The organism is Pseudocitrobacter sp. RIT415 (assembly GCF_003057695.2).
Lineage (GTDB): Bacteria > Pseudomonadota > Gammaproteobacteria > Enterobacterales > Enterobacteriaceae > Pseudocitrobacter > Pseudocitrobacter faecalis.
In genome coordinates this window covers 115,344-173,014 of sequence record NZ_QBJC02000007.1, presented here as the reverse complement: position 1 = coordinate 173,014, position 57,671 = coordinate 115,344, and the positions used below count along the sequence as shown (strand labels likewise).

Below are 57,671 nucleotides of genomic sequence, written 5' to 3'. Positions count from 1 at the left end.
TTCCGTCTCGCCACAGCATCTCTACGGCCTGACGTTCCGCATTTTTCTGCCGATGTCATTGGGCCTGCCGCTGCATGCCGACACCCTTGCCTGGCCTGAACAGCTGGCCGCTCTCCCGCCACCGCAGCGTTATCTGTTTATCAGCAGCCCAGCGTTTCTGAAGCATCTGGATGCGCGACTGACAGCCCCGGACGTCGCCATGGTGATCACCGCTGGCGGCATGCTGCACTGGCAGGATGCGCAACACGCGTTTCGCTGGCTGAATGTCTGGCCCGATGAAATCTATGGCAGTAGCGAAACGGGCGTGCTCGCATGGCGACAGCGCAATGCGGAGGAGATCGCCTGGCAGCCTTTCCCCGGCGTGACGTTCAAAGCAGAAAACGACGACTGGCGCGTAGTATCGCCACTGATTGCCGAGCCTGAAGGACTACTGCTGGAAGACACACTGCGCTTTAATGCGGATAACCACTTTCATCTGCTTGGGCGGCGCGGACGCGTGGTCAAAATCGCTGAAAAACGAGTCTCGCTGGCGGAAGTCGAACAGCGCGTGTTGTCGCTGGCGGGCGTGCGCGATGCCGCCGCCCTGCTGATTACGCGCGGCACGCGTCAAAGCGTGGGTGTGCTGCTGGTGCTGGATGATGAAACGCGTCAGGCGTGGCTTGGCGCAAGCCGCAAACAGGCGCAGGCGTGGCGTCAGGCGCTACGCCCGTGGCTGGAACCCGTCGCACTTCCCCGCTTTTGGCGCGTGGTGGATGTTATTCCAGTGAATACAATGAATAAGCGCATCGATGCGCAATTACAGGAGTACTTTCATGACCATGATGCCGGATGAAATTTCCTGCCAGCACACGGGCGCGGGCGAGGCGGAGATTGTCCTGCATCTGCCCGCCACACTGTTCTGGTTTCAAGGCCACTTTGCCGTCCAGCCGCTGCTACCGGGCGTGGCACAACTGGATTGGGTCATGCACTATGCCAGCCGTTTACTGACCCCTGACTATCGCTTTCACAGCATTCAAAACGTTAAATTCCAGGCTCCGCTACTGCCGGAAAACCGCATTACCTTAACGCTGGCCTGGCTGGAGGCGCGAGAGAGGCTCACCTTCCGCTACCAGCGCCACGATGGCGACGCGCGCCACACCACCAGCAGCGGGAAAATCCGTTTATGCCGTTAAGCTTCGCGCCCTGCGTGGTGATCCCCTGCTACAACCACGGCGCGATGATGGCGCAGGTGCTGGCGCGCCTTGCGCCGTTTGCCCTGCCCATTATCATCGTCGACGATGGCAGCGACGACGCGACCCGGCGCGAATTACGCACGCTTGCCGACAATCACGCCAGCGTTACGCTTATCCGCCAGCCGCACAATGCGGGGAAAGGCGCGGCGGTGATCCGTGGATTGGAAGAGGCGGCGCGTGCGGGTTTCAGCCATGCGGTTCAGGTCGATGCCGACGGGCAGCACGCGATTGAAGATATCCCGGCGCTGCTCGCGCTTTCGCAGCAACATCCCGAGGCGCTGATTTCGGGTCAGCCGATTTACGATGACTCCATCCCCCGCTCACGCCTGTATGGACGCTGGATAACCCACGTCTGGGTGTGGATTGAAACGCTGTCGCTGCAGCTTAAAGACAGCATGTGCGGCTTTCGCGTTTATCCGATTACGCCAACGCTAGAACTGGCGCAGCGTGTACCGCTCGGCCAGCGAATGGACTTCGACACCGAAGTGATGGTGCGCCTCTACTGGCAGGGCCATCGCAGTTATTTTCTGCCGACGCGCGTGACGTACCCGCAGGATGGGCTTTCCCATTTCGATGCGTTGAAAGATAACGTTCGCATCTCGTGGATGCACACCCGCCTTTTCTTCGGCATGCTGCCGCGTATTCCGTCTCTGCTGTTTCGCCGTCGCAATGTGCACTGGGCAGAGCAAAAAGAGGTGAAGGGGTTATGGGGCATGCGCCTGATGCTGCGCGTCTGGCAACGGCTGGGGCGTGACGCGTTTTCGCTGCTGCTGAAGCCGGTGGTGGCGGTGTACTGGCTGATTGCCGCCACGGAACGCCGCGCCTCGCAGCAGTGGCTCGCACGCGTACATCAACAGCAGCCGAACGCGAAACGGCTGAGCAGCTATCGCCACTTCCTGCGCTTTGGCGAGGCAATGCTCGATAAAGTCGCCAGCTGGCGCGGCGAACTGCGTTTCGGGCACGAAGTAGTGTTTGCCCCGGGCGCGGAAGTGGCACTGGCGATGCATGAACCACGCGGCAAATTGCTGCTGGCGTCGCATCTTGGCGATGTGGAAGCGTGTCGGGCGCTGGCGCAGCGCGAAGAAGGCCGGGTGATCAACGCGCTGGTGTTCAGTGAAAACGCCCAGCGATTCAAGCAAATCATGCAGGAAATGGCGCCGCAGGCCGGGCTGAACCTGATACCGGTCACCGACATCGGCCCGGATACCGCCATGCTGCTGAAAGAGAAACTGGATCGCGGCGAATGGGTGGCGATCGTCGGCGATCGCATTGCCGTTAACCGTCAGCGCGGCGGCGACTGGCGCGTTATCTGGAGCAGCTTTATGGGCCAGCCCGCGCCGTTCCCGCAGGGGCCGTTTATTCTCGCCGCACTGCTGCGCTGCCCGACCTTACTGATTTTCGCCCTGAAACAGCAGGGCCAATTACACATTCATTGCGAACCGTTCGCCGACCCACTGCTGCTGCCGCGCGCAGAGCGTCAGGCGGCGCTTCAGCAGGCGGTAGACCGCTATGCGCAGCGGCTGGAGCATTACGCGCTTCTGGCGCCGCTGGACTGGTTTAACTTTTTTGATTTCTGGCGGCTGCCCGACGCGGCCCATAAGGAGTAAAGGGTGCTTAACGATCCCCGCTTTACCACTGAGGTTGAACTCACCATCCCGTTTCATGACGTCGATGCGATGGGCGTGGTGTGGCACGGCAACTATTTCCGTTATTTCGAAATCGCCCGTGAAGCGCTGCTCAATCAGTTCGACTACGGCTATCGCCAGATGAAAGCGTCAGGCTACGTCTGGCCGGTAGTGGATACGCGCGTCAAATATCGCGATGCCCTGACCTTCGAGCAGCGTATCCGCGTGCGGGCGCATCTGGAAGAGTACGAAAACCGACTGCGCATTGCCTACCAGATTTTCGACGCCGAAAGCGGCAAGCGCACCACCACCGGCTACACCATTCAGGTGGCGGTTGAAGAAGCTAGCAAAGAGATGTGCTTCGTCAGCCCGGCTGTCCTTTTTGAACGCATGGGAGTCGCGCCATGAAATTCCTGCCGCTTATTTGCCTGTTGATTGCCCCGTGGGTGCACGCCGTGACGCTGGACGATCTGCAACAGCGCTTTACCGAACAGCCGATTGTGCGCGCCCACTTCGAGCAAATCCGCACCATTAAAACGATGCCACAGCCGCTACGTTCTCAGGGCGAGATGCTGATTGCCCGCGACAACGGCTTACTGTGGGATCAGAAAACCCCGTTCCCGATGCAAATGATGCTTACCGATACCCGCATGGTACAGCAGGTGAACGGCCAGCCGCCGCAGGTGATCACCGCCGACAATAACCCGCAGATGTTCCAGCTTAATCATCTGCTGCGCGCGTTATTCCAGGCCGATCGCCGCGTGCTGGAACAAAACTTCCGCATCGTGCTTCAGGACAAAGGCGATAACCGCTGGGCGCTGCGCCTGACGCCCATCACCTCGCCGCTGGATAAGATTTTTGCCTCTATCGACCTGAGCGGGCAGCAGTTTCTCGAAACGATCCAGTTGAACGATCAGCAGGGAGACCGCACCGATATCGCTCTCTCACAACACCGCCTGACGCCAGCCACTCTGACCCATGACGAACAACAACGTTTTAGCGCCCAATAACGGCCGCCGTCCGGCGCTCATCTGGGCTGTTTTTTGCCTGATTCTGCTGGGCACGCTGCTGGCGCTGTTACCCGGCGCGAGAATGAACAGCAGCGTGCTGGCGATGTTGCCGAAACAAGCGCTGGGCGACATTCCGCCCGCGCTGAACGACGGTTTTATCTCGCGCCTTGATAAGCAAATGATGTGGTTGATCAGCCCCGGTAAAACGCCCGATCCCCACATCGCGCAGGCGTGGTTTGAGCAACTGAAAAGCACCCCGGCGCTGGCGCAGGTGAAGGGCCCGATGGATGCCAAAAGCCAGCAGGATTGGGGCGCGTTTTACTGGCAGCATCGTAACGGAATGGTAGACAGCGCCACCCGCGCTCGCCTGCAAAACGGCGGCGAGGCGCAGGCACAGTGGGTTCTCTCACAGCTCTACTCCGCCTTTTCCGGCGTCAGCGGTAAAGAAGTGCAAAACGATCCCTTCATGCTGACGCGCGGTTCCCAACTGGCGTTAATGCAAAGCAGCCAGCGTTTGCGCCTGATGGACGGCTGGCTGGCAACGCAGGATCAAGATGGTAACTACTGGTATCTGCTGCACGGTGAGCTGCAAAGCGATGCGTTTGATATGCAGCAAACCCATCAACTGGTGCAGGCACTGACTGCCGCCGAAGCCCGGCTTAAAACGCGCTTCCCGCAGGCGCAGGTGTTGTCACGCGGCACGGTGCTGTACAGCGATTACGCCAGCCAGCAGGCGAAACGCGATATCTCCACGCTCGGCGCGGCAACGGTATTCGGCGTGCTGCTGCTGATTGTGCTGGTGTTCCGCTCGCTGCGCCCACTGCTGTTGAGCCTGCTCTCCATCGGCATTGGCGCGCTGGCAGGCACCACGGTGACCCTGCTGCTGTTTGGCGAACTGCACCTGATGACGCTGGTGATGAGCATGAGCATCATCGGCATCTCTGCCGACTACACGCTCTATTATCTGACCGAACGGATGGTGCACGGCGCGGAGAACTCGCCGTGGCAAAGTCTCAATAAAGTACGAAACGCGCTGCTGCTGGCGTTGCTGACCACGGTTGTCGCCTATCTGATTATGATACTCGCCCCCTTCCCCGGCATTCGCCAGATGGCAATCTTTGCCGCCGTGGGGCTGACCGCGTCCTGCCTGACGGTGGTGTTCTGGCACCCGTGGCAGTGTCGCGGGCTGCCGGTGCGCCCGGTGCCGATGTTCGCCCTGCTGCTACGCTGGCTCGCCCTGTGGCGACGCAACAAGGCATTGATTTACGGGCTGCCCGCCGCACTGACGGTGGCTTCGCTGATCGGACTCTCCACCCTTCAGGTTAACGATGATATCGCCCAGTTGCAGGCGCTGCCGCCGCATCTGCTTGAGCAGGAAAAACAGATAACGCAGCTTACCGGGCAGAACGTCGATCAGAAGTGGTTTGTGGTCTACGGCGACTCGCCAGAGCAGACGCTGATGCGCATGGAGGCATTTAGCACTCATCTGGATAGCGCTCGCCAGCAAGGCTTATTCGCCCGATACCGCACGATTCCACTCAACTCTCGCGCGCGTCAGGCGCAGGATTTGGCGCTGCTTAATCACGCGGCCCCCGCAATCAGCCAGGCACTGCAACAGGCGGGGCTACCTGACGTGAAACCCGACCTTCGCGCCATGCCGGTGAACGTGTCCGACTGGCTGGCAAGCCCTGTCAGCGAAGGCTGGCGCTTGATGTGGTTGACGCTGCCGCGCGGCGTCAGCGGCGTGCTCATTCCCGTGGATGGCGTGAAAGATAGCGCAGCATTAAAGGCGCTGGCGGAACAGCACACCGGCGTCGCCTGGGTTGACAGAAAACAGAATTTTGACGCGCTGTTTGGGCTGTACCGCACCGTATTAACGGTGCTGCTCGGCGTGGCGCTGGCTGCGATCGCCGTAGGCGCAATCCTACGCATGGGCTGGCGAAAGGGGGTAATAAGTTTGCTTCCTTCATTGCTTTCCCTGGGCTGTGGGCTGGCGGCGCTCTCCTTGAGCGGGCACAGCGTCAATCTTTTCTCATTACTGGCGCTGGTGCTGGTATTGGGTATCGGTATTAACTACACCCTGTTTTTCAGCAACCCGCGCGGTACGCCGCTGACGTCGTTGCTCGCCATCACGCTTGCAATGATGACCACCTTGCTGACGCTGGGCATGCTGGTCTTCAGCAGCACCCAGGCCATTAGCAGTTTTGGGATTGTCCTGGTCTGCGGTATCTTCACTGCCTGGCTACTGTCGCCGCTGGCGATGCCAACGAAAAAAAGAGAAAAACGATGATGATACGCAACGCCTGGCGCGCCCTTACGCTGGCCTCCGCGCTACTGCTTGCGGGCTGTAGCCACGATCATGATGGCACCCGCCCCACCGCCTGGCTGCAACCGGGCGCGCGCATAACGCTGCCTGCGCCAGGCATGACGCCCGCCTTTACGTCACAGCAACTTTTGACCGGCACCTTCAACGGCAAAACCCAATCGTTAATGGTGATGCTGGATGCCGATGAACACAAAATCACCCTCGCCGGGCTGTCGTCGCTGGGGATCCGTCTGTTCCTGCTGACCTATGATGAAAAAGGCCTGCGCACGGAACAAAACATCGTCGTACCGCAATTGCCGCCCGCAAGCCAGGTACTGGCAGACGTAATGCTCAGCTATCTGCCGATTAGCGCGTGGCAGCCGCAGTTGCCTAAAGGCTGGACACTCACCGACGCGGGCGACAAACGCGCGCTGCGTAACGCCCGTGGCGAAACGGTAACCGAGATAACCTACCTGACGCGCAAAGGCAAACGCGAGCCGGTCAGCATTGAGCAGCACGCCTTCAAGTACCACATCACCATTCAATACCTGGATGACTGATATGATTTATATCTCTGCCGTGGGCATGATTAACGCGCTGGGTAACAACGTACCTGAGGTCGCCGCGAACCTGACGCGCGGCATCGCGCCGGGGATGCGTGCCCGCGCAGGCTGGTTGCAGGGCAAGCCAGATGCCGTTTTTGGCGGCGTGGAGGCGGAACTGCCTGTCATTCCGGACACCTTTGCCGAACATCGCAGCCGCAATAATCAGCTTTTGCTGGCGGCATTGGCGCAGATCCAGCCGCAGGTGGATGACGCAATTGCCCGGTATGGCCGCGAGCGCATTGCCGTGGTGATGGGCACCAGTACGTCCGGGCTGGACGAAGGCGATAAACATGTCAGCCAGCAGCATCCCCAATGGCGCTACGCACAGCAGGAACTGGGCGATCCGTCGCGATTTCTCAGCCACTGGCTGGCGCTCGACGGCCCGGCATTTACTCTCTCCACCGCCTGTTCATCCAGTGCGCGCGCGATTATTAGCGGTCGCCGTCTGATTGAAGCAGGTTTAGCGGATGTCGCTATTGTGGGCGGCGCGGACACCTTAAGCCGAATGCCGATCAACGGTTTCAACAGCCTGGAGTCGCTCTCAGCCTCGCGCTGCCAGCCATTTGGTCGCGATCGTAGCGGCATTACCATCGGGGAAGGCGCGGGGCTGATGCTGCTGACCCGCGAGCCGCAGCCAATCGCCCTGCTGGGCGTCGGCGAATCGAGCGATGCGTGGCATATGTCGGCCCCGCATCCGGAAGGCGAAGGCGCAATTCGCGCAATTCTTCAGGCGCTGAAAGAGGCCGGGCTCGCGCCGCAGGACGTGGGCTACATCAATATGCACGGCACCGCCACGCCGTTGAATGACAAAATTGAATCACAGGTAGTGAATCGCCTCTTCGGTGATACGGTTCCCTGTAGTTCCACGAAACATCTCACCGGGCACACATTGGGTGCGGCAGGCATCACCGAGGCGGCCATTGCGATGCTGATTCTGCAGCATAATTTGCCGCTGCCGCCGCAGGATTTCAGCCAAATGCCGGTCGATGAGACGCTGCTGCCCTGCGGCCTGCTTCACGCCGCCGCGCCGCTGGCGCGCCCGGTCATTCTTTCCAACTCTTTCGCCTTTGGCGGCAACAACACCAGTATTTTGTTAGGACGACGTTCATGAGTCACTACTTACCGCCGGCGGACTATTTACCGCACGACGCTCCCATGCTTCTGCTTGAGCAGGTTTCCGCGGTCAGCGAAAACGACGTGCAGTGCCAGGTAACGGTTAATCCCGCAGGCGTGCTGGCCCCCTTTCTTGATGCGTCGGGCAACCTGCCCGGCTGGTACGCGCTGGAACTGATGGCGCAGACGGTCGGCGTCTGGTCCGGCTGGCATCGTCAGGATGAGGGCGAGCAACAACTGACGCTGGGTATGGTGCTCGGCGCGCGTGAGCTGGTGTGTACGGCAGGTTATTTTCCGGCACACGCTACACTGGATATTCACGCCCACCTGCTGATGCGCGACAGTCGTTTCGGCAGTTTCGAATGCACAATAATGATTGATAACACACCGGTGGCCACGGGCCGCGTCAACACATTCCAGCCATCGTCCGACGAGTTAACGTCGCTGTTTCAGCAGGGAGAAAACGCATGAGTCGTTCCGTTCTGGTTACCGGTGCCAGCAAAGGCATCGGTCGTGCCATCGCCCTACAGCTGGCCGCGGATGGTTTCACCCTTGGCGTTCACTATCATCAGGATGAACCCGGCGCGCGCGAAACGCTGGCCGCCATTGAACAGGCTGGCGGTAAAGGTCGATTGCTGCGCTTTGATGTGGGCGATCGCGCCCAGTGCTTAACGGTGCTGGAAGAGGATATGGCCGAGAACGGCGCGTGGTACGGCGTGGTGAGCAACGCCGGAATTACCCGCGACGGCGCATTCCCGGCGCTGAGCGAAGAGGACTGGGATGCGGTTATTCACACTAACCTCGACAGCTTCTACAACGTGATTCACCCCTGCATCATGCCCATGATTAGCGCCCGTAAAGGCGGGCGAATCATTACGCTTTCCTCCGTTTCCGGCGTGATGGGTAACCGTGGACAGGTGAACTACAGCGCCGCCAAAGCGGGGATTATCGGCGCGACCAAAGCATTGGCAATTGAACTCGCCAGGCGCAAAATCACCGTCAACTGCATCGCGCCGGGGTTGATTGACACCGGAATGATTTCAATGGAAGAAGCAGCCCTGAAAGAAGCCATGGCGATGATCCCAATGAAACGCATGGGGCAGGCTGAAGAGGTCGCCGGGCTGGCGAGTTATTTAATGTCGGACATCGCGGGCTACGTCACCCGGCAGGTGATTTCGATCAACGGAGGCATGTTATGACACGTCGTGTCGTGATCACGGGCATGGGCGGCGTCACCGCGTTCGGCGAAGACTGGCAGGACGTATCGCGCGGGTTACTGAAGTATGAAAACGCCGTGCGGCATATGCCAGAGTGGCAGGTCTACGCTGGTCTGCATACCCTGCTGGGTGCGCCCATTGATGACTTCACGCTGCCCGCGCACTACACCCGCAAGCGCATCCGCGCTATGGGCCGCGTGTCGTTGCTTTCTACCCGGGCCACGGAACTGGCGCTGGAACAGGCCGGATTGATTGACGACCCGGTTCTGACCAACGGCCAGACCGGTATCGCCTATGGTTCATCTACCGGCAGCACCGGCCCGGTGAGCGAGTTCGCCACCATGCTGACCGAAAAACACACCAATAACATTACCGGCACCACCTACGTGCAGATGATGCCGCACACCACGGCGGTGAATACCGGGCTGTTTTTCGGCCTGCGCGGACGCGTCATTCCCACCTCCAGCGCCTGCACTTCCGGTAGCCAGGCGATTGGCTACGCCTGGGAAGCGATTCGCCACGGTTATCAAACCGTGATGGTCGCGGGCGGCGCAGAAGAACTCTGCCCCTCGGAAGCCGCCGTTTTCGATACGCTCTTTGCCACCAGCCAACGAAACGATCGGCCGAAAACAACGCCCTCCCCGTTCGACCAGACGCGTGACGGGCTGGTGATTGGTGAAGGCGCCGGCACGCTGATTCTGGAAGAACTGGAGCATGCGAAGGCGCGCGGGGCGACCATCTACGGCGAAATCGTCGGCTTCGCCACCAACTGCGATGCCGCGCATATCACCCAACCGCAGCGCGATACGATGCAAATTTGCATGGAGCAGGCGTTACAGATGGCGGGCGTCAGCGCACAGCAGATTGGCTATATCTCCGCGCACGGTACGGCGACCGATCGCGGCGATCTGGCAGAAAGCCAGGCCACGGCGGCGATCTTCGGTGATACCACGCCGATCTCCTCGCTGAAAAGTTATTTCGGCCATACGCTGGGAGCCTGCGGCGCACTGGAGGCATGGATGAGCTTACAGATGATGCGCGAAGGCTGGTTCGCACCGACCATTAACCTGACACAGCCCGATGAAGCCTGCGGTGCGCTGGATTACATCATGGGCGAAGCGCGTCACATTGACTGCGAATATCTGCAAAGCAATAACTTCGCCTTCGGCGGGATCAACACCTCGCTGGTCATTAAGCGCTGGGCATAAGCATGTATCGCCTGCTGCGCGCAAAGATATCGGACTATATCGACGCTCAGGCGGCGGGACGCGCGCTGCTTGAACGGGCGCTCTCCCCTGCCGTGGTGCCTGAGATTATTCGCAACCGTAACGGCAAACCCGGCTTTACTCATGGCTATCCGCTGTGGTTTAACATCAGCCACAGTGGCGATGATATCGTTCTGCTGCTGAGCGACGAGGGCGAGGTGGGCTGCGATATTGAAATCATACGCCCGCGTAAAAATAGCCAGCGTATTGTTGAATCGGTATTCAGCGCCGGGGAACAGGCGCTGATGGCAGCCGCAGAAGATAAGCGCGTCGCGTTCTGGCAAATCTGGACGCGTAAAGAGGCGATGCTTAAACAGGCAGGTAGTCAGATTTGGCAAATCGCGGAATTCGACAGTTGTAAACCCGCTCCGCTGTTTTTACTGCAACTTCGTTGGTCAGAAAATCGAATAGTCACGCTGTGTACCCCGACGCCCATTTCAGCGCGGGAAAACGATTTCATTGTTAAATAATAACGTGAATATCACTGTGATAAATAATACACCACTAAAGTATTATCATAATATACGATGATATATAATACCTAAATCAGATCAAAATTCGTGCATATGTAGGGGTGATGTTGATATATTCCATCAGTAATATGAATAATAGAAACAAAGCGGAAACATAAAATTTAGCATAATCATTTTTTGTGATAGAGATAACACAAATTTCAATTGTCTATGGATTCGCTTTGCCCGTATAGTGGCTCTCTGTTAGAAGATAGTTACCTTTACTAACTTTAATTAGCATTATTGTAACTATTGTAATCATTAATTTTGAGGCACTGATTATTTTACGCACTCTATTTTCTGAGGCCCGAACGCGGATAACGCTGCATGAATTGATCAAAGAACTCGAAAAACAGAATATCGTTTTCTACGTTCATTTCGTCTCAACCGGAAACGTGACGCTTGTTGATAGCGAAGGAAATATTCGCATTATAGAAGGCGAGTATAGCCTCAAACGCGTCAGCTTGCGGGCTAATGAAGACCTCATCCGCGCGGCATCGCGTCGCCATTTCGCAGGTAAAATAGGCTATGAAGAGTATTGTACTTTGGTGGCCAGCGCCGGGGTATATAAGTGGATAGTGGATATAAAACAGATGACACGAAAATATGTCGGATTATCGGACAAAGTGATTTTCAGCGAAGAGATAACACCGGTAAATACATCTGAGCATACATGGCGTTATAATTAACCGCGTGATTATCGTAAGGGCAACCACATCCAGAGCCCATGCAAGATAAGCCATATCCCCGCACACGATAACGTAATTAACGAGACCATTTTCACTGAACCTCCCTGGTTCATTTCTATCGCAACTTTCCTTTTTTGCACCAGACGATAAGAGATAAGCATCGCCTGATAACAATGTTATCAGGCGATATTCTATAACAAAAAAAGCACAACAGGATATACGTAATAATAATGACGGATAACGCTGAGGATTTACTTCAGGCTCGTTTTAAAGAATGCCGTCAGTTTGTCGAAGGGAATGAGATCGGTGCGATCGTAGAGATCAACATGCCCGGCGTTCGGCACGATATACAGCTCTTTCGGCTGCCCGGCGCGTTGATAGGCATCTTCACTAAACTCCTTCGAATGCGCGTGATCGCCTGCAATAAACAGCATCGGGCGCGGTGAAATGGTCTCGATATCATTGAACGGATAGAAATTCATAAATTTGCCAATGCTGCTTAACATCGGTTTGGTGGTCAGCTCTTCTTTCTCGCCTTTCGGCGTATAGCCGCCGCGTGACGTACGGTAGAAATCGAAGAATTCACGCTGTATTGCCGGCGTGGAGTCATCCAGCTTGTTCACCGTACCCGGTATATAAGCAGTCTCGCCGCCCTGGTACTCGGCAAAGCGCTGCTCGATGGCCGTCTTAATCAACGCTTCTCGCTGTTCAACGGTTTGCGAGTGCTTGAGGCCATTACGGAACGCGGCCCCCATGTCATACATGCTGACGGTCGCAATGGCTTTCATACGCGGGTCGATTTTAGCCGCGCTGATCACAAAGCTACCGCTACCGCAGATACCCAGTACGCCAATATTTTCCGCGTCCACCCACGGCTGCGTGCTGAGGTAATCAACCGCCGCGCTGAAATCATCGGCGTAGATTTCCGGCGAAATCATATGGCCCGGTTTACCCTCGCTCTCGCCCCAGAAAGAGAGATCAATGGCCAGCGTGACGAAGCCCTGCTCCGCCAGTTTTTGCGCGTAAAGGTTAGCACTCTGTTCTTTCACCGCGCCCATCGGATGCCCAACGATAATCGCCGGATGCTTCGCGTTTTTATCCAGCGTTTTAGGCATAAACAGATTGCCCACCACGTTCATTTGATACTGGTTTTTAAAGCTGACGCGCTGTTGGGTCACGCTATCGCTTTTGTAGAAATTGTCCGCTCCGCGCGACATATCTGCAGCGGAAGAGGCAAATGCGCTAATCAGTAAGCCCAACGCCAGTGTGACGCTTTTCATAGGTTAACTCCTGAGTGTGTGTTTACGTGAGGTTGTGAAAGTGATGATCGATGCGCAGAGCAAAACGCCAGCGCTCAGTGCAAAGGTGCTGTGCCAGCCGTGATGGTCGTACATCAGGCCACCCAACGTTGATCCCAGCGCAATGGAAAGCTGAATGATGGCGACCATCACGCCGCCGCCGACTTCCGCGTCATGGGGTAACGTTCGCGCAAGCCACGTCCACCAGCCTGTCGGGGCTGCGGTTGCGACCAGCCCCCAGGCGCCCAGCAGTGGCACAACGAACCAAAGCTGATGACCAAAAATCATCAGTGCGATAGCAATCGCCGCCATCAACAGCGGAATGAGAATTAGCGTGCGATAAATACCGTGTTTCAGCAGGCGACCCACTACCAGTGTGCCAATAAATCCCATCACGCCGATGATCAGCAGAACGGCAGACAAGGCAGTTCCCCTCACCTGCGTAATGCCTTCAAGAAAAGGACGCACGTAGGTGAAGAGCGTGAACTGGCCCATAAAAAAGAGCCCGCAAGCAAGAAGCCCCACCGCCACAACTGGACGTGCGAAGAGAGGAAGCACCCTGCTGCGCTGTTGGCTGTAGCGCATAGCTGGCAGACTAAACCATTGCCAGATGAAGGCGGCAATCGCGACAGGCACCAGGCAGAAAAATGCGCCCCGCCAGCCCATTACTTCACCAAGATAACTCCCAAGCGGCGCGGCAATCACCGTCGCCAGCGCATTGCCGCCGTTGAAAATGGCTAATGCGCGAGGCACCTGCGATTCAGGTACCAGACGGATCGCCGTCGCCGCCGACATCGACCAGAAGCCGCCAATGGCAATACCAATCAGCGCACGCCCCACCATATAAACACCATAATTCGCAGCCATGGCGATCATCGCGGCTGAGAATGCCATCAGCGCAGTCATGCCCAGCAGCAGATATCGGCGATCCAGCCCAGCGGTGAGCCGCGAGAGCGTCAGGCTGGTGATGACCGCCAGCGCCCCGGAGATAGCAATGCCCTGACCCGCCAGGCCTTCCGTCACGCCTAAGTCAGCCGCGATGGGCGATAACAAACTCACCGGCATAAATTCAGAGGCAATTAATACAAAAACACACAGCGTCATGGCGTAAATGCCGCCCCAATGGGCGCGTTGAACGTCAGCCTGCAAAGCCATTATGTTTTTCCTCCTGTTTTACCGGCTGTTTTCAGACAAGCCGGGGCCGCACGTTATTCGCAGGAATAACGTCATTCATTTGGCGGGAATATTCGTTGCTGAAAATTTTACACGGTGAGCGTAGGATAACTAGCTAATGAATACTTAATAGGCTTATAAGCAGCGCTTATTAATCGAGAATGCCGATCATGAAAAGAAATCTGAACGATCTGCTCTACTTTGTAACCGTGGCTCGCGAAGGGAGCTTTACCCGCGCGGCGGCACTGCTGGGCGTCACGCAGCCGGCAATCAGTCAGGCGATTTCTGCGCTGGAAGCGCGAATGCAGATTCGCCTGCTCACCCGCACCACCCGCAGCGTGTCGCCCACGGCAGCGGGGGAGCGGTTGATGGCCTCAGTCGGTACACGCATTGATGAAATTGAAGCGGAACTGGATATGCTGACCGAACTGCGCGACAAACCGGCTGGCACCGTTCGCATTACCTGCGGGCCCAACGTTTTGCGCACCACGCTGTTACCAAAGCTCACGCCGCTGCTGCGTGAATATCCGGATATTCACGTTGAGTTTGATGCCAACCACGGCTTTCGCGACATTGTGGCGGATCGCTTTGACGCAGGCGTACGTCTGGGCGATACCATCGACCAGGATATGATTGCAGTGCCGATTGGCCCGAAGCTGCGCATGGCGGCGGTCGCTTCACCGGACTACTTTGCCCGTCATCCCGCGCCGAAAACGCCACACGAGTTAACGCAGCATCAGTGTATTAATCAGCGGATGGTTAAATCCGGCGGGCTGTATGTGTGGGATTTCGATCAGGATGGCGGTGATTTAAATGTGCGCGTCAGCGGGCAGCTCACGTTTAACACTTCAGAACATATCGTTGATGCGGCGCTGGCCGGTTTTGGTATCGCTTTCCTGCCTGAAGAAGAGTTTGGAACGCACATTGCCGAAGGCCGCCTGATTCGCATACTCGAACCCTGGTGTATGCCTTTCCCCGGTTACTATCTCTACTACCCCAGCCGCAAACAGCCCTCCCCGGCATTTTCCCTGGTAGTCGACGCGTTACGTAATAAACACCCCTGACATTCTGCTGGCGATTTCCCTTATGTGAAAGCGGTTCCATAAAATCCGCTTACATCCATTTACATCTAAAACACTAATGCGTATATTTCTCATTCGCATTTTTATGCTCATGGGTTAATTAAAAATACAAAACCTGGCGCGGCTATGTATCGCTGTCGGGCAGTCCCGCAAACACACTTAAGGGTTTATCATGTCTTTCACTTATCAGCCCCGGGAAACGCGTCGCCCGCTCGGATGCTCCCCTTCTTTGCTCGCCCTCTCCGTGGCGATGGCTTTCACGCCTGCGCTATCCTTTGCCGCCACAGCGAACAGAGATGACACCATTGTGGTGGAAGAGAGCACCACGCCGGGCGACGAAGGTCAGGACCAGGATTACAGCGTTAAAACCACCACCACCGGCACCAAAATGCTGCTGGTGCAGCGCGATATTCCCCAGTCGGTCAGCGTTATCAGTCAGCAGAGAATGAAAGATCAGGAGCTGAACTCGATTGAAGAAGTGCTGGATAACACCACCGGCGTGAGCGTTTCCCGTATCGACAGCCATCGCACCAATATCTTCTCGCGCGGTTTCTTCGTCAGTAATTTTGCCTTCGACGATATGCCGACGTTCCTCGACGATCGCTGGAATTTTGGCGACACCGCCGGTGATACGGCGATTTTCGAAAGCATTGAAGTGGTGCGTGGCGCTGCCGGTTTGATGAGTGGTACGGGCAACCCATCGGCGTACGTCAACATGGTGCGTAAGCACGCCGACAGCCGCGAATTTAAAGGCTCCGCTTCCGCGACATACGGTAGCTGGGATAAACAACGTTATGTGCTGGATCTACAGGCCCCGCTGACCGAATCCGGTGACGTACGTGGCCGCGTGATTGCCGGGTATCAGGACAATGACAGCTGGCTTGAGCGCAATCATTACCGCAAAAAATTCATCACCGGCGTCGTCGATGCCGATATCACAGACTCCACCACCCTCTCTCTGGCTTACGATTATCAGAAGAGCGAAGAAGACAGCCCAACCTGGGGCGGCTTCCCTTCCCTGTGGAGCGACGGCAGCCGCACCGATTTCCGCCGTGAATTCAATACCGCCGCTGACTGGACTTACTCCAATGAGGATACGTCGCGCGTATTCGCCAACCTGACCCAACGTTTCGACAACGGTTGGGAGGCGAAGGTGAACGCCATGCATGCGGAAACCAATTTCGATAGCCGCCTGATGTATATCGACGGCTTCCCGGATAAAAATACCGGCCTGTACAACAGCGCACTTTACCAGGGCGCATGGGGCGGCTGGAACCGTGGCGAGCGTAAACAGGATTCAGTGGATGCCTTTGTGCGCGGGGGGTATGAACTGTTTGGCCGCCAGCATCAGATAATGTTCGGCGGCAGCTACAGCCGTCAGCGCAACAACTACGACAACGCGTATCCGGTTACCGATAACTACGGATTGATGGATGTCGGCAATATTTACAACTATGACGGCAAACTGGCGTATCCGGAGTGGTCTGACTGGGCGCTGTATCAGCGCGATATCATCCGCCAGAAATCGCTCTACACCGCGACGCGCCTCTCGCTGGCCGACCCGCTTAACCTGATCCTCGGCGTGCGCTGGACGGAGTGGAGCGCCCATTACAATCTGGAACGTAAACCGGACGAAACCCGCGACAGCAAATTCGATGACGTCACGCCATATGCAGGGCTGGTGTATGACATCAACGATGAGTGGTCGGCCTATGCCAGCTATACCTCCATCTTCCAGCCAACCAGCAAGCGCAACGCCAATAGTGAGTTTCTCGACCCAACCACTGGCAAAAGTTATGAAGCTGGCGTGAAAGGTGACTGGTTCAACACCCGCCTGACCGCGACGCTTGCCGTATTCCGCACCGAGCAGGACAAAGTTGCGGTCAGCACCGGGCAAACCATTCCGGGATCCGGCGGCCAGACGGCCTATAAATCCGTCGATGGCACCGTGAGTAAAGGCGTGGAGTTTGAGATTAACGGCGCATTGACCGACCGCTGGCAGCTTACTTTCGGCGCATCCCGATATATTGCGGAAGATGGTGATGGCGTGGCAGTGAACCCGGAGCAACCGCGCACTACGGCGAAACTGTTTACCCGCTATCAGCTTCCGATGTTACCTGAACTGGCGGTCGGCGGCGGCGTGCGCTGGCAGAACAAAACCTGGCAGGATATCGCCGGGCCGAACGGCGATACACGTATTAAACAGGGCGGCTATGCGGTGGTCGATCTCTTCAGCCGCTATCAGGTCACTAAAAACTTTGCCCTTCAGGCCAACCTGAATAACCTGTTCGACAAAGAGTATTACGACTATCTCGGCACTTACGGCGTGTACGGCGCACCGCGAAACTTCTCGGTCAGCGGCACCTATAACTTCTGATCTCCCTCAACGGCACCGCCCGGTGCCGTTTTCCTTCTTCTGAATTTCCGCCGCCGGGTTTGGCGCAATCGCCTTTTTCGACCAGACTTATCACTGTGTTTCTTATTCAGGATGATTATGAAAAACGTTGCGATTGTGGGCGTCGGCCCCACCGGAATTTACACCTTCCACGCGCTTATTGAGCGCGGCGTACCACTTGCGATTACGCTCTTCGAGCAGGCTGAAGAAGCGGGTGTCGGCATGCCCTACAACGATGATAATAATGCCACGCTGATGCTGGCGAATATTGCCAGCATTGAGATCCCGCCGATTTTTATCACTTATCTGGATTGGCTACGTCAACAAAGCGACAGCTACCTGGCGCGCTTTGCGATTAAACGCGAATCGCTGCACGACCGGCAATTTTTGCCGCGTGTGATCCTCGGTGATTATTACCGTGACCGCTTTCTGGCGCTGGTCGAAAAAGCAGAACGTTCAGGGTTTAGCGTTTCCGTTCGGGAAGCAAGCAAAGTCACCGATCTGAAAGCTTGCGCAGAGGGCGTACAGGTATCAACGGAAGGCAGCAATAAACCAGAAACGTTTGATTTTGCGGTTGTTGCTACAGGTCATCTCTGGCCTGACGATGATGACTCGCCGCGCGACTTTTATCCCAGCCCGTGGACCGGGCTGATGGATGCGCACATTCATCCCTGTCGCGTCGGTATTATGGGCGCTTCGCTGAGCGGCCTTGATGCGGCAATGGCCGTCGTTTCGCAGCATGGGAAATTCATCACTGACGAAGGCAAAACGGTGAGCTTCCGCCTTAATCCCGGGAGCGAGGCGCTCCAGCTAACGCTGATGTCACGCACCGGGATCCTGCCCGAAGCTGATTTTTACTGCCCCCTTCCCTATGAACCGCTGACCATCGTGACGGAAAAAACGATTGCAGATGAAATCGCCAAAGGCAGTGATGGCCTGCTGGACAGGGTATTTCAGCTCATCGTCGCGGAACTGGAACGGGCAGATCCGCAGTGGACGGCTGAAATTGGCTTAAATAATCTTAACGCCGACACGCTGGCCGATGCCTGGTTTGCCGATCGCAAAAAACACGATCCGTTTTACTGGGCACAGGACAACCTGGAAGAAGTGGAACGCAATAAGCGCGAAAAACACACGGTGCCCTGGCGTTACACCATTTTGCGACTACATGAAGTAGTAGAAGAGATTGTCCCGCATCTGAGTGAGCAGGAGAGTAAACGTTTCAAAAAAGGTCTGGCACGTGTTTTTATCGACAACTATGCCGCCATTCCCTCGGAATCCATCCGCCGCCTGCTGGCGCTGCGTGAAGCCGGGCTGATTCATATTCGGGCGCTGGGGAACGACTATGAGATGCAGGTCAACGACGGCCTGACGATCATTACCACCGATGACGCGCGCTATGAATTTGACGTGTTTATCGACGCTCGCGGTCAGAAGGCGCTGAAAACCAAAGACCTTCCCTTCCCCACGCTGCGCAAACAGCTTTTAGCCTGCGGCGATGACATCCCGGACGTGGGTGACGACTATACCTTGCAGGCGCCTGATAGCGTGCGCGGGCGAATCGCTTTTGGCGCACTGCCGTGGCTGATGCATGACAGACCGTTTGTGCAGGGGTTGGTGGTGTGTGCGGAAATCGGCGCGGCGATGGCGAAAGGGGTAGCGCAACAAGCCGCCGGAAGACGCAGAAAACTCGCGGCACCGGAGTAAAGCCGGATGCGGCATGGAAGCCTTATCCGGCCCAGGGCGATCGCACACAATTTAGTGTGCGATCGTTTTCAGCCGATCCCAGCGAAAATACATATCACACGCCATCATAAAATCGTTGTGCCACTGGTAGCGACAATGGAGAAAATAGTAGGTCAGGCAAGGGATATAACAGATTAAAAAATAGACCTCAAACCCAATATTAACGCCAACGAGCGTCGCAGCTATTGATACCAGCGTAATCCATGACACTTCAATAATCAGCAGAATAAACATCCGAAGCCAGAAGGCTTTGGCAAAAAACGTTGGAAGCATAATCCCGGTGGAAAAAAGAAGATCGACCTCCTGCAAAAAAAGGCGTCCCAAAAAAACATAGCGCTTGGTAAAGCGCAGAAACAGCAGGTTAATCGTCAATACCACCGCACATAAAATAGTCATCGCAATGACCGCCTGAAATGATAACCAGTGTCCCGAAAAAGAAAAGGCATCGCTATTGCGTAATGGGCTGATGGTGAGAAGATTGATAATCGTTGATACGCTCACGGACAGTAATACATAGCGTGTCAAATTTTTAAACTTCACTTTTTTCACCACCGAAATCGCCACCTGCTTTACGTAGCTGTCTCTGATGGGCCGGAACAATAAAAAAATTACCAGCGGCCCAAGCAGGGCAATGACCAGCAACGCATAAAGGGAAGGCATCACACGGTAACATCCCCACCCCAGCATGCTAAACAGAAGCAATGAAAGGAAACTCGCCACAACAGGATGTGTCAGGGCCACTTCGCTTTTGCGGTTTTTCTTGTTCTTAAACCAGGAGAAATCAATATTTTTGGTGACACATTTATAAGCCCAGTATGCCTTTAGATCGACAATAAAGTTATATAAAACCAGCGCCAGGATTCCACTGACGATCACAATATCCCGCGCAGGAAAGGCGAATGCCGCATTCTTCCAGTAAAAACCAAGCAGAATAAGGCTTACAGCATAAATGAATATCAGGCTGCGTTTATCCTGAAAGCGAATAAACGTTAAATAGTCGGGAATCATTTCATTACCTTCGCATCACTAAAGGCTTTACGACAATGCATCACACGCTGTGGATCAACGCCCGCAAAATCATTCAGCATATTTCCCAGGTAAGGTTTATTACTGATCTCAAGGAACGTCACTGGCGTCGGAAGATCCAGGAAAACCTGAAGGGAATCCGTCCATTTAACCGTGTGGGTTAAATGCAACGACAGGTTTTGTTTAATGATAGATGGAGCCGTTTCGCTCTTCGCGGTCACGTTCATCAAGACCTGATGCTGCGGCGAGGCGATATCCAGCCCGGCGAGGTAATCGTGCATCGCCTGAACACCGTCCGCCATCAAGCGGGTATGCCAGGCACCGCTTACGCCGAGTTTGACGGGTTCAAATCCAGCGGCCATCAGCACCGTTGCGAACGCATTTAGCGCCGCCTGCGTCCCTCCAATGACCTGCTGGCGCGGAGTGTTATCGCAGCTGATATCCAGCGCAATACCCGAGTCAGTTATCATCTTCTGCAAGTGTTCGCGATTTATTCCCTTCACCGCCAGCATCGCACCTTTATTTCTCTGGCTTTCGTCATGCATCAGATTCGCCCTGAAATGAATCATGCCGAACAGTGTCTCAAGAGAAATTGCCCCTGCAGCGTATAGCGCGCTGTATTCGCCAACGCTATGGCCGCATGAACCGACGACCGTGACGTTCTCCAGCCGCGCTTTACACAGGGTATAAAGCGTCACATTAATCGCCGTCACGGCCAGTTGCTGTACTGTGGTTTGTATAAGGCGATTCATCGGCCCTTTCTGGCACAGGCGGCGCAAATTAAGCCCGGAAATATCGCTGGCACAATCCCAAATATGTTTAGTGGTGGCATTCAGATCCCAAAGATCGCTGCCCATCCCGATAACGGGATTACCCTGGCCGGCAAAAAGCAGCACGGTCGGTTGCGGTGCATTATTCATCATCATATTTCTATCCTTACAAATAGTATTTAAAGCCCAAATAGAGGCCTAACGTGTCACCAAAAAGCGCAAACTCTGCGTCACGGTGTCCCAGCGCGCTCCAGGCACCTGCATAGGCTTCAATCTGGTTATTGATAGCGCTGAGCGGCGTGGAATAATGCACATTCAGCAATGTGCTGCGATCCATGACATTCACGACCATTGATGGTTGTAGAGTGGCTCCCCCCGCCAGCGGCAGGCTGGCATAGGTATTCAGATAGTGCTTACCTTGCAGCATGCCCTGATTAGCGGTATTGCTGATTTCTGACGCCATCAGGTATTTATAAGAATCAAACGCCTGATCCAGTGGGGCATAGCCCGTTCGGGTGTTCAGAAAATCGATAAAATCACGCTGCTGGCGCTGCTCAGCACGTGAATAGCCTTCGCTCTGGAAATAATATTCCACGCCAAATACGCTAAAATTATCCCGGGTGTATTGCGCCCCCAGCGCCAGCTCTACATTATTTTCATCTGCCGTTTCATACAGCGAATTCGGGAACTGATACTGTTCAACTTGTGCCACCTTATGACGAGAAAGATGCCGCCACTGCTGAGTACGGTGATAGGCTGCGTCAATATTCAGCGTCAGCTGCGGGCTATAGTGGTAGCTGTCAGACAAAGCCACTGACGGTGATGGCCCAAGCCGCAGCGTAACGGAAGGCGTATGTTCACCGAAGCGATGATCGCTATAGCTCAACAGATACGCTTCGTCGCTGTTTCCCTGTTGACTGGCAGACCAGTTTCCCGAGGTTATATAGCGCTTATCTATCGTCGCTAATTTAGGGACAACGCTCGCCGTAAACGCGTAATCACGCGTTTCCACACTCATTTTTCCCGCCCACGATGAAGATTGATATACCGATGCCATTTTGGGATCGTGCAGACGCGTCGACTGAAAACCGGTGTAATAATGCGTTTGTAAATCAGAAGGTGAGCGCAAAAAGAACATCCCTGATGATGCACCTAATTTGCCCGCTTCAAACTGAACACTGTCAGAGGCGCTATAGACCAGACTCAGACGGTTAATTAACGCACGCGTACGGCTATCATCCGATTCAAATTTCCCTGCAGGTTTAAGCGCATACTCATTTATTCCATACAGATTCAGCTTGAGATCCAGCTTATTATCGATAATCGAGCAACCAGTGCGAATGCCGACGCCAGCCTCCTGATAACCGTTATGACGGGTGTACGGATTTTTCCCTTCAATTTGCCAGGCCGAGGTCTGCTTGTTGATATAGGACACCTGCTCATAAAGCGTCACATCACTATTTTGCGCGACGTCTTCACCAGACAGACAATCCGCCTGCGCCGCCAGCGGCAGCGCAAGGAACAGCAATACGTGAACGTTCAGCGCGCGTTTCATTTCGCACCTCGCTGAATATACTCTTTGGTGAAATGAAACTCTGGAAGTGACTCCAGACGAACATCGCTGTACTCCATTACCGAATAGTTATTGCCATGACGTACATCGGTAACGGTGATTCGCATAGGACGCGATTTGCCCAAAACAGGCTGAAAATCCTGATACTGCACTTCTTTAATTAACTGGTCATCCTGCGAGTAATAGGCCGCTTTCCACGGGCGGTTATCACCCTCTTTTTCAACGTAATAGATAACCTTCGGCCAGGTGATATCCGCCGATTGACGCAGTAGCGACAGCTTATAACACTGCTTTTCGCCACACGAAACTTCCCCTACCAGAGTTGAGTCGTAGGCATATTCAAAATTTGTCACAATGACATCGCCATTGGAAATTTGCCCAATCAATCGTTGTTGTCGAGAAATAGGCATCGGGCGACGCAGTTCCGGCGTGTAAAACCATAAATCGTACCAGTCGGAAAGCATAACTTTGCCTTTATCTCGCGGCGGATAAATAAACCGCACTAACGAGCGAGCATCTGCTTTTTCAGTACCCTGCGGTTTCATAAAACGCATAGAAATATCAAGAATCTGTTTATTCTCTGGTTGCGTTGCGCCTGCTTTATATTCCGTTACCGTCAGCGTATAGCGAAACGGTTTATTCGGCGAACGGATTTCGTCAGCGCGACGAATAATCTCAAGCGCCGTATTATCAATGCTCGCCGCCTGAACGCACGACGTCGCGAGCCACAGGCAAGCAAACCACTTGCCATAAAAAGCCATATTCATAATGTGTCCTACGAAAATTTAAATGCGTCAGAAATATTCAATCGGGAAGCCCGTAAAGCCGGTAATACCGACGCGCCTGTTGCCGTCAAAATGGGTAATACCACCGTCACCCAAATCAATTCCGGGTTACTGGTTTTTATAAAAGCGGTATAGCCGATGGTTTGCCCCGGAGATGGCGGCATCGCAATGCCGTAAAGGTTAATTACCCAGGCGATAGCTCCCCCCACCAGCAGGCTGCCGACTGCGCCAATCACACCAATAAAAATACCTTCCGTCAGAAACAGGCGCGTTACGTGAAGCGGCTTCAGGCCAATAGCCCTGAGGGTGGTAATCTCCCGGGTACGCTCAACGATATTCATCGCCATGGAATTGCCGATCATGAAGATGACAATCAGGGCGACAATCAGCTTGATGAAGAAATAGATGCCGGACAGGAGCCCTTCAACCTGCTGATAAAAAAGTGATACATCACGCCAGTCTTTCACCATTAACGGCAGATGATGGCGTTCGATAAACTGACGCAGCTTCGCGCTGAATGCCGCGGTGTCATCATCCTTAAGCAGGATAAGCACTTTACTGACGCCGTCAGTCCCCATCATACGTTGCGCGGTCTCAAGCGGGATCTTCATCGCGACATCGTCATAATCCTTGATGCCTGATTCAAAAATACCGCGCAGTTTTAACGACAACGCGCCCTGCCCGCCCGCCGTATTGACCACCATTACGTCCAGCCAATCGTCATATTTCGCATTCAGCGTTTTCGCCAGACCGCTTCCCAGCGTGATTTCATCCCCCTTCACTCGAGAAAGATCGCTGCCTGCGATGATCTTATCGAACGATCCCAGCTTTAACGCGGGTAACGGTTCTACGCCCAGCGCAGAGAAGTAGCTGGATGTTTCGCTCTCGTAATGAGACATCACCCCAGTGAACTCCAGTTGCCCGGAAAGCGTTGAAATATCCGCCGCCAGCGCGGGATCGTCCAGGATGGCTTTCTTTAACGCTGCATAATCGGCAATCAGGCTCTTACTTTTATTCGACGTTTCAAAGTAACGGTTGTTATAGATCTGAACATGACCAATATTAGTGCGAATGGTCTGCTCTTTCAGGATCCAGAAAGAGTAATCAATAAACCCGCCATACAAAAAAATCGCCACGCCACCCAATACAATTGCGGTTATCGTCGAAAATGAACGGCGTTTATGCCGAAAAAGATTTAAAAATGAAAATTTGACATCGCGTGAATAAAATACAACCTGATAAATCACAAAAAACAGGATCAGCATCAACACGATATTAACGATTATAATTTCCCTGGACATTTACTTACCTTTTATCAGCGGCAGCAGTACCTGGGTTAACTCTTCACTATCCCATTCTGGTACAACATTAAAATCATGCGTCAGCGACTGCGCTAGCGCGGCATTTTGCCCTTTGATTTGCGCCAGCAGTGCATTCGCTCCTGAAGTGTCCTGACAGTGACGCAAAGCGCGATAACGCATTGCGAGAATGTGGTCGAGGATCGTCGCTGTCCATATCGCCGGGGCGGCCAGCATCTGTTCGGTATCCTTGATAGTCACCACACACCGTCCTGAATTAGCGGGTAAATAGGCGTCCACCCGGGTACGCAAATAACGTACCCGTAGATTCTTCTCATGCAAATCCACCGCTTCATCGAGCCAGAAAAAACCGCTTTTGGCATATTCAGAGGCATGGATAAAATCGTTCGTCATCGAATATCCATCTGCCTGACGCAGCAAGCCGTAGGCGTAAAAAACCAGCGCCACCACGTTATGCCGGGCGTCATACTCTTGTTTTAACGCCTCGGTCAAGGCAGCCAGTTCTGCTGGTTGCGCCGGGAGCCCCTTTTGCAGGACATGGTTTACTGCATCGGGTGTCGCCGCATGAATCCCCGGAGCCAAAAACATGGCATACAGAAAGATGGCAACCAGCCAGAATCCTTTATGCATCTGAGTCATGAATCACTACTCCATCCTGAATTTCAACCACGCGCCGCGCCCGCGCTCTTAATTCGCTTGAGTGCGTGGAAATCACAAATGTGGTGCCGGTCTGCTGGTTAATGTTCAGTAGCAGATCCAAAATGGCCTCGCCCGTGGCCAGATCTAAATTCCCCGTCGGTTCGTCAGCAACCACCACTTTAGGTTCGTGAGCTAATGCCCTGGCAATGGCGACACGCTGCTGTTGACCGCCCGATAATTGTCCCGGTTTACGATCGCCAAAGCCGCTTAACCCCACGCTATCGAGATAATGTCGCGTCCGTTCTTTGGCTTCTTTTTTACTGAACAGCCCATTCAGTATTAGTGGGAAATAAACGTTATCAAATACGTTTAATACCGGCATAAGGTTAAAAAACTGAAAAATAAAACCCAGATGTTGTCCACGGATGACCGACAGCTGCTCTTCCGGCAACTGGCTCAATAATTTATTTAAAAAGATAACCGTTCCGGAGGTCGGTTTATCAATACCCGAAAGAATATTCAAAAGCGTACTTTTACCACTGCCCGATGGCCCACACAGTGCAAGAAATTCGCCTTTATTGATATCAAGATTAATGCTTTTAAGCGCATCAACTTTTGCTGCCCCGGTGCCATAACACTTGTAAATATTGCTAAGTGAAATAGCGGGCAACGATTTAATAGTAGATTGCATATGACTGTCGTTATCCTTCAAGATATTCAAGGTCAAAGTAGTGATAACCAAACTGCTTATCGGCAATGACCGTGCGCATTTTCCCGCCAGGCTGAATATGACGGGTCAAATAGTCCATGCTCAACGCTGGCGTCAGACAGCCACTTTCACCATAATGCGCCACCAGGTCGATAATGCCAGGCTCGTGCCGGAACGGCTTTTTTTGCCGATCGCTGAACGCCATGACATCAATACCCGCAGCATGCTCTGGCGCACGGCCAGAAATATACTCTCCGCACTGCACCTTAATTGCGCTCTCACGCTGGCTGAGAATAAAGCAGCCCACCCGCTCAACGGATAAATTCACATCATCTGCCTGGCGGGGGAATAAACGCTTACGCGGTTTACCCACATCCTCTTCAGAGAACACCAGCACCGGAATTGCCCGATAGGCGGCACAAATCACCACATTGTCGAATACATCCCAGGCTAAATAATCCTGAGCCATACGCAGTGCCTGAGCGAAGGCCTGTTTTTCGCCACGAATCTTGCAGGTCGGTTCTGTTATAGAGAATTTCTTCAGCAGATTCTTTGGCAGCGTATCAATCATCGCGATATGCAACGCGCTGGAAATATTCTCAAACGGCCCGGATTCCCCCCAGGAATCAGCATAAATAAACGCCGTACGCGATTTCATTAATTTCATCCGCTCTTTAGTCGGCATGTTCTGTAATGCAGAATCGGTAACCTGCTCCATGGCCTCAAGGTAGGGCATATAGTGTGGATTACGGATCCGTTCCGGCGCATAATCGTCGGACTCCACGCCAAAGCGTTTAAGCCCCCAGCCATTCGCACGGGTGCCATGTAATCCTCTTTCATACATATGCGCTTCCCAGGCGTTGAGCCAGGTCGGCTGATAAAAATGAAACGTGTCCTCCGGTTCCGTTAGCGACCAGGAAGACAGGTAGAGACTTTTTGCCATTATTTCGCGCTCCCCGTCTGCATAGCAGACATCACCACGCCGATAACCGAGCCATCAACTCCCACGCCGACCTTCAATAACCGATGTTTGTTATGCCCTGTCACGCTACCGTCGGTAAGCACCAGCGAAGCCAGGCTATCGATAATCACGTCGTTACCAACCGGTGCGATCAGTTCATGATGCGTCAACGTATGGTGGCCGATGATCAGATCGATAACGCCAGATCCGGTCGCGGTGTAGCCGATCTGCCCTTTATAGGCGAGTACGGGGATCTGACGATCGCTGACAAACATGGCAAGGGCTTTGGCTTCTGCGTTGTCACTCACAGAGGAACCGTTGCCGTGCGGAAGAATAGCTGCAAGGTCATCCACCGTGATTTCAGCCTGCTTCATCGCGGCCTGCATAACCTTATGCACGTTAGTGCTTAGCCATGAAGCATCGTTGCTACGCCCGGCACTGATTTGGGTGTAGACCGTTTGCAACCTTATGCCTTCTGTTCGTTGACGCGCCCGGCGATGACTGGCGCTTTCCAGCAGAAGTGCGCTAAAACCCTCTGCGAACAAGACGCCTTTACTGTTCTCACCAAACGGTTGAACCTGCTCGCTATCCAGCATGGATTGCGTTTCAAGGAACCAGATGTCCTGGGTTTTGATTTTTGAGCAGTTCAGCACAATGGCGATATCAATCCCGCCCTGCTCAATTCCCTGCGTTGCCAGATGCACGGCAGTCAGGGATGAATTGCTGGTACAGTTCAAATTTGGCGGCAAATATTGCAAGCGATAATGACGCGCGAGATGGCTGGAAATCGAGTCCTGCGACATCTTAGAAGCATGCAGATTCATGATGGTCTGCGTTAAGTTGATATCTTCTACATCGTTGTAATTATAGAAAGATTTGTAATCCAGCCCGTCGATACGCGGCCCGATACCGGTCAGGTAAACGCGAACGTTACGCCCGCTCAGGCAATGCTTATCCAGCATTGCCTGCTCGAGTGCTTCATCGACCAACTGAGACAGCAGATCCAATGCGCTATCATCCACGTGTTTCAACGTCGCCACGGATGTATTACCTTTGAATCCGCACTTAATGGCTTCTTCGTCAGTGGTAAACCAGGGCTGACGTTTTACACGTTTGCCCTGTTTCAGATGATCAATTAACTGCGAACAGTCTTCGGCATACGGCAAACAGACGCTGTAACCCGAAATAATAGCGGCATTGTCCACAGTCTTATCCCTTAATGACGAATGCGTAGTAGTTACCGCCTTCCGTTGCGCCCACCAGTAAGACATGCTTAAGAGCAAGCTTCATCGGTTGGCGAACAAAATTCACGCGGTCATCAAAGAAATTCACCGTATTCGGAATAGCGGGTACGGCCTGCTTTTTAATGCAGTCAACGATCACGGCCAGGTTAAGCAAACCGGCTGCAGAGGCGACAAAACCAAAGCAAGCGTTGTAGTTCACTACCGGTACCGCCGGTTTTTGCGCGGCGAAGGTGTTGTAGATCGCGTCAATTTCGATACGGGAATGATCATCGCTACCGTTGCTGGTACCACACACCAGATCAATATCGCCAGCAGTGATACCCGCGTGCGTAAGCGCGCGTTCAATCGCCAGCGCCATTGAGGCCGATTTTTCCTCCAGCAGAGAGGCATCGAAATAGGTGTTGCTGCATGATTTGCCGTAGCCGACCAGTTCTGCCAGCACCTCAGCCCCCCGCGCAGCGGCCTGCTGCGGATCTTCCAGCAGCAGCATGCAGGCGCCTTCGCCCGGGACATAGCCCTTCGGGTCTTCACCGTAGATCTGATAGTCGCTCGCCTTAGCCGTCATGTGGATCTTTTGCGTCACCGCGTCCATATACAGCGACATGGACGGGAAATACTCATCCGCACCGCCCACCAGTACTTGTGGCTGCAGGTTCTGACGCACAATTTCATAGCCGTAGGTGAGCGCGCCGAGCGCCGCGTTTTCACCGGTAGCCAGCGTGGTGGTATACCCTTTGATCCCTTCTGAGATCCCACAGAATGTTGGGATCGCATTCATCAGCGAGCCAGGGAATTCCGAGGTACGCACTTTGCGTGGATCGGGCTTCAGGCTTTGCAGATATTTGTAGGTGGTTTCCTGCGGCCCACGGGACATGCCCATGATCATGCCCAGCTCATCGCCATCGCGCTTGATTTTACGCTTTGCCTGTTCCAGCGCCTCGGTGAGGGCAATCAGGGCGAACGTGCCGCCACGGGTCGCTTTACGCGGGTCGAAACGACGAAGGTGTTTACGCGGCTCCAGCCCAGAGACCTGGAACGTTTTGAAGTTGCTTTCAGTTTCCGGCAGCGTCGCGTCGCTAAAGCTGTACTCTTCATCAAACAACTCGGCAAACTGGTTAGACGCATCCAGCACCGCCAGCAGTTCTTTGGCTTCTTCCAGCGTGTCGTCCGGGAAAGTGACGCCACCCAACCCGACGTGATTCTCCTGCGACCAGACGTTCTCCAGCACCTGATTCAGCGTATGACCAATGGCCGATACCGCGCCGATCCCTGAAATCGCAACGCGCTTCGCATCATAGGTGCTAACCGGGATCGAAGCCGGCGCCATACTCAGGATCATGCAGCAGTTATTGCCGCCGAAGGCATAGTTGTTCTTCATGAAGATGTTAACGTTGCGATCGCGAAACTCATTCGGCACATAGTCCAGATCGCAATTCGGGCGAGCCTGGCTGAAATTCAGCGTCGGCAGTACGCGGTTATCCGGAAGCGTTGCCAGACAGGCAATCAGTTCCACAATACCCGCAGCACCAATGTTGTGGCCGAAGTAAGATTTGGTGGAGCTCACCAGCAACTTATCGTGGTTGGCGAAGACTTTTTTCATCGCCAGCGTTTCGATGCGATCGTTAGCTTCGGTACCCGTACCGTGCGCGTTGACGTAGTCGATCTGTTCTGGCGTGACGCCCGCGTTTTCCATCGCTTTATGCATCACCTGCACCGCACCGCTGGCGCGCGGATCCGGCCCGGTTTCATGGAAAGCATCACAGGATGTGGCATAAGAGAGGATTTCACCGTAAATGGTCGCCCCACGCGCGATGGCGTGCTCGTACTCTTCCAGCACGATGGCGCCCGCACCTTCACCAATCGACATACCGGATTGACCCGAGAACGGCGTACAGGTGTCAGGGTGCATGACGTTTAGCGCGTAGAATCCGGCAAAGGTTGGCAGATAAATTGGCTCAGTGCCCACTGCCAGCATCGTTTTACTTTTACCGTTCTGGATGTAGTCAAACGCCATCCCTACCGCGTTCGGGCTGGCGGTACACGCCGTAGCAACCAGTTCAACTCCCCCCTGAAGACCCAACAGCGTCGACACGCTGGAGCAACAGGATGAGAACGCGCCGGAAAAGAGCGCTTTACGCAGCGAAAAATCTTTCATGCGCTGTTCAAAAAGCGGCAAAAACGCTTCCGTTCCCGCTGACGAGACGCCGACGATAAGGCCAGTCTCTTTGAGCGTTTCACGGCTTTCCATCAGGCCGGCTTGATTCAATGCATCTTTACCGACTTTGTAAGCCCAAAGCGCTGCGTTATCCAGCGAAGCAATGACGTCCTCTGAGAGATCGGAATAATCAATATCATGCAGCACTTCGGCCGCACGCGCATTTTCAAACCATGTTGAAAAACGTTCGCTATCAGCAACACCATTTTTCTTATTTAATAATGCTTCCCGGAAATCCTGAATATTTTCAGCCAGGGAGGATAAAATCCCCAGTCCGGTAATAACAACTCTTTTCCTGCTCGTTTTCATGAATAATACCTGGCAACCCAGCCATTCGTCGTGGTGAAATGGTCGCGCGGGTTATTTCCCCGCGCGACATATTTTAATTACGCTGCGCTTTTATTTTTAGATGCATCGATATAACTGTGCTCTGTTGGGCTAACCAACATGCTCAGGTTATAAATAAACGGCAGACATTTTGATTGTGCCGGAATGGTTTCGCTGGCAGTCTGAATTTCATAGCCGCTGATATCCGACCAGGCGTAATCATTTTCCAGCATGGTCAGTGCAATAAACCGCTGTAGCGCCGGTGAAAATACCGCTTTCACCACGTACCCTACATCCTTACCTTCCGCGAGAACGCGATCGCCTGCAGCAATGCCTTCGCATTCAGTCTGAGCAATCATCCCGATGAGTTTGGTGCCGGTATAATTCTCAGAGAGTGCGGTGACAGCCTCCTTACCAATAAAGTCATCTTTGTCATACTGCACCGCCCATTGCATTTGCAGTTGAACCGGGTTAACCGCCTGACCTTCCCAAAGGCTTGCGTCCCAGCATGGGTTTTCTACCCGAACGATTTTTTGATAATCCAGGCCGCCAGTCTGCATCTGATATTTTTCACCAACGGTTAAGAGCTTTTCCCACTGTTCAGCCAGTTTTGCTTGCTCACCGATAGTCATATAAGCGTACTCACCGTGTTTGCCGCAGCGGAAGATCAGCAGATCCTCATCGGTGTTCATATACTCATAATAAGGCAGGCCAATCACGTCAAAACCATGAATTTCTGACATAATTTCCCATGAGTAAGGGCCTTCAAGCAGGATCGCCCCCCAATCACTTTCCTGCATATCCTGAATCTCGGGCAGCGTCTGAATATCCAGCTCTTCCGCTTTTTCCAGAATGGTATTCATGCTGGCAATCAGTTCTGCTGCCGGAATATCTTCGGACAGCAGGTAGTAACCGTCGATGCTGCACAGCACGTAGATATCCCCGCGAAGGGTGCCCTCTTCGTTCAGCACCAGAGAGTAAATGGCCTGCTCATCACGAATGATGGATACATCAGCGGAGACCAGATGGTTGATTAGCGCCCAGGCGTCATCGCCCATTACGCTCACAATAGAGAGATGGGAATGATCCACCAGCAATGCATTTTCACGCACAGCTTTATATTCAACGATTGCCGGATGATAAGAAGATGGCACCGTGCGATTGTTATATACACCCATTACGGCGTTGTTTTTCAAGTGAAATTCAGTAAGAGATTTCATACATAGGTCCTGATAATATTCTCGTTAATGGGTGATTAATCGTTTTTCTTTTGAATAACGAAAGTCGCCAGACTGTTAATGCTGCGCATATAAGATGGATCGTCACTTTCGCTAATTTTGATATCGAAAACTTTATCCAGTAGCACGACAATTTCCGTCGCATCGACTGAATCTAATTTAAAACCATTACCAAACAGCGCAGTATCATCATCAATTTGCGCTTCCTCACGCTGAATATTCAGGCGCTGGATAATCTCAGTTTTAATGGTCATCAGAACTTCTTTACGCTGTTCAATCGCGTCATTCATGTTAGACATGGTGTTCACTCTCTTATTGGACTACTTGGTTTCACGGAAATTAATAATGGTGCCCTGGCTAATCAGCTTTTTACCGACGTGCGCGGTGACGGCATAATGTTTAAAGCCGTTGGCATCCGAAAAGGCGAGTTTGCTGATAACGTCGATGGAATCACCCGGATAGACGATATCTTTAAACTTTAAATTTTGTGCCGCCAGCACACCGCGCACCTGGGTGCGACGGGTACGGATTATCTCCAGCATTTCTGGGCGATAAATACGCGCATGGATATCGCGCAATGACTTCAGTTCTTCCTCATAACGCTCGCGCCAGATATCGCAAATGTCTGTCAGGAATGACAGATACTCACTCGCCTGACCGAAGATTTCAGAGATGATCACGCCAGGCATAATCGGATCATCAGGGAAATGTCCGAGTAGATACGGTTCGTTATAAGTGACGTGTTTTACGACACTGACAAAGCCATTTTCGCCATATTTATAATCTTCGATTTTATCGACCATCAGCAGCGGCTGACGCCAGCCGCCCATTTCGAGGAAGATCTTCGAAGGGATCGTGTATTTAGACATAAATCACCGCATAACCAGGCCGCCATCGATAACGATGGTCTGGCCGACAATGTAACTGGAGGCTGAAGAACTTAAGAAGACGATGGTGTTTGCCACTTCTTCGCATGTGCCAAGACGGCGTAACGGGATGGTGCTGGTTACCGCGCGAACCACCGCACGGGAGACTTTCTTCACCATTTTCGATTCAATCATTCCCGGTGCAACAGCATTAACGCGGACGCCCCAGGGGGCCATCTCTGCCGCCAGCGTACGGGTAAAGCCAAGAATCGCGCCTTTCGAGGCGCTGTAGTTCGCCTGGCCGACGCTTGGGATCAACGCTGCAATAGAGGCAACATTGATGATGGCCGGCTTGTCTGCCGCGCGCAGCAGCATCAACGCGTCTTTGGTGAGACGGAAAATGCTGAACATATTGGTCTCGATAACCTGAGTGAAATCCTCATAGCTCATCGAGGCAAAAAGGCTGTCTTTGACGACGCCCGCGTTATTAACCAGCACATCAATTTTGCCGGCTTCGCGTTCAATCTGTTCGCAGAGCGCAGTAACGCTCTGTGAACAAGCGAGATCGCATTGCACAATATGCAGCTTATCGCCAACCGGATGGTTCGCTTTCAGGGCATTTAATTGCACATCATTGGATTTATAGAGCGCATAAACATTGCAGTTCTGCTCAAGATATTTTTCGCAAATACCCAATCCAATATCGCCACTGGCACCAGTCACCAGCACAGTTTTTTCATTCAAATCATTATATTTGTACATATTCATCACATATATTGAGTTAATAAACGATGACGGTCGCAATGGCGTGGGTACGGCAATGCGAAATACTCAGGGCGACATTTTTAAGGCCTTGCCCAACAAGAATATCTTGCAGTCGTCCAGTGATAATAAAATATGGAGCCCCATTAACATCGTGGGTTATTTCAATATCCTGAAAGCGAACTCCGTCGCGAAAACCACAGCCTATAGCTTTAACTAGCGCTTCTTTAGCGGCCCAAAAACCCGAGGCGCGTTCATAATCTGGATTGTCCGGATTAATAAGCGCACACTCTTTCAGCGTATAAACACGTTGATAAAAAGCCTGTTCACCATTGAGAATCGCACGGGTGATTCGGGCAATCTCGACAATATCGGTTCCTATTCTCATTACGCTACTCTCTTCTACATCTGGTACGAGAAATTAAAATTTACGTTAACCTTGTCGATATCCAGCGTGTCCGGATATTTAAGCGGTGTTGACACGGAAAAGTTATATTCAAGACTTTTTATCGTGCCATCAATACCGACTGCTGCGCCAATAAGTGTTTCGTCACCGTATGAGGCATCCTGGTAAATCTGGCCATAATCCACACCCGCATAATAACTGGCCTTGCCGCCCATAAAGGGATAGGTCAGCGTGTTTTTAATATAAAATCCGTCATTACCTGAAAGACCAGCACTATTTTCAAAACCGCGAATACTCCAGCGATCACCTACAGTTATTTGATCCTGCAGCGTCAGTTCACGTGGTGCATACTGAGCCATAAACGCGGCGTTGTAATATCCGCTATTAATTTGTCGGGTATAGTTCCCGGCAAAATTAAAAACATGACTAACCGGGCTTACGTCGCCGTACACCATATCAGGCGTTTCTTTTCCGCCAAACCAGGTTAAAAAACGCTGCCATGAGAGCGTTGAATCCCAATATGCGCCTGGCAACTGCTGCTTATAATTAAGCCCCAGCTTGACGTTGCCCATATCCCGCGCCTGCAAAGTAATCTCTTCGCCGTTCAGCGTATAAGCCGACTTCCGGCGGATCAGCTCAACGCTTCCGGCCAGCTTTTTGTTTTTATCGCGATATACCGTACGCGAGGCTTTTGCGCTCCAGTATTCGCTGTCACCCTCGTAATCCAGGGTAGAATAAGAGAGCGGAATCGCTTGCTGCGATTGGCTTTTGCTGTAAAAGAAGCCATATTCCCAGTAGCCAACCGGAAGAGAGTAGTAACCACTAACATTCTCATATTGCCCGGTGGTGCTACGGGTTCCCGCCACATAAAACAGGTCGCCCATTTTCGCGGCATTGAACAAATAACCGACCGCAGAAGTCTGGTAGCGTCCGGTCTCTTCATCGCCCCAATTGTTATAGCTCGCCCGAACACTCCAGGTTTTTCCACGCTGGGTATTGATATGAACGATGCTGTAACCGTCCCGCGTTCCCGGTTCAATGTTAATTTTGACGTCAACGCCAGGTACCCGCTGAAGGTTTTCCAGCCCCTGCTCAATATCCCGTATATTCAGAATATCGTTACGCTGAAACGGTAACATCCACTCACTAATGTCGTTACCTTCAACAACCGTTTTTTCTATTTTTCCTGCATTCACCCGTAAACGCAGCGTGCCTTTGGAAATATCCTGCGCGGGAAGACTAATACGCGTTGTGATATACCCGGCGTTAATATAATAATCCTGCAGTGCCGCGGCAATTTTCTGCACCCCCACACTACCAACACAGCGTCCGGCAATGGCTTTATTCACCGCTTTACTCAGCTGACGTCCCAGGAAGTCATGTTCGAGTTCTACGCGGTTAATCAGAAAGCAGTTTTTCTCCTGCGGTAAATCACCCAGCATAAACGTATGGCGTTGCGCGTTAGAGTAGACGTCCTTTTTCTCTAATTTATGCGCGCGATACGTCCCTGCATCAGCATTTTTTTGCTGCTTAATCAGGTTATCCAGGCTGTCTTTCGCGGATGCCTGAAAACATAAAAGAATGAGCAGCCAGCTAAATTTAAATCGTAATTCCATTATGGTCTCAAGCTTAATAAAGACAGCAGCAACCCCTGCGTAACATGACGCATATATTTAAGAACGTTGCTGCTGTCTTTGGTTACATCTTACATACCGACAATAGTACCGGTGTTATTGGTTTCGTTTGCTTCTAACGCTAAGCCGTAGAAGCCACCGAGAACGGCGTTTGTCCCGCTGTTCGTTACCTTATTCGCCGATACACCTGCTACGCCATAGCTGAGCATATTGAGATAGTTATAAATATTCCCTTGCGTTTTTACACCCAGAGAATAATCACTCACAATATTGCCCCAGTTATTAATGTCATTAACGGCATTAATCGCGATGGTTTGCCCCAGCATATTGCTGTTACTGTTGTTAGTAACATGCTTCTGAGTATCAATTGTCAGCGCCGTTCCCGCCACGATGTCTTTAATGTTCTCAACACCATTCAGGGCACTAATAGTCAGTGCTTTATCAGCCGCAATGGCATTGCGGTTATACAGCGTGCCTTTCAGAACGTTGAAATGCACATCGCCTTTCCCGCTGATCCAACCATAGTTAGTGACGCTGTTATCAACATTCAGATCCAGGTTGTTATCCGAAGCAATAATACCCGTGGCGGTATCGTCTTCCAGACGACCGTCGCTGTAGTTGCTCAGAGAACCAGCGTAAATGTCGAGATTACCGGCGCTGTAGGTGGTGGCATAATTGTTGTAGAACGTTCCTGCCGCACGGATAATAGCCTCAGCACCGCTGCTCAGAAGCGCGCGGGTGTTATCCAGCGTTCCCTTTGACAGCAGGCTAAGCGGGCCATTTTCAGCGATGATGCTGCTATTGTTGTTGTAAACGTTCTGAGCAGAAATCGCGACACCTTCTTTACCTACAATACCGCCAACATTGTCCGTAATACCGAACACCTGGCCGTTATAGCGCAAGAAGTTATTGCCATCGCGGTTTTCGATATTGCCACCCGCGTTAATGGTCAGCTTTTTATTCGCAGCGATCAGCGCGGTGTTGTTGTATACCGTCGATTTGGCATCGATGGAGACATTCTCACCGGCAATCAAACCATTCGCATTGTCCACGGTGTTCGCCGCCAGAGTTACGTCGCCGGTTTCAGAGGTCAACGACCCCTTATAGCTGTCGTAATTTCCGGTCAGTGCCAGCGTAACATCGCCATAACCACGAATTTCACCGTAATCATTGTTCAGATTATTGCCTTTTACAGACAACACGCCGTTCAATGCATGCAGCTTACCGCGGTTGTTGCCCACGTTGCCCTTCGAATCGATTGTCAGATCGCCTGTCGCTTCGATGGTCGCGTTGTTGTTAGTTACGCTGTTTGCGGTCAATGCGATATCGCCATAGCCAACCATGTAGAGAGAGTTATACAGGTTGCCTTTGGTTGTCACCGTCATGTCAGCGTCGCTGACAATGTTGCCGCGGTTGGTAATATCATTAACCGCGTTGATGACGATATTCCGCCCAACCATGTTGCTGTTGCTATTGTTGGTTACATGACGATTTGTGGTCATCGTCAGGTCATCACCAGCGGAGATATCTTTCCAGTTTTCAATGCCGTTAAGCGCAGCAATATCGAGAGCCTTTTCCGCCGCAATGGTATTGCGGTTGTACAGGTTGCCGTTATTGACCGTCAGATCAACATCGCCTTTACCACTGATCCAACCGTAGTTGGTAAGCGTATTATCGACATTCAGGGAAAGGTTTTTGTCGGAAGCAATGAACCCAGTCGCATTGTTATCGATCATCGTACCGCTGCTGCTGTTTTGCAGAGTGGTCGCATCGATATCAAGGTTGCCCGCACTCCAGGTGGTGGCGTAGTTGTTGTAATACGTGCCGCCCACCTGAATGGACGCATCAGCGCCACTGGTCAACATACCACGCGTATTATCAAACGTGTTCTGCGATTCCAGCGTCAGAGGGCCATCTTCAGCGATAAGACGGCTGTTGTTGTTGTAGACGTTCTGCCCGGAAAGCTCAACGCCTTCCTTGCCGATCAATCCACCCTTTTGCTGAGGCATACCGAAGTAGAGGCCGTAGTTATTACCAAAGTTATTCCCGTCGCGGTTTTCGATGCTGCCGCGCGCATTCACCTTGAGCTTTTTACTGGCCACGACCAGCGCGGAGTTGTTATTCACACCCGACATCGACTGGATCGTGATGTTCTGACCCATCATGAAACCACCGTGGTTGTCCACGGAATTCGCTAACAGGGAGATGTCACCCTCTTCAGAACTGATTACACCAATACTATTGGTCAGGCTGCCGCCAACGGCGACATCAATGCCCTGCTTACCGCTGATACCACCGGTATCATTACGCAGCGAACTGCCTTTGATGCTGACCTTGCTGCTCGACAGTATCTTGCCGGCATAGTCGTCAACAGCGCTGTTGCTGGCAAGGGTAACATTGCCGTTCGATGCAATTTGGCCACCGTTGTTATTGATGCTGTTGGCACCAATCTCAACGCCGGTATCAGCAAGAATACCCAAAGAGTCCGAACTGCTGGTGTCCGCCGTTTTAGTGGAACCGTTATTCACAGTGCCCGCCGCGCCCACCACAACGTGCCCCGCCGACGAACGGATCAGCCCCTTGTTGTTATCTACGTTACCCTTGCTGATAATGTCGATATCTCCGGTGGTCTGGATATCGCCGTTATTGTTATTGACCGCGCCAGACTCAAGCCCAACATAGCCACCGTGAATCTGACCAGTGCTGTTGTTCAGCGTGCCCGTTTTCAACGCCACAATACCGGCTTCAATCCCGACAGAACTGCCTTTACCGTAGTTAGTCAACGTCGCGTTGTTAGTGTCGACTGCCACCATGCCTGCTGCGGCAATTTTACCGTTGGTGTTGTCGATAGCGCCGCTGTTAACGTAAATATCGGCCATCGTGGAGATATTACCCGAGCGGCTGTTTACGATATTTTTCTTATTGGTATCCAGCGAGATGGTGCCTACTGCCGTCACGTTACCCGTGGTGTTATCCAGCGTACCGTTGGTCTTCAGGTTAACCGTGCCTGCGGATTGAATCTGCGCATTACTGTTAAGCAGGTTGCCTTTGGAATCAATGCTAACGCCGTTAGCGCCGCCCGCAATAACGCCCTGGTTACGAACCCCTACACCATTTTCGGTGCTGACGAGATTGATTTTGTTGGCGTACATCCCCCCCAGGCTGGCGACATCGACGCTATAAGCGTTACGGGAACCGGTCGCAATGACGTTACCCGTCACCTGGCCCGCGGCATTAACATAGTTATTGCCGGCAACAACGTTCAGTTCATCGGCAGACACTTTGCCGTTCACCACGACGTTGCGAGACAGAATTTCTGTCGGGCTGGCGTTATCCAGTTTACCGAGGGTAATCGTGCCGCCGTTAACGGAGTAGCCGGCCAGCTTATCGTCCTTGATATCAGGTGTACCGGTAGTGAGGGTCAGTTTACCTGTATTGATGGAGCCGCCACCGTTTACGCTAATACCGTTCGGGTTAGCAATAATCAGGTCGGCTTTATCCCCCGCAACTTCCATCATCCCATTAATGGTGGATGGATTTTTAGAGGTCACCTCATTCAGAATCACTTTCGCTGACCCGGCGGTCAGATTGCTGTTTCCCTGAATATTACCCGCAAGCGAAGTATTGGCACCGTTCGCGCTGTTGTTAAAAATAACGCCATTCTTATCGACGTTCAGGTTATCCCAGACGTTATGCGACAAACCATTACTATTTGGCGTATTGATGTCCACGACGGGAACGCCATTCGCGTTATAGACCGTTCCATTCTTTATTACCAGTCCTGCAGCTTGAGTTACAACAGGAAAAGACAACATCATAAGTAAAGCAATCGGGGTGATTTTTCTCACCACTGTTGCTTCCTTTTTTAAAGTCACATTTGCCACAAAGGTCTTCCTTATTGAAGCTATACATTTTGGATGTGCAGATCATTTTTAGACAGTTTCCCGCTCCCCATCAAAAATGACCGCTGCAAATCCTATCATCAGCCCCAATAAAAAATCACGAAAAATAAAGTGAAATAGAACTTCAGAAAATAACTCAGAACTATTATTTTAAGCACTCAAAACGCCGCCTGTAACCCCCTAAAACATAAGGCTTAAAAAACGCCTGATAAAAATTTTACCAACTTATATAAAGTGACAAAACAGATCTGAAATGATGTGTGATTCCAGACACACAATCATTTCATATAAAATAAAGAGAAACCTGGCGAGTTTCTCGGATAATTTATTTCAAGATTGTTATATGCTTAACAATCATTAAACACATTTCTCAATTGCTTTCTTATAAAGAAGCGAAGAGATGTTTTGTTTGGCCGCAGAGAAAAATGAGTGGCAATGTTAGAACGTCATCTGCAGCCGTTTACCCAGAAAACCAATACCCCACCGAATTTCCAGCGACCGGCACTTTATTATGACACCCGGTACAACAGCAGTGCGCCAGCGCTGACGTAGTGCTATATAGATGAAGCCTATCCCTGACATTGTTTTATGTTGTATTGCCCCACATTGGATGAGAGCGGCATATAAATACCCTTCTGGATCAATTTTTGATGACCGTCGCGAATCATGGCAAAGAAAAACGAGCTAATAACTCCTTCCATTTTACTCAGGTAAATATTTATCAATGTATTCAATGGATAAGAACAAAATCGCGCTTATTCCAATACCTCTTAACTGATCTTAAATACATCAACAACCGTGCTTTTTGTGAGCAAAGCCGTTAATTTCTATAGGATTATTGCAAGAAGGAGCACCGATACAACATAAAAGTAAACAACAACAGCGCATTTCTGGTGAAAAATGCCTTAAATGAAAGTGATTAAGATAATATACAGCACAAAGCACCAATCACACCCAACAGAGCAAGCATTAAATTTTTTATTAAAGTTCGCCACAATAATCTCGTGGGAATTCAGTTGTGATGCATATTACGAATGACTTATATTATTTCCATCGCTGTTAGGACATAAACCAGCTTCTTACTTACCTTGTCATCAAGCACGTCTACGATTAACCGTATAGATAGCAGTAACAGGGTACAACGAAGCCAGAAAGCATTAGATGTTTTATTGAAAATGTCGCGCAACAAAAGAATCCAGATACATACCTTCTTGTTTAAATAGTTTTAAAACTAAAAAAAGAAGACGCTTTTGTTGTTAGCAACAGAGTTATAACAATGAATAAACATTTAAAGTCCAGGGTAATCGTCATCTCTGATGATTTGTACTACCTGCAAGGATTATGCGTAAAACTTTCCCGCAATAACTTTTTTGCGGTCGACAGTTTTTTCCATGTTCAGGATATAAACGACATTGACTTTAGTTTACTGCGTTTTGATGAGGCGTTCGTTAAAAACATTCTCATTGTTGCGCTGGATGATTTCAGTATCATTTCGCAGATTCCTGAACTCTCTCGTTTCTTAACGTTTATTTCGTTGAGAAAGATGAAAAACCGACAGGTCTTGTTCTCTATCTATGACAAGGTTTTTCTGAGCAGATACACGAGATTTAATGAGTTACTGAAACTGTTTAACGCACCAGCGCTAAGCAGGCGCGTTAAATGCATCACGCTAACAAAATTTGAATGGGATGTTTATAGCGCATACTTCTTGATTGATAACAGAAGAATACTGCGCGCCATTCTGCAAAAGGATGTTAAGTACATTAGTCATTATAAGATCTCAACGTTTAATAAGCTTGAGATTGATTGTGATAGCGATGGCTTTCATATATTTAAAGTTCTCATACAGTTAAGGAGTATTACGGAGCAAAGAAATATTACGTTGGACCATATAGATTGATTGTTTGATTTTTTGTAACAGCTTTATTTAAATCTTAATTTAAAGGATATGATTATGTTTTCTGCATTCAAAAAAGCGGCTCCTCTGATGGTTGCTGCAGCATTACCCCTGTCTGCTTTCGCTGCACCGACTGTGACTTTCCAGGGTGAAGTGACCGATCAGACCTGTTCTGTGAATGTGAATGGCCAGACCAACTCTGTCGTGTTGCTGCCGACCGTCGCTATGGCTGACTTCGGTGCAACATTAGCTGACGGCCAGAGCGCAGGTCAGACTCCGTTTACCGTTTCTGTCACTAATTGCCAGGCACCGACCGGTTCAGATCTGGCTATCAACACCACGTTTCTGGGCTATGACGTTGACGCCACCACCGGTGTGATGGGCAACCGCGACACCAGCAGCGATGCAGCCAAAGGTTTTGGTATCCAGCTGATGGATGCAAGCACTTCCGGTAACCCAGTCACCCTGTCTGGCGCAACCAGCGTTCCGGGCCTGACCCTGAAAGTGGGCGAAACTGAAGCCAGCTATGACTTCGGCGCTCGTTACTTCATCATGGACAGTACAAATGCAACCGCAGGTAAGATCACGGCTGTTGCTGAATACACCCTGAGCTACCTCTAATTTCCATACTGGCTGGCAGTTAATGCCAGCCAGTATTTTGCTCCTTTATTCAGATATTTCATGGACATGGAAAAGATAAGAATGAACATTTTTGCATATTTACTGGTACTTGTATTTTCCATGGGCATGAGCAGCAGTGCGTTTGCCAGCGTGGTTATGACCGGAACGCGAATCATCTTTCCGGGCAACGCAAAGGAAAAAACAGTCCAGTTGCGTAATACCAGCGAACAACCCTACATCGTCAACATCCATATTGAAGATGAGAAGGGTTCAGGAAAAAACGTACCGTTTATGCCCACTCCGCAGGCGTTTCGCATGGAAGCGTCTTCCGGTCAGTCACTGCGCTTGCTCTTTACCGGCGGGAATTTACCGCAGGATCGTGAGTCAGTGTTCTGGTTCAGCTTCAGCCAACTGCCTTATTTGAAAAACACCGATAAAGGCCAGAACCAACTGATCCTGGCCTTGACCAACCGCGTCAAAATTTTCTACCGCCCAGGCACCATCGCCGGTAAAGCAAACGAAGCGGCAGGCAAGCTGACTTATCAGGTGAAACAGAACCGCATAGAGGTCACCAACCCGGGAGGGTATTACGTTGTGATTCGTGCTGCTGAGTTGCAGAGCAACGGGAAGAAAATCCCGCTGGCCAATTCGGTGATGATTGCCCCGCAGAGCAAAGTTGAATGGCCACTGAAACCTGGCGCGAGCGTGGCGCAGGGCGCACGCATTCATCTGGTAACGGTCAACGACTACGGCGTGAATGTGGCTTCCGACCACAACTTATAACGTTTTTCCTGCCTGACGAGCGGTCTTATTTTTACGCGCGAGTACTAAGAAATGAATAAATCCGTTGTGTTATTTTCGGCGGCATCATTGGTTTTTCTGTGCCTGCCGACCAGGGGAGAAACGGTCACGCCGGTTACGTCGTCAGATGAAAACACCTACACCTTTGACCCCCAACTCTTTCGTGGTAGTCGGTTCAGCCAGTCATCATTAGCCAAACTGACCACCCGCGAATCTGTGGTACCCGGCAATTATAAAATGGACATCTATACCAACAATAAGCTTTCAGGCAGTTGGGATGTCAATTTTAAAGAGGCGGCGGATGGCCGTGTGCTTCCCTGTCTGACGCCAGAGGTGGCGACGGCTATCGGTCTCAAAATGGCGGCCGCGAACGATAAACCGCTGCCCGTGTGTTCCTTCGCCCAGGATCTCGCCCCCGGCGTCACCAGCCAAACGCAGTTATCGCAACTGCGTTTAGATCTGACGGTACCGCAAAGCCAGTTAGTCAGCCGCCCACGCGGGTATGTACCGCCTAATGAGCTGGATACGGGTACGTCATTGGCGTTTATGAATTATATCGCCAACTACTATAACGTCGCTTATACAGGCCAGAATGCCCACAGTCAGCGTTCGTTCTGGGCATCGTTGAACGGCGGCGTAAACCTTGGCAGCTGGCAATATCGTCAACTCTCGAACCTGACCTGGGATAATACGCAGGGTAGCCAGTGGAATAATATCCGCAGCTATCTGCAGCGCCCGCTGCCTGGCATCAATAGTCAGTTAACAATGGGGCAACTCATCACCAGCGGACGTTTTTTCTCTGGCCTCAATTACCATGGCGTTAGCCTGGCAACCGACGAACGCATGTTGCCTGACTCTATGCGTGGATACGCGCCGACAATTCGTGGCGTCGCGGCAACCAACGCCCGGGTATCTGTCATGCAGAATGGTCATGAAATTTATCAGACCACCGTGGCTCCCGGGCCTTTTGAGATAAATGATCTCTATCCTACCAGCTACAGCGGTGACCTGGAGGTTACCGTCACGGAAGCCGATGGCGCCGTCAGCCGTTTCAGTGTGCCCTTCTCGGCGGTACCGGAGTCGATGCGTCCCGGAACCTCCCGCTATAACGTAGAAATCGGGAAAACACAGGATAGCGGTGATGACTCGATGTTCGGTGATCTTACCTGGCAGCACGGGTTAACCAATACCCTGACCTTTAACAGTGGGTCACGTATTGCAGACGGCTATCAGGCATTGATGCTGGGCGGGGTTTACGGCAGCACCCTGGGAGCCTTCGGGGCCAATTTGACATGGTCACACGCCCGTGTTCCGGAAAACCAGACGCAGAATGGCTGGATGACGCAACTGACATGGAGTAAGACTTTCCAGCCAACGGCAACCACGGTTTCACTGGCTGGCTACCGTTATTCCACCAGCGGCTATCGCGATCTGGCGGATGTGCTCGGTGAACGCCATGCGGCCAGCAATAGTGAGTTATGGGATTCCAGTCAATGGCGTCAGCGGTCGCGATTTGATCTTACGCTGAGCCAAAGCCTTTCGGACTACGGCAACCTATTCGTTTCGGGCTCTACGCAAGACTATCGTGGTGGAAAAAACCGCGATACGCAGCTTCAACTGGGATATAGCAACAGCTTCCGCCACGGTATCAGTATGAACCTGTCTGTCGGACGCCAGCGAACCGGGAGTTATAACGGTAGCGCAGGCGAAATGCAGACAGTGACATCACTCTCGTTCTCTTTCCCGCTTGGCGGCAGCGGGCCACGCGTCCCGAGCCTGAGTAACAGTTTGACGCACTCCACCGACGGCAGCACTCAGTACCAAAGCTCGCTGACGGGCATGCTTGATGAAGCACAAACCACCAACTACAGCCTGAACGTCATGCGCGATCAGCAATACAAACAGACAACGCTGAGCGGCAACATGCAAAAACGTTTCTCTCAAACCACCGTTGGGCTTAACGCCTCCAAAGGTAAAGATTACTGGCAGGCATCCGGCAACGTACAAGGGGCGCTGGCGGCGCACCGTGGCGGCGTCACGTTTGGGCCTTATCTTGGCGAAACCTTCGCACTTGTCGAAGCCAAAGGCGCTGAAGGCGCGAAAGTGTACAACTCAAGTCAGTTGGAAATTAATGATAGCGGCTATGCCCTTGTGCCGGCGGTAACACCTTATCGCTACAACCGTATTTCACTCGATCCGGAAGGCATGGAAGGTGATGCCGAGCTGGTCGATAGCGAAAAACAAGTCGCGCCGGTGGCGGGAGCCGGGGTGAAAGTGGTCTTCAGAACCCGGCCAGGTAAAGCTCTGCTGATTAAATCCAAAATGGCGGATGGTTCAGAACTGCCTATGGGCGCTGATGTGCTCGATGAGAATAATACGGTGGTGGGAATTGCGGGCCAGGGGGGACAAATATACCTCCGCACCGAGCAGACGAAAGGTCGCCTGTCCGTGCGCTGGGGTGACGGCGCGCAGGATAGCTGTCAGTTGCCCTTCGACATCAGCGGGAAAGAGAACAAAAGCCCTCTTATCCGTCTGAATGAAACCTGTCAGTCCTGATACAGAGAAAACACGATGTCTAAGAATACTTTTTTACACATTCTTTTAAGCTCCATCATATTGGTTGCGCTTATACAGTCGAGCGCATGGGCAACCTGTAGCAATAAACTCGTTGGGCAAACGGAAGATACCAGGACAGCGATTATTGAGTTCGGGAAAATAAACATGACCGACCTCTATTTCGCACCAGTAGGCTCACTGCTGGCAACAACGGTGGTTCCGCCCACCAACTACACAGCACGTGGCGCGACAGGGGACTCCGTACTCTGGGAATGTGACGTGACGGATTTGCCGAACATCTATTTTTTGGTCGCGACGAACGGTGACGATCGTGTCGGAGGGTTTCATGATGCAGGCGGGCCTGACGGCCTGACTGATGTTTACGCCACCTGGTTCGCCTTCGTTGGGTTGAAGCAAACGATGGCTGGCGTGACGCTTAGTCGCTACTGGAAGAAAGTGCCTATCACCAGCTATGCCACGCAGGGAACGAAGATTCAGATCCGTTTGCAGGATATTCCTCCCCTTCATGCGGAGCTTTATCGAATCAGTACGCTACCGGATACTTCTGCGTCCTCAAGTTATTGCGGTAATAACAATACCGATGGTAGCGGAGTGGGATACGCAAGCCCTACTGGTGTGGTTTACAAATGTACGCAACCTAATGCCTATATTCAGCTTTCCGGCACCAGCGGCGTTCCCTTTGCTCATGATGAACCGGGCGAAGACAGTTCAGTTCACTGGTCATTCTGGGGGGCTGATAATGGTTTCGGTTACGGCATGCGGTCAGGGAATGTTCTCTATAACAATGCCACCTGCGTTGCCCGTAGCGCCACGCCGCTAGTTATGCTTCCCACCATTGCAGAATCACAGCTTAGCGCGGGTATGGAGAGCATTGGCAACTTTAATGTGCGTGTGGAGTGCAGCGACGCGGCGAAATCCGGGGTAAACGATACCCAAACGGCGTTGGGGATACAGGTTTCTGAGGGGGCTTATACCTCAGCGCAAAAACTGGGTCTTATCAACAGCAGCGGCGGTGTCAGCGCTTTAGTTTCAGATAACTATGATGGGGCGGATATGGCAAAAGGTGTAGGGATCTACATCTCGAACAGTGCCCACCCCGATACGCCGATGACGCTGGTTGGCCAGCCGGGTATTGCGACGTTAACACCGGGCGGCGACGCCGCAGGGTGGTATCCGGTGTTAGAAGGCGCCACACCAGAGGGAGCCACCCTGCCGGGCTATTCCAGCTATAGTTACTCTTTTATCGCCCGCCTGAAAAAGTTACCTAATGAAACCGTGCGCTCAGGCAAGGTTCGGGCAACGGCTTATATATTGGTGAAAATGCAATGAAATCCGTTGTACTGCTTTTTCTCACCCTCTTCGCTTGTACTGTGGAAGCCGGCATCATGCCGGCTTCATCGCGTGTTATTTATCGCGAGGGCGATCGGGAAAAGACGCTGATGCTGGTCAATACGAACGACTACCCTGTGGTGGTGCAGAGCTGGGTCGATAATGGAGAAGGCTCGCCTGAATCAACCACGGCACCGTTTATCGTACTCCCGCCGGTATTTCGGTTGATGGCGAAACACACTCAGGGAGTGAGAATCGTCTACAATCACGATCCGCTTCCGCAGGATCGTGAATCCGCGTTCTGGCTGAATCTTTATGAAATGCCGCCTGAAAGTCCGCGTAAAGACTCTGCGCATGTGACACTGGCAATGAATACTCAGCTAAAAATCTTCTACCGTCCCAAATCCATCACGCTACGCCCGGAAGAGGCCGTGCGTAAACTTACCTGGCGTCTGGGCCGCGATGGCAAAGCCGGATATATTGAATTCAATAACCCGACACCGCTACATATCTCATTTAGCGGCATCCGCATTGGCGCAACCCGGGTGAACCAGGAGAGCGATATGATGGTAAAACCGTTCAGCCAACGGCGGTACTGGCTGGCGGATGTGGTGACCGGAGGAACAGTGACGGCAGTGTATCTGGGGGATCACGGCGAAAAACGGGAAATCACCTTCTCTGATTAAGGATTGTCGTTCGACTAAGTGCGCTCCCGAATCGTTACAACACCGGAAGCGCGCTCTGCACTAGCGAATAGAATAACCGCCATCAATCACTAAAATGTGCCCATTAACGTAATCCGACGCTGAACTTGCCAGAAAGACCATCGCCCCCATTAGATCCTGTGCTTTACCCCAACGTTTCGCCGGGATCCTGCCTTTAATAAGTTCCCTGATTTTTGGATTGTTATAGATAATTGACGTCATTTCGCTGACGTAGTAACCCGGCGCGATACCGTTAATCTGAATGTTATATTCGGAGAAGTCATCAGAGTAGGCTTTGGTTAGACCCGCTAACGCATGTTTCGTCGCCGCATACCCTGGCGACCATCGGCCGCCGTGGAAAGAGAGAACCGAACAGATGTTGATAATTTTTCCTCTCCGTTGCGGAACAAAAATCTGCATCGCGGCCTGACACATCTCAAATGCAGCCGTCAGGTTCAGATTGATCATGGGATCCCAGTCATTACGGTTAAAATCAATCGGGCGATTGATATTACAAATACCGGCGTTATTAACAAGAATATCGAGCTGGCCGAATCGCTCTACACTTCTGTTCACAATCTTCGTTGCAGCGCCCGGTTCTGTGATATCTATCGTCATAAAATCGACGTCACCGCCCGCACGCTTTAACCGCGTAATATATTCCTGATTAGCTGATTTGATATCTACCAGTAAGAGATTGGCACCCGCCTTCGCCAGCGCAATGGCTAAACCCCGACCCAATTCACCTGCCGCTCCGGTGACGATCGCCACTTTGTTTTTCAGTGAGAAAAACTCCATTGAAAAATCATCAATTAAGAATTTCATATTTCATTTTTTCCTTGTAAGCAAGCCCCCTTTACGGGGATTAACAGTATTGTTTAAGAGTGATGTTTTAGATGGTGATAAACTTATAAGATTTTACAGACACTTATTCGCATCTGGTTTTTTATATTTAAGACTGGAAAGGTTTATCACTTTTTAAATTAAGATCGTTTCAGAACACATTAACTCTTCGTCGTAGCATTAACATTTCATAAGAAAAAACAAAAGCACGACGAAAATATTTAAAACAATCTCTCACTACAATTCTTTTGCCTGGATACAAGGAATATCATGCACGTATTTATAATAACACAAATGAATCATTAGCAACCAGTATTAATAAAGGCAGAAGAGAACTGGATAGCATAAATATTGCTGGCTCTCCCCGGCGTTGTGCAGGGCCAGCGGCATCTGAAATTCAAGTCGCGATCTCGTCATCGATAAATACCTGATTCGCGCATCATGGAGGCACCGATTCGCAGCGAGGTAGCTGACGGCAACGCATTTTGCTGCGCTAAACCCTCGTGGTTTGTAGTGTTTTACCTGAAATCAGCAGACTCACAAGATGACTTGCAGCAGAGAAAATTCTTAATCCAATAAATTCAGTGAGTTATTGAATTTAGTTACATTGCAAACCACATTCAAATCACAAAAAAAACACAATTGAAAAGATTTATAAACACCTTAAAATCAGATAATTCCTAGAATTCAGATAATTCACAGTATCTTCACGGCAAAATCTTCTACACTTAACATCATGTTGTGCACACAGCATTTTGCTCAAGAATAACATCGAGTTAAAAGGGTAAAGGTATAACCTTAATGATATACATCATAAATGATGAAGTGAAATTCAATTCTTCATCAAATAAATTAACATCATTGACCACCTCAGATGAGGTGATGTTGACTTATCCTGCAGGGAAATGCTTGAGTTTGCTTTTAGACAACGCTCATCAGGTGGTATCGCATCATCGTTTTTTCGAAAAAGTGTGGAGTGGCGCTGAATCTGAAGTCGCGACAAACACCCTTTACCAGAATATTTCGATTATCAGACGTTCATTTCGGGAATTAAGTACATCGCCTGATGCCAGCGACATCATTAGAACTGTTCCAAGAAAGGGTTTTAAAATCAACGAAGAAGCAACTGTTAAAGTCGTTGAGACTCCTAAAGATACACCAGAGCATGACGCAATCCATGAGGATGTTGTGAATCAGGAGGAATCATTACCTCCTTTAAAAGAACGCTTATTAAAAAAAAGTAATATTATGTGGCTATGGATATCGATTGCTTGCGTTTCGATATATATCATATCTTACATGATTTACAACTTTCATAATAACATGTCGCATACCGTGAAAAGCGAGGATGTATTCTCTGAATACAAACACCTTGTAACAAAACAAGGATGCACATTTTATTATGATAATAAATCCTTTCCGTCCGCTAATGCGTTGGCACCAGTTATCAATGAGATGAATAGACTCGACATTAAATGTGAGAGAAATCCCTATATTTATATTTCAACAACAAATACGATGAGAGGGTTCTATGCGCTGGCATGTAACTCAAAATTAGATCAGGAATCATCGGGTAGTTGTTCTTCTTTATTTATTAAAATGGAGTTAAACCATGAATAAAAAGAACACTGCATTGATTATGGTTCTTATCATTATTGTTGTCGCTACACTGATCAGCCACCTTGCCATGTTACGATTGGACAGAGCAAACAGCAATATCTCCTGCACAGCCAGTCTCATCAACTACGTTGATAATAATCAGCTCAATGAGAACATGACATTCAGCATTGTCCCTGAAAATAATTCAGGTACGGTCTATCTCAGCGGCGTGTATATTGAGAATGACAAAAAGGTCGGTTTCATCCGACGATACATTGACTTTTCCTACAAAAAATTCGGTGATGCAGTCTATTTCACCTCCGTAAAAATTCAAAGAATACAGAGAGATGATACGTTAAGCGATGAAATCCTGGAAAAAATCACATCTGACTTTCTGATTAAAGAAGGAACATCTATCAATTTTCATCTTTATAAGCAGAATGATAACAATTACATTTTCTTTAACGGAAAAATACCGCGATTTATTTGTTACATACAACATTGAGTGATGGGTCAGAATGGAGGATTGGAGTGGTACATGGATATGTGCCTGAAGCAGTTGCTATGTGAGGGTTTTGTCAGCCTGGCTCCTCATCTCGCCGGGAAAAAAGAAACGTCCCTTGAAGGGACGTTTCCGGGCGATTACTCAAGGTCAGCGTGTCTCTTAAACATCGTGTCGCTGGTTTCACCGAGCTGGGCCATCAGTTCGAGCACGATTGCGTCATAGGTGATAAAGCAGAGTTGCTCAAAAGCCGACCCCATAGGCTGGGAAAAAGAACCTTCTTTACGTTCGTTGTCTTCTTTCACGGTGCCAGGCAAAACAAGTGTACTCTTGGCCAGTTTTCCGATCGTGGACTCCGCTTTCATCGTGACAAGCGCCACATCCACCCCACAGGCAACGGCCTTCTGCGCAAGGCTCACCAGACTCCCGGTTTCACCGCTGCCGGAGCCAATAATGACCAGATCGCCCGGTTTCGTATGCGGAGAGGAAATTTCGCCCACAACGCTTACTGAAAAACCGAGGTGGAGAAGACGGTTTGCAAAGCCGCGAATGGCGATGCCACTACGCCCCGCGCCCTGCAGAAAGATATGTTTGGCATTCTTAATCTGTGCGACAAAATGAGCAGCCTGGGCATCATCAATCTTCATCGCATTTTGTTGCAACTCGTTCAGAATATTTAAAGTATTTTGTTGAACGCTCATGTGATTCCCTCCCTTTAAGCGATGGTACGACCACCATCCATCAGAATGGTTTGCCCCTGAATGTACGAGTTGTCTTTGTCAGCCAAAAAGATTGCCAGGTTAGCCACATCGTCAATGGTGCCAAGACGGCGCACTGGAATTTTTTCCAGTACAGCGTCAAGATCGGCCTGGGTGGGATAATTGACGCGCATCATTTCACCGGTATCAATCAGGCGTGGCGCGATAGCGTTAACATTGACACCCTTAGGCCCTAATTCTTTTGCCAGGCCACGAATCAATCCCTCACCGCCTGCCTTACTGGCCGGATAACTCACGCCGCCGCCAGTGCCGGAAAGTGCCGAGCCGGAAGAGATATAAACAATAGAACCACGGTTAGTGGTGAAGTCATCGTAGAATGCCTTAACGGTATTGAACAGACCCGTCAGGTTAATCGCAATTGTTTTATTCCACTCTTCAAAAGTGATGTTATTGACCTTATTAGCAAACGCCACACCCGCGTTTAACACAAGAATATCAATACGTCCGAAGGTTTGAAAAACCTGCTCGCGTACGTTTTCCAAAGCTTTTGGATCAGATACATCAGTTTTAACGAATAAGGATTTAACATTGCCGAAAGTTAACTCTTCAGCCGTTTTTTTACCATTTTCTTCGTTATAATCGACAATAACAGTATGAGCTCCACGGTCAGCGAATTGCTTAGCAATACCTTTCCCGATTCCATGTGCCCCACCGGTTACTAGCGCGACTTTGCCTTCAAAATTACTCATTTCTCTATACTCCTCAAAATCTTATGACATAGGGGAGGACAACTCCCCTTTCAGGTAATTGGTGATTTAATGAATGCCAATAATTTCGTGTAGGGTGACTGGGTTTATTTGATACTAATATATTATTTGATTGCTGCCCTTAATGTGCGATAGCTTTCCATTGGGTTGTCATTAAATAACGCGCCGCCAACGACAATTAAATCAGCACCCGCTTCCTTGACCTTTTTAGCAATTTCAGCATTAACGCCGCCATCAACTTCAATCTGAATATTGCGCCCGGCAACCATTTTTTTAGTATTCCGGATCTTCTCCAGGCTTTTTTCAATAAATGTCTGACCTGGTTGACCTGGATTAATAGTCATAATCAAAATGTAATCAATATCATCCAAAAGGTATTCAATTACGTTTTCCGGCGTTCCCGGATTGAGAACGACACCAGCTTTACGCCCGGCTTTCTTAATCTTCTGGATGATATAATGCACATGTGGCGTTGATTCATAATGAACTGAAATCATTTCTGCTCCGGTTTTAATGACATCATCGATATGTCTTTCCGGATTTGCCAGCATCATATGGACATCAAATATCATAGAACTGGCTTTTTTCATTGCCGCAATTTGGTTAGGGCCGAAAGCAATATTGCTTACATAAGTTCCATCCATTAAGTCAACATGCAGAATTTCTGTCTTTTCTGTTTCCAGAAACTGAATTTCTTCCTGCAAACGTAATATGTTTGCACCAAATACTGATGGTAAAATTTGTGCCATTTTAGTCGACTCCGTAAATTAATGAGTAACTGTGCTCAACCAGTAGGTCAGAATCTCCCATGGGCCGGTCAATACGAAGTCCGTCCCCTGGCCATTCAGGCCGACGCCAGCACCGTTCAGGAACTGAGTTGCACCGGGCGCGACATATCCCCCCAGATACATAACTACTACACAGAACAGTAAGGTTGAGATAATTGAGCGAATAACGTTGCCGTTACTGACCATGACCGTCATGGTCGTCATATAGATAATTGACATCAGCACGCCGATTGGGAATATCTGAATACCCGGTAAAACCAGCGCACACAGCATTGTCAGAGGGATGGTAATGACGGTCACCGTAACCGTTGCAGGATCGCCAAGTGCCAGAGCGCAGTCCATCCCAATATTCAGTTCCGCATCTTTACCCATTTGCTTTTGCATAATTTCTTTAGCGCTTTTACCAATCGGGTTAAGCCCTTCCATAAGGACTCCTACCACTTTTGGCAACAGCACCATGACACCAGCCACGCCCATCGCCATTGGCACAATAGTGGTAATGGGTTGTTTGGTTAACAATCCCAGGAGTGCACCGACAATCACACCGATGATTGCAGGTTCACCAAATACACCCAGTCGCTTCTGAACACTCTCTAAATCCACATCCAGCTTGTTTAAACCCGGAATGAAATCAATGATTTTGTTAACAACCCATGCAAATGGAAGTGTCCATCCGATGTGGATCATTGTAGTACAGGTCGTTCCCTCCAGGCCGTAATATTTCTGCCATCTTGGCGCAATCAGATCGCCAATAAAAAGTGCGGCTACGCTCAGAGCCACGGCAACACCCAACCCAAGGAAAAAGCTGTCAAAGACGAAATATGCAAGAGCTCCCGGAACCAGGAAATGCATATAGTTCCAGATGTCCACATTGAGCGTTTTGGTAAGCTTCAGACGAACCAGGATAAGATTCAGGATAATACCGATAGGAATAACCATTGCAGCAAACGGGGCGACCCACGCAGCGGCGCCAACCGCAGGCCATCCAATATCAGCCACGGTGAACCCGCTGCCAATTTTTGAGTAGTAAGTAATTGCTGGCTGCAGGGCTGTATTTAACAGCCCAACTACCAATCCCAGACCGATGAAACCGATACCTACAGTGATGCCAGATTTAATGGCAGCACCAACCTTCATTCGAAAAACCAGACCTAAAAGGAAAATAACAAGCGGCAATATTGCTGTAGCGCCCATGCTTGTAATAGTAAACATGATGCTTTTTAACATTTCCATTTAACCATCCCCCGTCTTTTTTAGACTTTAGCCTTTGGAAATTTCGCTTAACAGCTCACCTAATTTTTTACGCAGCGCCGCTTCATTAATACCTGTAATAAAGCCTGCGACGCTCATGTGGGGTTTACCGATATCGCCTTTGTAATTGTTCGTCGTCAGGACGACATCAGCGCTTTGCATTTCGGACGCCAGTTCTGACATGCTGCATTTATTAATCTTAAAATTGGCAATGCCGTATTCTGCACAAACCGATTTAACTTCATCAGCGGCAAGAGTTGAGGTTGCTACACCGCTTCCGCAGGCTACGAGGATAGTAATCATGGTAAGATCTCCTGGTAATTGTTATTTAATTATTGTGTTAATAAATAATGCCTTTGCTTCTTCAGCAGGAAGCTCCAGCATCTGGTGGTAAAAATCAGCCAACTGAAGATGGTTAAACAACGCCTTCAGCAATTGCAATTGATCCGCTGGTTGAGTAACAACCAGGTTGACAACCAGGCGAACCCACAACTTTTCATCACCATCAGCCTGATTAACTTCTATTTCTTGAGGCAAACGGATGATATATATCGCCGGGCTGATGGCGTGCTGGCTATCGCAATGCGGGATGGCGACAGCATAGCCATCAAGTAAAATTCCTGTAGGATAGTCGGCTTCACGTTCACGCAACGCCTGGAGGTAAGTCTCTCTTACGGTTCCTTCGGCCAGATGTTTCTCGTGAATATGCTCCAGCACTTCATCATACGTTTTGTATGCCGCCCCATCAGCGACACTAATAGAAATTGTACCCACTATATTCTCCTCACCTAACCAAACGCTCATGTGAGCATCCAACTAATCACATGAGCAGTTATAACACATCAGTGATTTGCTAAAATGGGGAGATCGCAAAAGTTATAACTCGATCACACAAAATCACATAAGCGCATTACATGAAATGCTCATATGAGCATTTATTCCTGGGTAACATGACGCACTCAACATGCAAGAGAATGATTATTAAGAGTTTTTATTTTTTTTGCGTTATTGCGAGTTTTTTTGATAGTGATACGTAAAATGCTCTTATGAGCAGTACGTCAGATTGATGTTATTTCTGCGGGACAACGGCACATGCTATGTACCGTTATTGTAATTATTGAATGAAATATCAACAAGTTATTACTGTTGTATGCTTCGCTACTTCGGCAATACCGTCTTTATCCGCGATATCATTAGTGATCAGCGCGGTAATTTCAGACCAGTCGCAGATCTTAAACAAGCTGCTTCGCTGGAACTTAGTGTAATCGCCCAGGATATATTTCTTCTCTGAATGGGCAATGATCGTTCGATCCAGAAAGGCATCCGAGGAGGACGGAGTGGACGGGCCCGTCATATTGTTGAAGCCATCGGTGCCAATAAAACAGAGATCAACGTTAATATCATTAATCATTGACACAGCCCATCCGCCAAAGACAGAAGAGCTTTTCTTCCTCAGTTCTCCGCCGAACAGAAAGACCTGGTTATCAGACTCGATCAGCACGCTGGCCACCGGCAGAGAATCGGTAAAAATTTTAAAGCCAGATTTCATGCACAGCAGATTGGCCAGTTCATAGTTAGAACTCCCTGTCCCAATAATCATTGAGCTATTGGGGGGGATAAAATCCAGCGCTTTTCTGGCTATCGCTTGCTTGAAAGTACTGTTTTCTTTTTCCCTTACCTGGAAAGGATGCTCGACAGCCCCCTGCTTTAACGTCGCCCCTCCATGGCTTTTGATCAGCAGCCCTTTTTTTTCAAGATGGGAGAGATCTTTGCGGATAGTTTCATAAGTGACCTCATACTTTTTGGCCAGGTCGCTTACATACACGGTACCCGCCGAAATAATCTCTTCAAGGATCAATTTTCTCCTTTCTTCAACCAGGTACATCCTTCCCCCTATGGCCTTTCAACTTTATGCAATGGAGCGAATCATAGCACAGAAGATGCAAACAAAAACAAATGCAAGAAGAAGACAATTCACCATCGCCCGTGGGCCGTCTTTCGTAAAAGCAACGGGCAAAGAAAATAAAAACCATTAAAATCAAAATGTTAAACAAAGAAAATCACGTTTCATCCCTGCAAGCTTTTAATCTTACGTCCTACGAACCGCACTTTTAAATTGGTGAAAATTAGTTTTTATTTGTTTTTATTGGTTTTTAATTTCAATAAAATCAATAATTTATGAATTTTGTGATTTTGATCTCAGTTGACAACCAATATTTACCAACAGCATACTTGGCTTAAGTTCTTTATAACAGGTTAGTTGAGATGAAAACGAAAATTGCAATCGCGTGTGATGATGTAGGGTTTGACCGTAAGGAGGAAATTAAAAAATACCTCGAAGAAGAGAAAAATGCCGAGGTCGTGTACGATCCCGTTAAACGAAAAGAAGATGGTTTCAACAACTTCGCTCGTCTTGCGGATGAAATGGCAGGTGTTATTCAACGGGACGAATGCCGCCTCGGTATCTACGTTTGCGGAACCGGAATTGGCTTTACTTGCCAGATAAATAAGCACTGGGGGATTCGTGCTGTCGCCGTCACCAACCCCTACTCGGCCAAACGAGCAAGACTCAGTAACAATGCGCAGGTGATTGGACTTGGCTGCAGAGTTAATGATCTTGAATACACAAAAATGATCGTTGATGCCTGGTATGACAATGCGTTCGACTTTGCCACTGCAAGGGAAAATTCCAAAAAGAATCTCCTGGAAGCCGAACGCAGTGACAACGCATTGCTGACGAAACCTGAAGATGTTCGATGGAATATGGGTTTCAGACCAGATGATGAGAAATCTGAGGGCTAAAAAATGGAACTGATCACACAGTTTATCAATGACCTGGGTAACTTTATTTTTATACCGGTCATCTTCCTTATACTGATGAAACTTCTGGGGCGCCCCCTGTCGGAATGTATTTCATCCGCCATTAAAGTCGGCATCGGTTTTATTGCATTAACCATGACCATCAAGCTGATGCTTGAAAAAATGCAGCCTGCAGTGACAGGGCTTGCAGAGGCCACGGGTTCCTCTCTGAGCGCCATTGATGTTGGCGGCGCAGCCACCGCCGTAATGGGTTTTGGCTCAAGTATGGGGGCGATTATCATCCCTCTGTGCGTTGCGGTGAATATTGCTATGCTGGTAGCCCGTCTGACGGACTGTGTAAACGTTGACGTGTTTAACCTTCACCAGAATGCTTCTATGGGGGCGATCGTTGGGGTTTACTCCGGCAGCTTCCTTTACGGTGTTCTTACAGCTGCATTGTTCCATGTCTGGGCGCTTATTGCAGCTGACCTGGGTGCGAAAAACAACGAAAAATTCTTCAACCTGCCAAAAGGCGTTGCCATCTCCCACCCGGTTGCAAACACCTATTTGCTGTTCGCTTATCCGTTTAACTGGATATACGATCGCATCCCTGGATTCCGTAATCTGAACGTTACGGCGGAAAGCATTCAGAAACGCTTTGGTATCCTTGGTGATCCGACCATGGTTGGTTTCATTATTGGTATTCTTCTTGGATTCTGTGGTTATGGTTGGGAATCTCCGTATCACACCATTATTGCCAGCCTGCAATTGGGTATGTACCTTGCCGCTGTGATGCTCCTGCTGCCACGCATGACTTCGATTATGATGGAA

53 protein-coding genes (2 of these 53 cut by a window edge) are annotated in these 57,671 nt (G+C 50.7%); 26 read left to right on the top strand and 27 right to left on the bottom strand.

All coding sequences use genetic code 11. The features are described from left to right. The 13 genes from DBY68_RS09915 to DBY68_RS09855 form a co-directional block, all read left to right on the top strand. Positions 1–832: the 3' portion of an AMP-binding protein gene (locus DBY68_RS09915; protein ID WP_108475923.1), read on the top strand. It extends 527 nt beyond the left edge of the window; 832 of the gene's 1,359 nt are visible here — the last part of the coding sequence; its start codon lies beyond the left edge, outside the window; the stop codon is at positions 830–832. Next, positions 819–1,172: a hydroxymyristoyl-ACP dehydratase gene (locus tag DBY68_RS09910; RefSeq protein ID WP_108475970.1), complete on the top strand. Its 354-nt coding sequence runs from the start codon at positions 819–821 to the stop codon at positions 1,170–1,172. Before DBY68_RS09915 ends, DBY68_RS09910 begins: the two co-directional genes overlap by 14 nt. Continuing rightward, positions 1,163–2,839, top strand: a complete 1,677-nt coding sequence (locus DBY68_RS09905; protein WP_108475922.1) for a glycosyltransferase family 2 protein — start codon at positions 1,163–1,165, stop codon at positions 2,837–2,839. The genes DBY68_RS09910 and DBY68_RS09905 overlap by 10 nt, the downstream gene beginning before the upstream one ends. Before the next feature lie 3 nt (positions 2,840–2,842). Next, positions 2,843–3,265 carry a thioesterase family protein gene (locus tag DBY68_RS09900; protein ID WP_108475921.1) on the top strand — a complete coding sequence of 141 codons (423 nt, stop codon included), beginning with the start codon at positions 2,843–2,845 and terminating at the stop codon, positions 3,263–3,265. Continuing rightward, positions 3,262–3,867: an outer membrane lipoprotein carrier protein LolA gene (locus tag DBY68_RS09895; RefSeq protein WP_108475920.1), complete on the top strand. Its 606-nt coding sequence runs from the start codon at positions 3,262–3,264 to the stop codon at positions 3,865–3,867. The genes DBY68_RS09900 and DBY68_RS09895 overlap by 4 nt, the downstream gene beginning before the upstream one ends. Continuing rightward, positions 3,836–6,157, top strand: coding sequence for an MMPL family transporter (locus DBY68_RS09890; protein WP_108475919.1), 2,322 nt, complete (start codon positions 3,836–3,838; stop codon positions 6,155–6,157). The genes DBY68_RS09895 and DBY68_RS09890 overlap by 32 nt, the downstream gene beginning before the upstream one ends. After that, positions 6,157–6,732 carry a DUF3261 domain-containing protein gene (locus DBY68_RS09885; RefSeq protein ID WP_108475969.1) on the top strand — a complete coding sequence of 192 codons (576 nt, stop codon included), beginning with the start codon at positions 6,157–6,159 and terminating at the stop codon, positions 6,730–6,732. Before DBY68_RS09890 ends, DBY68_RS09885 begins: the two co-directional genes overlap by 1 nt. Before the next feature lies 1 nt (position 6,733). Then, entirely contained in the window at positions 6,734–7,888 is a 1,155-nt protein-coding gene (locus DBY68_RS09880) for a beta-ketoacyl-[acyl-carrier-protein] synthase family protein (RefSeq protein WP_108475918.1), read from the top strand. After that, positions 7,885–8,361 carry a 3-hydroxy-fatty acyl-ACP dehydratase gene (locus DBY68_RS09875; RefSeq protein WP_108475917.1) on the top strand — a complete coding sequence of 159 codons (477 nt, stop codon included), beginning with the start codon at positions 7,885–7,887 and terminating at the stop codon, positions 8,359–8,361. Before DBY68_RS09880 ends, DBY68_RS09875 begins: the two co-directional genes overlap by 4 nt. Beyond that, complete coding sequence (locus DBY68_RS09870; RefSeq protein ID WP_108475916.1) at positions 8,358–9,089, top strand: 3-ketoacyl-ACP reductase FabG2; 732 nt, start codon at positions 8,358–8,360, stop codon at positions 9,087–9,089. Before DBY68_RS09875 ends, DBY68_RS09870 begins: the two co-directional genes overlap by 4 nt. Beyond that, the gene (locus DBY68_RS09865) at positions 9,086–10,315 is read left to right on the top strand and encodes a beta-ketoacyl-ACP synthase (protein ID WP_108475915.1); all 1,230 of its coding nucleotides are present in this window, start codon (positions 9,086–9,088) and stop codon (positions 10,313–10,315) included. The genes DBY68_RS09870 and DBY68_RS09865 overlap by 4 nt, the downstream gene beginning before the upstream one ends. Positions 10,316–10,317: 2 nt before the next feature. Beyond that, positions 10,318–10,842, top strand: a complete 525-nt coding sequence (acpT, locus tag DBY68_RS09860; protein WP_108475914.1) for a 4'-phosphopantetheinyl transferase AcpT — start codon at positions 10,318–10,320, stop codon at positions 10,840–10,842. A gap of 275 nt (positions 10,843–11,117) precedes the next feature. Beyond that, positions 11,118–11,573, top strand: coding sequence for a DUF1398 family protein (locus tag DBY68_RS09855; protein ID WP_108475913.1), 456 nt, complete (start codon positions 11,118–11,120; stop codon positions 11,571–11,573). Between the two features lie 251 nt (positions 11,574–11,824). Here the strand turns inward: DBY68_RS09855 and DBY68_RS09850 are convergent, their stop codons facing one another. Both DBY68_RS09850 and DBY68_RS09845 read right to left on the bottom strand, forming a co-directional pair. After that, positions 11,825–12,853, bottom strand: a complete 1,029-nt coding sequence (locus tag DBY68_RS09850) for an alpha/beta hydrolase (protein WP_108475912.1) — start codon at positions 12,851–12,853, stop codon at positions 11,825–11,827. Between the two features lie 3 nt (positions 12,854–12,856). Beyond that, positions 12,857–14,026 carry an MFS transporter gene (locus tag DBY68_RS09845; protein ID WP_108475911.1) on the bottom strand — a complete coding sequence of 390 codons (1,170 nt, stop codon included), beginning with the start codon at positions 14,024–14,026 and terminating at the stop codon, positions 12,857–12,859. A gap of 188 nt (positions 14,027–14,214) precedes the next feature. Between DBY68_RS09845 and DBY68_RS09840 the strand changes: the two genes are divergently transcribed. From DBY68_RS09840 to DBY68_RS09830, 3 genes are all read left to right on the top strand, one after another. After that, complete coding sequence (locus tag DBY68_RS09840) at positions 14,215–15,108, top strand: LysR family transcriptional regulator (protein ID WP_189623906.1); 894 nt, start codon at positions 14,215–14,217, stop codon at positions 15,106–15,108. Between the two features lie 190 nt (positions 15,109–15,298). Further along, complete coding sequence (gene fhuE, locus DBY68_RS09835) at positions 15,299–17,503, top strand: ferric-rhodotorulic acid/ferric-coprogen receptor FhuE (RefSeq protein WP_108475910.1); 2,205 nt, start codon at positions 15,299–15,301, stop codon at positions 17,501–17,503. A gap of 117 nt (positions 17,504–17,620) precedes the next feature. Beyond that, entirely contained in the window at positions 17,621–19,228 is a 1,608-nt protein-coding gene (locus DBY68_RS09830; protein ID WP_108475909.1) for an FAD-NAD(P)-binding protein, read from the top strand. 51 nt (positions 19,229–19,279) lie between these two features. Here the strand turns inward: DBY68_RS09830 and DBY68_RS09825 are convergent, their stop codons facing one another. The 17 genes from DBY68_RS09825 to DBY68_RS09745 all read right to left on the bottom strand — a co-directional run bounded on the left by DBY68_RS09825 (position 19,280) and on the right by DBY68_RS09745 (position 39,625). After that, positions 19,280–20,275: a hypothetical protein gene (locus DBY68_RS09825; protein WP_108475908.1), complete on the bottom strand. Its 996-nt coding sequence runs from the start codon at positions 20,273–20,275 to the stop codon at positions 19,280–19,282. Further along, positions 20,272–21,213, bottom strand: a complete 942-nt coding sequence (locus DBY68_RS09820) for an ACP S-malonyltransferase (protein ID WP_146745454.1) — start codon at positions 21,211–21,213, stop codon at positions 20,272–20,274. The genes DBY68_RS09825 and DBY68_RS09820 overlap by 4 nt, the downstream gene beginning before the upstream one ends. Positions 21,214–21,229: 16 nt before the next feature. Beyond that, the gene (locus tag DBY68_RS09815) at positions 21,230–22,618 is read right to left on the bottom strand and encodes a hypothetical protein (protein ID WP_108475907.1); all 1,389 of its coding nucleotides are present in this window, start codon (positions 22,616–22,618) and stop codon (positions 21,230–21,232) included. Continuing rightward, on the bottom strand, positions 22,615–23,403 hold the full coding sequence (locus DBY68_RS09810) for an outer membrane lipoprotein-sorting protein (protein WP_108475906.1): 789 nt from the start codon (positions 23,401–23,403) through the stop codon (positions 22,615–22,617). Before DBY68_RS09810 ends, DBY68_RS09815 begins: the two co-directional genes overlap by 4 nt. Before the next feature lie 8 nt (positions 23,404–23,411). Beyond that, on the bottom strand, positions 23,412–24,722 hold the full coding sequence (locus DBY68_RS09805; RefSeq protein WP_108475905.1) for an ABC transporter permease: 1,311 nt from the start codon (positions 24,720–24,722) through the stop codon (positions 23,412–23,414). Continuing rightward, a complete protein-coding gene (locus DBY68_RS09800; RefSeq protein ID WP_108475904.1) occupies positions 24,723–25,379 on the bottom strand; it encodes a hypothetical protein in 657 nt (218 codons plus the stop codon). Next, the gene (locus tag DBY68_RS09795; RefSeq protein ID WP_108475903.1) at positions 25,363–26,070 is read right to left on the bottom strand and encodes an ABC transporter ATP-binding protein; all 708 of its coding nucleotides are present in this window, start codon (positions 26,068–26,070) and stop codon (positions 25,363–25,365) included. Before DBY68_RS09795 ends, DBY68_RS09800 begins: the two co-directional genes overlap by 17 nt. Positions 26,071–26,080: 10 nt before the next feature. Next, complete coding sequence (locus DBY68_RS09790) at positions 26,081–27,034, bottom strand: ATP-binding protein (RefSeq protein WP_146745452.1); 954 nt, start codon at positions 27,032–27,034, stop codon at positions 26,081–26,083. After that, positions 27,031–28,254, bottom strand: a complete 1,224-nt coding sequence (locus DBY68_RS09785) for a beta-ketoacyl synthase (protein ID WP_108475902.1) — start codon at positions 28,252–28,254, stop codon at positions 27,031–27,033. The genes DBY68_RS09790 and DBY68_RS09785 overlap by 4 nt, the downstream gene beginning before the upstream one ends. 4 nt (positions 28,255–28,258) lie before the next feature. Then, positions 28,259–30,817 carry a beta-ketoacyl-[acyl-carrier-protein] synthase family protein gene (locus tag DBY68_RS09780; RefSeq protein WP_108475901.1) on the bottom strand — a complete coding sequence of 853 codons (2,559 nt, stop codon included), beginning with the start codon at positions 30,815–30,817 and terminating at the stop codon, positions 28,259–28,261. A 77-nt stretch (positions 30,818–30,894) separates the two neighbouring features. Further along, positions 30,895–32,055: an aminomethyltransferase family protein gene (locus DBY68_RS09775; protein WP_108475900.1), complete on the bottom strand. Its 1,161-nt coding sequence runs from the start codon at positions 32,053–32,055 to the stop codon at positions 30,895–30,897. Between the two features lie 35 nt (positions 32,056–32,090). Next, positions 32,091–32,372: an acyl carrier protein gene (locus DBY68_RS09770; protein WP_146745451.1), complete on the bottom strand. Its 282-nt coding sequence runs from the start codon at positions 32,370–32,372 to the stop codon at positions 32,091–32,093. 21 nt (positions 32,373–32,393) lie between these two features. After that, complete coding sequence (locus tag DBY68_RS09765) at positions 32,394–32,942, bottom strand: 3-hydroxyacyl-ACP dehydratase FabZ family protein (protein WP_108475899.1); 549 nt, start codon at positions 32,940–32,942, stop codon at positions 32,394–32,396. A 3-nt stretch (positions 32,943–32,945) separates the two neighbouring features. Further along, the gene (gene fabG / locus DBY68_RS09760; RefSeq protein WP_146745450.1) at positions 32,946–33,707 is read right to left on the bottom strand and encodes a 3-oxoacyl-ACP reductase FabG; all 762 of its coding nucleotides are present in this window, start codon (positions 33,705–33,707) and stop codon (positions 32,946–32,948) included. Between the two features lie 13 nt (positions 33,708–33,720). Next, positions 33,721–34,089: a holo-ACP synthase gene (gene acpS / locus DBY68_RS09755; protein ID WP_108475897.1), complete on the bottom strand. Its 369-nt coding sequence runs from the start codon at positions 34,087–34,089 to the stop codon at positions 33,721–33,723. Positions 34,090–34,103: 14 nt separating this feature from the next. After that, positions 34,104–35,723 carry a ShlB/FhaC/HecB family hemolysin secretion/activation protein gene (locus tag DBY68_RS09750; protein ID WP_108475896.1) on the bottom strand — a complete coding sequence of 540 codons (1,620 nt, stop codon included), beginning with the start codon at positions 35,721–35,723 and terminating at the stop codon, positions 34,104–34,106. Positions 35,724–35,812: 89 nt separating this feature from the next. Further along, positions 35,813–39,625 (bottom strand): filamentous hemagglutinin N-terminal domain-containing protein, encoded by a 3,813-nt coding sequence (locus tag DBY68_RS09745; RefSeq protein ID WP_146745449.1) that lies wholly within the window; start codon positions 39,623–39,625, stop codon positions 35,813–35,815. Between the two features lie 1,294 nt (positions 39,626–40,919). On the opposite strand from DBY68_RS09745, the gene DBY68_RS23070 reads away from it, so the two are divergent. From DBY68_RS23070 to DBY68_RS09715, 6 genes are all read left to right on the top strand, one after another. Further along, positions 40,920–41,543, top strand: coding sequence for a hypothetical protein (locus tag DBY68_RS23070; protein WP_229837699.1), 624 nt, complete (start codon positions 40,920–40,922; stop codon positions 41,541–41,543). Between the two features lie 54 nt (positions 41,544–41,597). After that, positions 41,598–42,161, top strand: a complete 564-nt coding sequence (locus DBY68_RS09735) for a fimbrial protein (protein WP_108475895.1) — start codon at positions 41,598–41,600, stop codon at positions 42,159–42,161. A gap of 81 nt (positions 42,162–42,242) precedes the next feature. Further along, entirely contained in the window at positions 42,243–42,944 is a 702-nt protein-coding gene (locus DBY68_RS09730) for a molecular chaperone (RefSeq protein WP_146745448.1), read from the top strand. A gap of 51 nt (positions 42,945–42,995) precedes the next feature. Continuing rightward, entirely contained in the window at positions 42,996–45,518 is a 2,523-nt protein-coding gene (locus DBY68_RS09725; RefSeq protein WP_108475893.1) for a fimbria/pilus outer membrane usher protein, read from the top strand. Between the two features lie 15 nt (positions 45,519–45,533). Next, positions 45,534–46,868, top strand: a complete 1,335-nt coding sequence (locus tag DBY68_RS09720) for a fimbrial protein (protein WP_108475892.1) — start codon at positions 45,534–45,536, stop codon at positions 46,866–46,868. Beyond that, entirely contained in the window at positions 46,865–47,554 is a 690-nt protein-coding gene (locus DBY68_RS09715) for a molecular chaperone (RefSeq protein ID WP_146745447.1), read from the top strand. Before DBY68_RS09720 ends, DBY68_RS09715 begins: the two co-directional genes overlap by 4 nt. Positions 47,555–47,614: 60 nt before the next feature. Here DBY68_RS09715 and DBY68_RS09710 read toward each other — a convergent pair whose 3' ends face one another. Then, positions 47,615–48,397, bottom strand: coding sequence for an SDR family oxidoreductase (locus DBY68_RS09710; protein WP_108475891.1), 783 nt, complete (start codon positions 48,395–48,397; stop codon positions 47,615–47,617). 819 nt (positions 48,398–49,216) lie between these two features. On the opposite strand from DBY68_RS09710, the gene DBY68_RS09705 reads away from it, so the two are divergent. Then, the gene (locus DBY68_RS09705) at positions 49,217–50,035 is read left to right on the top strand and encodes a winged helix-turn-helix domain-containing protein (protein ID WP_108475890.1); all 819 of its coding nucleotides are present in this window, start codon (positions 49,217–49,219) and stop codon (positions 50,033–50,035) included. Further along, a complete protein-coding gene (locus DBY68_RS09700; RefSeq protein WP_108475889.1) occupies positions 50,028–50,519 on the top strand; it encodes a FidL in 492 nt (163 codons plus the stop codon). The genes DBY68_RS09705 and DBY68_RS09700 overlap by 8 nt, the downstream gene beginning before the upstream one ends. Before the next feature lie 137 nt (positions 50,520–50,656). Here the strand turns inward: DBY68_RS09700 and hxlB are convergent, their stop codons facing one another. The 7 genes from hxlB to DBY68_RS09665 form a co-directional block, all read right to left on the bottom strand. Then, a complete protein-coding gene (gene hxlB, locus DBY68_RS09695) occupies positions 50,657–51,217 on the bottom strand; it encodes a 6-phospho-3-hexuloisomerase (RefSeq protein WP_108475888.1) in 561 nt (186 codons plus the stop codon). Between the two features lie 14 nt (positions 51,218–51,231). Next, a complete protein-coding gene (locus DBY68_RS09690; RefSeq protein ID WP_108475887.1) occupies positions 51,232–51,984 on the bottom strand; it encodes an SDR family NAD(P)-dependent oxidoreductase in 753 nt (250 codons plus the stop codon). Between the two features lie 122 nt (positions 51,985–52,106). Continuing rightward, positions 52,107–52,751 carry a ribulose-phosphate 3-epimerase gene (gene rpe, locus DBY68_RS09685; RefSeq protein ID WP_108475886.1) on the bottom strand — a complete coding sequence of 215 codons (645 nt, stop codon included), beginning with the start codon at positions 52,749–52,751 and terminating at the stop codon, positions 52,107–52,109. 18 nt (positions 52,752–52,769) lie between these two features. Then, on the bottom strand, positions 52,770–54,023 hold the full coding sequence (locus DBY68_RS09680; protein WP_108475885.1) for a PTS transporter subunit IIC: 1,254 nt from the start codon (positions 54,021–54,023) through the stop codon (positions 52,770–52,772). A 27-nt stretch (positions 54,024–54,050) separates the two neighbouring features. Beyond that, a complete protein-coding gene (locus DBY68_RS09675) occupies positions 54,051–54,344 on the bottom strand; it encodes a PTS sugar transporter subunit IIB (protein WP_000628511.1) in 294 nt (97 codons plus the stop codon). A gap of 21 nt (positions 54,345–54,365) precedes the next feature. Continuing rightward, entirely contained in the window at positions 54,366–54,845 is a 480-nt protein-coding gene (gene gatA, locus DBY68_RS09670; protein WP_199538661.1) for a PTS galactitol transporter subunit IIA, read from the bottom strand. Positions 54,846–55,170: 325 nt separating this feature from the next. Next, positions 55,171–55,926: a DeoR/GlpR family DNA-binding transcription regulator gene (locus DBY68_RS09665; protein WP_108475883.1), complete on the bottom strand. Its 756-nt coding sequence runs from the start codon at positions 55,924–55,926 to the stop codon at positions 55,171–55,173. A gap of 380 nt (positions 55,927–56,306) precedes the next feature. Here DBY68_RS09665 and DBY68_RS09660 point away from each other — a divergent pair, with 380 nt between their 5' ends. After that, on the top strand, positions 56,307–56,843 hold the full coding sequence (locus DBY68_RS09660) for an RpiB/LacA/LacB family sugar-phosphate isomerase (RefSeq protein WP_108475882.1): 537 nt from the start codon (positions 56,307–56,309) through the stop codon (positions 56,841–56,843). A 3-nt stretch (positions 56,844–56,846) separates the two neighbouring features. Next, on the top strand, positions 56,847–57,671 hold the 5' portion of the coding sequence (locus tag DBY68_RS09655) for a PTS transporter subunit IIC (RefSeq protein WP_108475881.1). The gene runs 546 nt beyond the window's last position; only the first 825 of its 1,371 coding nucleotides appear in the window; the start codon lies at positions 56,847–56,849; the stop codon falls past the right edge of the window.

What these genes read in the sequence shown, in the direction of transcription:
- DBY68_RS09910 (WP_108475970.1), top strand. Translation starts at nt 819, where the DNA reads ATGATGCCGGATGAAATTTCCTGCCAGCACACGGGCGCGGGCGAGGCG.
- DBY68_RS09905 (WP_108475922.1), top strand. Translation starts at nt 1,163, where the DNA reads ATGCCGTTAAGCTTCGCGCCCTGCGTGGTGATCCCCTGCTACAACCAC.
- DBY68_RS09895 (WP_108475920.1), top strand. Translation starts at nt 3,262, where the DNA reads ATGAAATTCCTGCCGCTTATTTGCCTGTTGATTGCCCCGTGGGTGCAC.
- DBY68_RS09890 (WP_108475919.1), top strand. Translation starts at nt 3,836, where the DNA reads ATGACGAACAACAACGTTTTAGCGCCCAATAACGGCCGCCGTCCGGCG.
- DBY68_RS09885 (WP_108475969.1), top strand. Translation starts at nt 6,157, where the DNA reads ATGATACGCAACGCCTGGCGCGCCCTTACGCTGGCCTCCGCGCTACTG.
- DBY68_RS09880 (WP_108475918.1), top strand. Translation starts at nt 6,734, where the DNA reads ATGATTTATATCTCTGCCGTGGGCATGATTAACGCGCTGGGTAACAAC.
- DBY68_RS09875 (WP_108475917.1), top strand. Translation starts at nt 7,885, where the DNA reads ATGAGTCACTACTTACCGCCGGCGGACTATTTACCGCACGACGCTCCC.
- DBY68_RS09870 (WP_108475916.1), top strand. Translation starts at nt 8,358, where the DNA reads ATGAGTCGTTCCGTTCTGGTTACCGGTGCCAGCAAAGGCATCGGTCGT.
- DBY68_RS09865 (WP_108475915.1), top strand. Translation starts at nt 9,086, where the DNA reads ATGACACGTCGTGTCGTGATCACGGGCATGGGCGGCGTCACCGCGTTC.
- acpT (WP_108475914.1), top strand. Translation starts at nt 10,318, where the DNA reads ATGTATCGCCTGCTGCGCGCAAAGATATCGGACTATATCGACGCTCAG.
- DBY68_RS09850 (WP_108475912.1), bottom strand. Translation starts at nt 12,853, where the DNA reads ATGAAAAGCGTCACACTGGCGTTGGGCTTACTGATTAGCGCATTTGCC.
- DBY68_RS09845 (WP_108475911.1), bottom strand. Translation starts at nt 14,026, where the DNA reads ATGGCTTTGCAGGCTGACGTTCAACGCGCCCATTGGGGCGGCATTTAC.
- DBY68_RS09840 (WP_189623906.1), top strand. Translation starts at nt 14,215, where the DNA reads ATGAAAAGAAATCTGAACGATCTGCTCTACTTTGTAACCGTGGCTCGC.
- fhuE (WP_108475910.1), top strand. Translation starts at nt 15,299, where the DNA reads ATGTCTTTCACTTATCAGCCCCGGGAAACGCGTCGCCCGCTCGGATGC.
- DBY68_RS09830 (WP_108475909.1), top strand. Translation starts at nt 17,621, where the DNA reads ATGAAAAACGTTGCGATTGTGGGCGTCGGCCCCACCGGAATTTACACC.
- DBY68_RS09825 (WP_108475908.1), bottom strand. Translation starts at nt 20,275, where the DNA reads ATGATTCCCGACTATTTAACGTTTATTCGCTTTCAGGATAAACGCAGC.
- DBY68_RS09820 (WP_146745454.1), bottom strand. Translation starts at nt 21,213, where the DNA reads ATGAATAATGCACCGCAACCGACCGTGCTGCTTTTTGCCGGCCAGGGT.
- DBY68_RS09815 (WP_108475907.1), bottom strand. Translation starts at nt 22,618, where the DNA reads ATGAAACGCGCGCTGAACGTTCACGTATTGCTGTTCCTTGCGCTGCCG.
- DBY68_RS09810 (WP_108475906.1), bottom strand. Translation starts at nt 23,403, where the DNA reads ATGAATATGGCTTTTTATGGCAAGTGGTTTGCTTGCCTGTGGCTCGCG.
- DBY68_RS09805 (WP_108475905.1), bottom strand. Translation starts at nt 24,722, where the DNA reads ATGTCCAGGGAAATTATAATCGTTAATATCGTGTTGATGCTGATCCTG.
- DBY68_RS09800 (WP_108475904.1), bottom strand. Translation starts at nt 25,379, where the DNA reads ATGACTCAGATGCATAAAGGATTCTGGCTGGTTGCCATCTTTCTGTAT.
- DBY68_RS09795 (WP_108475903.1), bottom strand. Translation starts at nt 26,070, where the DNA reads ATGCAATCTACTATTAAATCGTTGCCCGCTATTTCACTTAGCAATATT.
- DBY68_RS09780 (WP_108475901.1), bottom strand. Translation starts at nt 30,817, where the DNA reads ATGAAAACGAGCAGGAAAAGAGTTGTTATTACCGGACTGGGGATTTTA.
- DBY68_RS09775 (WP_108475900.1), bottom strand. Translation starts at nt 32,055, where the DNA reads ATGAAATCTCTTACTGAATTTCACTTGAAAAACAACGCCGTAATGGGT.
- DBY68_RS09770 (WP_146745451.1), bottom strand. Translation starts at nt 32,372, where the DNA reads ATGTCTAACATGAATGACGCGATTGAACAGCGTAAAGAAGTTCTGATG.
- DBY68_RS09765 (WP_108475899.1), bottom strand. Translation starts at nt 32,942, where the DNA reads ATGTCTAAATACACGATCCCTTCGAAGATCTTCCTCGAAATGGGCGGC.
- fabG (WP_146745450.1), bottom strand. Translation starts at nt 33,707, where the DNA reads ATGAATATGTACAAATATAATGATTTGAATGAAAAAACTGTGCTGGTG.
- acpS (WP_108475897.1), bottom strand. Translation starts at nt 34,089, where the DNA reads ATGAGAATAGGAACCGATATTGTCGAGATTGCCCGAATCACCCGTGCG.
- DBY68_RS09750 (WP_108475896.1), bottom strand. Translation starts at nt 35,723, where the DNA reads ATGGAATTACGATTTAAATTTAGCTGGCTGCTCATTCTTTTATGTTTT.
- DBY68_RS23070 (WP_229837699.1), top strand. Translation starts at nt 40,920, where the DNA reads ATGAATAAACATTTAAAGTCCAGGGTAATCGTCATCTCTGATGATTTG.
- DBY68_RS09735 (WP_108475895.1), top strand. Translation starts at nt 41,598, where the DNA reads ATGTTTTCTGCATTCAAAAAAGCGGCTCCTCTGATGGTTGCTGCAGCA.
- DBY68_RS09730 (WP_146745448.1), top strand. Translation starts at nt 42,243, where the DNA reads ATGAACATTTTTGCATATTTACTGGTACTTGTATTTTCCATGGGCATG.
- DBY68_RS09725 (WP_108475893.1), top strand. Translation starts at nt 42,996, where the DNA reads ATGAATAAATCCGTTGTGTTATTTTCGGCGGCATCATTGGTTTTTCTG.
- DBY68_RS09720 (WP_108475892.1), top strand. Translation starts at nt 45,534, where the DNA reads ATGTCTAAGAATACTTTTTTACACATTCTTTTAAGCTCCATCATATTG.
- DBY68_RS09715 (WP_146745447.1), top strand. Translation starts at nt 46,865, where the DNA reads ATGAAATCCGTTGTACTGCTTTTTCTCACCCTCTTCGCTTGTACTGTG.
- DBY68_RS09710 (WP_108475891.1), bottom strand. Translation starts at nt 48,397, where the DNA reads ATGAAATTCTTAATTGATGATTTTTCAATGGAGTTTTTCTCACTGAAA.
- DBY68_RS09705 (WP_108475890.1), top strand. Translation starts at nt 49,217, where the DNA reads ATGATATACATCATAAATGATGAAGTGAAATTCAATTCTTCATCAAAT.
- DBY68_RS09700 (WP_108475889.1), top strand. Translation starts at nt 50,028, where the DNA reads ATGAATAAAAAGAACACTGCATTGATTATGGTTCTTATCATTATTGTT.
- hxlB (WP_108475888.1), bottom strand. Translation starts at nt 51,217, where the DNA reads ATGAGCGTTCAACAAAATACTTTAAATATTCTGAACGAGTTGCAACAA.
- DBY68_RS09690 (WP_108475887.1), bottom strand. Translation starts at nt 51,984, where the DNA reads ATGAGTAATTTTGAAGGCAAAGTCGCGCTAGTAACCGGTGGGGCACAT.
- rpe (WP_108475886.1), bottom strand. Translation starts at nt 52,751, where the DNA reads ATGGCACAAATTTTACCATCAGTATTTGGTGCAAACATATTACGTTTG.
- DBY68_RS09680 (WP_108475885.1), bottom strand. Translation starts at nt 54,023, where the DNA reads ATGGAAATGTTAAAAAGCATCATGTTTACTATTACAAGCATGGGCGCT.
- DBY68_RS09675 (WP_000628511.1), bottom strand. Translation starts at nt 54,344, where the DNA reads ATGATTACTATCCTCGTAGCCTGCGGAAGCGGTGTAGCAACCTCAACT.
- gatA (WP_199538661.1), bottom strand. Translation starts at nt 54,845, where the DNA reads ATGAGCGTTTGGTTAGGTGAGGAGAATATAGTGGGTACAATTTCTATT.
- DBY68_RS09665 (WP_108475883.1), bottom strand. Translation starts at nt 55,926, where the DNA reads ATGTACCTGGTTGAAGAAAGGAGAAAATTGATCCTTGAAGAGATTATT.
- DBY68_RS09660 (WP_108475882.1), top strand. Translation starts at nt 56,307, where the DNA reads ATGAAAACGAAAATTGCAATCGCGTGTGATGATGTAGGGTTTGACCGT.